51 protein-coding genes and 1 tRNA gene are annotated in these 55833 nt (G+C 66.8%); 28 read left to right on the top strand and 24 right to left on the bottom strand.

Annotated features, from left to right (window positions below):
* Positions 1 to 164: 164 nt before the first annotated feature.
* The 4 genes from ABD767_RS11085 to mnmH all read right to left on the bottom strand — a co-directional run bounded on the left by ABD767_RS11085 (position 165) and on the right by mnmH (position 5287).
* Positions 165 to 1922, bottom strand: coding sequence for a diguanylate cyclase domain-containing protein (locus tag ABD767_RS11085; protein ID WP_344869677.1), 1758 nt, complete (start codon positions 1920 to 1922; stop codon positions 165 to 167).
* Between the two features lie 50 nt (positions 1923 to 1972).
* Positions 1973 to 3232: a patatin-like phospholipase family protein gene (locus ABD767_RS11090; protein ID WP_344869678.1), complete on the bottom strand. Its 1260-nt coding sequence runs from the start codon at positions 3230 to 3232 to the stop codon at positions 1973 to 1975.
* A gap of 17 nt (positions 3233 to 3249) precedes the next feature.
* Positions 3250 to 3822, bottom strand: a complete 573-nt coding sequence (locus tag ABD767_RS11095) for a restriction endonuclease (protein WP_425549917.1) — start codon at positions 3820 to 3822, stop codon at positions 3250 to 3252.
* 412 nt (positions 3823 to 4234) lie between these two features.
* Entirely contained in the window at positions 4235 to 5287 is a 1053-nt protein-coding gene (mnmH, locus tag ABD767_RS11100) for a tRNA 2-selenouridine(34) synthase MnmH (RefSeq protein ID WP_344869680.1), read from the bottom strand.
* Between the two features lie 98 nt (positions 5288 to 5385).
* On the opposite strand from mnmH, the gene selD reads away from it, so the two are divergent.
* Positions 5386 to 6459 carry a selenide, water dikinase SelD gene (gene selD, locus ABD767_RS11105; protein WP_103046580.1) on the top strand — a complete coding sequence of 358 codons (1074 nt, stop codon included), beginning with the start codon at positions 5386 to 5388 and terminating at the stop codon, positions 6457 to 6459.
* A 118-nt stretch (positions 6460 to 6577) separates the two neighbouring features.
* Entirely contained in the window at positions 6578 to 7666 is a 1089-nt protein-coding gene (apbC, locus tag ABD767_RS11110) for an iron-sulfur cluster carrier protein ApbC (RefSeq protein ID WP_103046579.1), read from the top strand.
* A 100-nt stretch (positions 7667 to 7766) separates the two neighbouring features.
* Here apbC and ABD767_RS11115 read toward each other — a convergent pair whose 3' ends face one another.
* The 6 genes from ABD767_RS11115 to radC all read right to left on the bottom strand — a co-directional run bounded on the left by ABD767_RS11115 (position 7767) and on the right by radC (position 14655).
* Positions 7767 to 8453, bottom strand: coding sequence for a Smr/MutS family protein (locus ABD767_RS11115; RefSeq protein ID WP_103046578.1), 687 nt, complete (start codon positions 8451 to 8453; stop codon positions 7767 to 7769).
* Positions 8429 to 9634: an esterase-like activity of phytase family protein gene (locus ABD767_RS11120; RefSeq protein WP_103046577.1), complete on the bottom strand. Its 1206-nt coding sequence runs from the start codon at positions 9632 to 9634 to the stop codon at positions 8429 to 8431. Before ABD767_RS11120 ends, ABD767_RS11115 begins: the two co-directional genes overlap by 25 nt.
* Positions 9635 to 9925: 291 nt before the next feature.
* Complete coding sequence (locus ABD767_RS11125; RefSeq protein WP_344869681.1) at positions 9926 to 10648, bottom strand: ABC transporter ATP-binding protein; 723 nt, start codon at positions 10646 to 10648, stop codon at positions 9926 to 9928.
* A 49-nt stretch (positions 10649 to 10697) separates the two neighbouring features.
* Positions 10698 to 12356, bottom strand: a complete 1659-nt coding sequence (locus ABD767_RS11130) for an ABC transporter permease (protein ID WP_344869682.1) — start codon at positions 12354 to 12356, stop codon at positions 10698 to 10700.
* A gap of 4 nt (positions 12357 to 12360) precedes the next feature.
* Positions 12361 to 13395, bottom strand: coding sequence for a Fe(3+) ABC transporter substrate-binding protein (locus ABD767_RS11135; RefSeq protein WP_344869683.1), 1035 nt, complete (start codon positions 13393 to 13395; stop codon positions 12361 to 12363).
* A gap of 564 nt (positions 13396 to 13959) precedes the next feature.
* A complete protein-coding gene (radC, locus tag ABD767_RS11140) occupies positions 13960 to 14655 on the bottom strand; it encodes a RadC family protein (protein ID WP_103044452.1) in 696 nt (231 codons plus the stop codon).
* A gap of 60 nt (positions 14656 to 14715) precedes the next feature.
* On the opposite strand from radC, the gene ABD767_RS11145 reads away from it, so the two are divergent.
* The 3 genes from ABD767_RS11145 to ABD767_RS11155 all read left to right on the top strand — a co-directional run bounded on the left by ABD767_RS11145 (position 14716) and on the right by ABD767_RS11155 (position 17666).
* Positions 14716 to 15177: an FKBP-type peptidyl-prolyl cis-trans isomerase gene (locus tag ABD767_RS11145; RefSeq protein ID WP_103044457.1), complete on the top strand. Its 462-nt coding sequence runs from the start codon at positions 14716 to 14718 to the stop codon at positions 15175 to 15177.
* Positions 15178 to 15179: 2 nt separating this feature from the next.
* Positions 15180 to 16184, top strand: a complete 1005-nt coding sequence (ispH, locus tag ABD767_RS11150) for a 4-hydroxy-3-methylbut-2-enyl diphosphate reductase (protein ID WP_103044451.1) — start codon at positions 15180 to 15182, stop codon at positions 16182 to 16184.
* Between the two features lie 150 nt (positions 16185 to 16334).
* The gene (locus ABD767_RS11155; protein ID WP_103044450.1) at positions 16335 to 17666 is read left to right on the top strand and encodes a CNNM domain-containing protein; all 1332 of its coding nucleotides are present in this window, start codon (positions 16335 to 16337) and stop codon (positions 17664 to 17666) included.
* 11 nt (positions 17667 to 17677) lie between these two features.
* On the opposite strand, the gene ABD767_RS11160 is transcribed toward ABD767_RS11155, so the two are convergent.
* Complete coding sequence (locus tag ABD767_RS11160; protein ID WP_103044449.1) at positions 17678 to 18385, bottom strand: CBS domain-containing protein; 708 nt, start codon at positions 18383 to 18385, stop codon at positions 17678 to 17680.
* A 242-nt stretch (positions 18386 to 18627) separates the two neighbouring features.
* On the opposite strand from ABD767_RS11160, the gene serS reads away from it, so the two are divergent.
* Positions 18628 to 19944 carry a serine--tRNA ligase gene (serS, locus tag ABD767_RS11165; RefSeq protein ID WP_103044456.1) on the top strand — a complete coding sequence of 439 codons (1317 nt, stop codon included), beginning with the start codon at positions 18628 to 18630 and terminating at the stop codon, positions 19942 to 19944.
* 35 nt (positions 19945 to 19979) lie between these two features.
* Positions 19980 to 20069: transfer RNA gene (locus ABD767_RS11170), tRNA-Ser, on the top strand.
* A gap of 124 nt (positions 20070 to 20193) precedes the next feature.
* On the opposite strand, the gene ABD767_RS11175 is transcribed toward ABD767_RS11170, so the two are convergent.
* Positions 20194 to 20493 (bottom strand): hypothetical protein, encoded by a 300-nt coding sequence (locus ABD767_RS11175; RefSeq protein ID WP_103044448.1) that lies wholly within the window; start codon positions 20491 to 20493, stop codon positions 20194 to 20196.
* A 249-nt stretch (positions 20494 to 20742) separates the two neighbouring features.
* On the opposite strand from ABD767_RS11175, the gene secA reads away from it, so the two are divergent.
* From secA to ABD767_RS11220, 9 genes are all read left to right on the top strand, one after another.
* Entirely contained in the window at positions 20743 to 23487 is a 2745-nt protein-coding gene (secA, locus tag ABD767_RS11180; protein ID WP_103044447.1) for a preprotein translocase subunit SecA, read from the top strand.
* 32 nt (positions 23488 to 23519) lie between these two features.
* Complete coding sequence (gene argJ / locus ABD767_RS11185; RefSeq protein ID WP_103044446.1) at positions 23520 to 24749, top strand: bifunctional glutamate N-acetyltransferase/amino-acid acetyltransferase ArgJ; 1230 nt, start codon at positions 23520 to 23522, stop codon at positions 24747 to 24749.
* A gap of 38 nt (positions 24750 to 24787) precedes the next feature.
* On the top strand, positions 24788 to 25663 hold the full coding sequence (locus ABD767_RS11190) for a DUF815 domain-containing protein (protein WP_103044445.1): 876 nt from the start codon (positions 24788 to 24790) through the stop codon (positions 25661 to 25663).
* On the top strand, positions 25660 to 26070 hold the full coding sequence (locus ABD767_RS11195) for an NUDIX domain-containing protein (RefSeq protein ID WP_103044444.1): 411 nt from the start codon (positions 25660 to 25662) through the stop codon (positions 26068 to 26070). Before ABD767_RS11190 ends, ABD767_RS11195 begins: the two co-directional genes overlap by 4 nt.
* Before the next feature lie 422 nt (positions 26071 to 26492).
* Positions 26493 to 27842, top strand: coding sequence for an ABC transporter substrate-binding protein (locus ABD767_RS11200; RefSeq protein WP_103044443.1), 1350 nt, complete (start codon positions 26493 to 26495; stop codon positions 27840 to 27842).
* Positions 27843 to 27987: 145 nt separating this feature from the next.
* Complete coding sequence (locus ABD767_RS11205; protein WP_103044442.1) at positions 27988 to 28863, top strand: ABC transporter permease subunit; 876 nt, start codon at positions 27988 to 27990, stop codon at positions 28861 to 28863.
* A gap of 15 nt (positions 28864 to 28878) precedes the next feature.
* Complete coding sequence (locus ABD767_RS11210; RefSeq protein WP_103044441.1) at positions 28879 to 30708, top strand: ABC transporter permease subunit; 1830 nt, start codon at positions 28879 to 28881, stop codon at positions 30706 to 30708.
* Entirely contained in the window at positions 30705 to 31403 is a 699-nt protein-coding gene (locus tag ABD767_RS11215) for an ATP-binding cassette domain-containing protein (protein ID WP_103044440.1), read from the top strand. The genes ABD767_RS11210 and ABD767_RS11215 overlap by 4 nt, the downstream gene beginning before the upstream one ends.
* A 98-nt stretch (positions 31404 to 31501) precedes the next feature.
* Entirely contained in the window at positions 31502 to 31795 is a 294-nt protein-coding gene (locus ABD767_RS11220; RefSeq protein ID WP_103044439.1) for a DUF1330 domain-containing protein, read from the top strand.
* Here ABD767_RS11220 and ABD767_RS11225 read toward each other — a convergent pair.
* The 6 genes from ABD767_RS11225 to pilB all read right to left on the bottom strand — a co-directional run bounded on the left by ABD767_RS11225 (position 31780) and on the right by pilB (position 37424).
* The gene (locus tag ABD767_RS11225) at positions 31780 to 32007 is read right to left on the bottom strand and encodes a DNA gyrase inhibitor YacG (RefSeq protein ID WP_103044455.1); all 228 of its coding nucleotides are present in this window, start codon (positions 32005 to 32007) and stop codon (positions 31780 to 31782) included. The two genes, ABD767_RS11220 and ABD767_RS11225, sit on opposite strands and share 16 nt — an antisense overlap.
* A gap of 11 nt (positions 32008 to 32018) precedes the next feature.
* On the bottom strand, positions 32019 to 32780 hold the full coding sequence (gene zapD, locus ABD767_RS11230) for a cell division protein ZapD (RefSeq protein ID WP_103044454.1): 762 nt from the start codon (positions 32778 to 32780) through the stop codon (positions 32019 to 32021).
* 152 nt (positions 32781 to 32932) lie between these two features.
* Positions 32933 to 33571 (bottom strand): dephospho-CoA kinase, encoded by a 639-nt coding sequence (gene coaE / locus ABD767_RS11235; protein ID WP_103044438.1) that lies wholly within the window; start codon positions 33569 to 33571, stop codon positions 32933 to 32935.
* A gap of 3 nt (positions 33572 to 33574) precedes the next feature.
* Positions 33575 to 34450 carry a prepilin peptidase gene (locus ABD767_RS11240; RefSeq protein ID WP_103044437.1) on the bottom strand — a complete coding sequence of 292 codons (876 nt, stop codon included), beginning with the start codon at positions 34448 to 34450 and terminating at the stop codon, positions 33575 to 33577.
* Positions 34451 to 34453: 3 nt separating this feature from the next.
* Positions 34454 to 35671, bottom strand: coding sequence for a type II secretion system F family protein (locus ABD767_RS11245; RefSeq protein ID WP_103044436.1), 1218 nt, complete (start codon positions 35669 to 35671; stop codon positions 34454 to 34456).
* 16 nt (positions 35672 to 35687) lie between these two features.
* Positions 35688 to 37424: a type IV-A pilus assembly ATPase PilB gene (gene pilB, locus ABD767_RS11250; RefSeq protein WP_103044435.1), complete on the bottom strand. Its 1737-nt coding sequence runs from the start codon at positions 37422 to 37424 to the stop codon at positions 35688 to 35690.
* Between the two features lie 153 nt (positions 37425 to 37577).
* Between pilB and ABD767_RS11255 the strand changes: the two genes are divergently transcribed.
* From ABD767_RS11255 to ABD767_RS11280, 6 genes are all read left to right on the top strand, one after another.
* Positions 37578 to 38585 carry a DctP family TRAP transporter solute-binding subunit gene (locus tag ABD767_RS11255; protein ID WP_103044434.1) on the top strand — a complete coding sequence of 336 codons (1008 nt, stop codon included), beginning with the start codon at positions 37578 to 37580 and terminating at the stop codon, positions 38583 to 38585.
* A gap of 124 nt (positions 38586 to 38709) precedes the next feature.
* Positions 38710 to 39717: a DctP family TRAP transporter solute-binding subunit gene (locus ABD767_RS11260; RefSeq protein WP_103044433.1), complete on the top strand. Its 1008-nt coding sequence runs from the start codon at positions 38710 to 38712 to the stop codon at positions 39715 to 39717.
* 93 nt (positions 39718 to 39810) lie between these two features.
* Positions 39811 to 40521, top strand: a complete 711-nt coding sequence (locus tag ABD767_RS11265; protein ID WP_103044432.1) for a TRAP transporter small permease subunit — start codon at positions 39811 to 39813, stop codon at positions 40519 to 40521.
* Positions 40518 to 41801, top strand: a complete 1284-nt coding sequence (locus tag ABD767_RS11270) for a TRAP transporter large permease subunit (RefSeq protein ID WP_103044431.1) — start codon at positions 40518 to 40520, stop codon at positions 41799 to 41801. Before ABD767_RS11265 ends, ABD767_RS11270 begins: the two co-directional genes overlap by 4 nt.
* A 154-nt stretch (positions 41802 to 41955) precedes the next feature.
* Positions 41956 to 42321, top strand: a complete 366-nt coding sequence (locus ABD767_RS11275) for a hypothetical protein (protein ID WP_103044430.1) — start codon at positions 41956 to 41958, stop codon at positions 42319 to 42321.
* Entirely contained in the window at positions 42318 to 43382 is a 1065-nt protein-coding gene (locus ABD767_RS11280; protein WP_103044429.1) for an SLAC1 family transporter, read from the top strand. The genes ABD767_RS11275 and ABD767_RS11280 overlap by 4 nt, the downstream gene beginning before the upstream one ends.
* A 33-nt stretch (positions 43383 to 43415) precedes the next feature.
* On the opposite strand, the gene ABD767_RS11285 is transcribed toward ABD767_RS11280, so the two are convergent.
* On the bottom strand, positions 43416 to 44627 hold the full coding sequence (locus ABD767_RS11285) for an MFS transporter (protein ID WP_103044428.1): 1212 nt from the start codon (positions 44625 to 44627) through the stop codon (positions 43416 to 43418).
* A gap of 625 nt (positions 44628 to 45252) precedes the next feature.
* On the opposite strand from ABD767_RS11285, the gene ABD767_RS11290 reads away from it, so the two are divergent.
* Positions 45253 to 46386: an SPOR domain-containing protein gene (locus tag ABD767_RS11290; protein WP_344869686.1), complete on the top strand. Its 1134-nt coding sequence runs from the start codon at positions 45253 to 45255 to the stop codon at positions 46384 to 46386.
* 109 nt (positions 46387 to 46495) lie between these two features.
* On the top strand, positions 46496 to 46732 hold the full coding sequence (locus ABD767_RS11295; RefSeq protein WP_344869687.1) for an I78 family peptidase inhibitor: 237 nt from the start codon (positions 46496 to 46498) through the stop codon (positions 46730 to 46732).
* A 10-nt stretch (positions 46733 to 46742) separates the two neighbouring features.
* Here ABD767_RS11295 and hemW read toward each other — a convergent pair whose 3' ends face one another.
* The 5 genes from hemW to ABD767_RS11320 all read right to left on the bottom strand — a co-directional run bounded on the left by hemW (position 46743) and on the right by ABD767_RS11320 (position 51432).
* Positions 46743 to 47987, bottom strand: a complete 1245-nt coding sequence (hemW, locus tag ABD767_RS11300) for a radical SAM family heme chaperone HemW (RefSeq protein WP_344869688.1) — start codon at positions 47985 to 47987, stop codon at positions 46743 to 46745.
* 100 nt (positions 47988 to 48087) lie between these two features.
* A complete protein-coding gene (gene rdgB, locus ABD767_RS11305) occupies positions 48088 to 48687 on the bottom strand; it encodes an RdgB/HAM1 family non-canonical purine NTP pyrophosphatase (protein WP_103044453.1) in 600 nt (199 codons plus the stop codon).
* A 21-nt stretch (positions 48688 to 48708) separates the two neighbouring features.
* Positions 48709 to 49461: a ribonuclease PH gene (gene rph, locus ABD767_RS11310; protein WP_344869689.1), complete on the bottom strand. Its 753-nt coding sequence runs from the start codon at positions 49459 to 49461 to the stop codon at positions 48709 to 48711.
* A 55-nt stretch (positions 49462 to 49516) separates the two neighbouring features.
* Positions 49517 to 50431 carry a PP2C family protein-serine/threonine phosphatase gene (locus tag ABD767_RS11315; protein WP_344869690.1) on the bottom strand — a complete coding sequence of 305 codons (915 nt, stop codon included), beginning with the start codon at positions 50429 to 50431 and terminating at the stop codon, positions 49517 to 49519.
* On the bottom strand, positions 50428 to 51432 hold the full coding sequence (locus tag ABD767_RS11320) for a protein kinase domain-containing protein (RefSeq protein ID WP_103044422.1): 1005 nt from the start codon (positions 51430 to 51432) through the stop codon (positions 50428 to 50430). The genes ABD767_RS11315 and ABD767_RS11320 overlap by 4 nt, the downstream gene beginning before the upstream one ends.
* A 73-nt stretch (positions 51433 to 51505) precedes the next feature.
* Between ABD767_RS11320 and ABD767_RS11325 the strand changes: the two genes are divergently transcribed.
* From ABD767_RS11325 to ABD767_RS11340, 4 genes are all read left to right on the top strand, one after another.
* Positions 51506 to 52414 (top strand): YicC/YloC family endoribonuclease, encoded by a 909-nt coding sequence (locus ABD767_RS11325; RefSeq protein WP_103044421.1) that lies wholly within the window; start codon positions 51506 to 51508, stop codon positions 52412 to 52414.
* Positions 52415 to 52530: 116 nt separating this feature from the next.
* On the top strand, positions 52531 to 53151 hold the full coding sequence (gene gmk / locus ABD767_RS11330) for a guanylate kinase (protein ID WP_103044420.1): 621 nt from the start codon (positions 52531 to 52533) through the stop codon (positions 53149 to 53151).
* A gap of 33 nt (positions 53152 to 53184) precedes the next feature.
* On the top strand, positions 53185 to 53388 hold the full coding sequence (rpoZ, locus tag ABD767_RS11335; protein ID WP_103044419.1) for a DNA-directed RNA polymerase subunit omega: 204 nt from the start codon (positions 53185 to 53187) through the stop codon (positions 53386 to 53388).
* 114 nt (positions 53389 to 53502) lie between these two features.
* The gene (locus tag ABD767_RS11340) at positions 53503 to 55782 is read left to right on the top strand and encodes a RelA/SpoT family protein (protein WP_103044418.1); all 2280 of its coding nucleotides are present in this window, start codon (positions 53503 to 53505) and stop codon (positions 55780 to 55782) included.
* Positions 55783 to 55833 lie beyond the last annotated feature (51 nt).

The raw sequence follows: 55833 nt of genomic DNA on the forward strand, positions 1-55833 counted from the left end.
GGAAGACTTGCTTGCGCGTCTTGCGCGTGCTCAGGTTCAGGGCGAGGCTGGTTTGCTTCATGGATGAGGAGAATGCCAGCGGTGGCTGACAGCTACCAGACAGGCGGGGAGGTTTTGCAGGATTTCCCAAAGGGCCGAACCAATAAGAGGTGGGAAGAAACGGCTCAGCGGATCGCGCCGGGGTCTTTGTGGCGGTACATGTCCTGGTCGGCGTGCTTGAGCAGGCTGGCCGCGTCGCGGCCGTCGCGCGGGTAGAGCGCGTAGCCGATGGAGGCGCCGACGCAGACCTGCTCGCCCTCGGGCACGCCTTGCAGGCGGGTCAGCGGCGGGGCGATCACGGCCTGCAGCTGCTCGCAGGTGGCGCGTGCCTGCGCGTCCTGGCCAATGCCCTGCAGCACGGCGACGAATTCGTCGCCGCCCAGGCGGGCCAGCATGTCGCTGGCGCGCAGGTGGCTGCGCAGGCGCTGGGCCACTTCCTGCAGCGCAAGGTCGCCGTTGTCGTGGCCCCAGCGGTCGTTGAGCGGCTTGAAGCGGTTGAGGTCGATGAACATCAGCGCAAATGGCGCCGGCGGCTGGCCGGCGGGCTCGGGCCGGGTCAGCGTCGCCAGGATGTGCTGCAGTGCGCTGCGGTTGCTCACGCCGGTCAGCGGGTCGGTGAACAGGTTGTGGCGCATGTGGTGGAAGTTGTGCGCCAGCTCGCCGATCTCGTCCTTGCGCCGCAGCGCGATCGGCGTGTCGATCTCGCCCTGGCCGACGCGGCGCACCGCGTGGGTGAGCGTGCGCATGTCCTTGGCCACGCCGCCGAAGATGCGCAGGCCGATGGCCGTGGTCAGCCCCAGCGCCAGCAGCCCCAGCGCGATGGCCAGCACCAGGTCGCGGCGCAGGCCGGCGAGCATGTCGTTGTGCGGCACTGCCACGGCGACGGTCCAGTTCAGGCCCGCATCGTCGCCCAGGCGGCGAAACGCCACCTGGATGGCGCGGCCCTCGGTCTCGATCAGCAGCGGCGCGTGGCTGTCGGCGTGGTCGGCGCCGGCGGTCGTCTGCAGGTGGCGGTAGATGGCGGCCAGCAGCGGGTCGCCGCTGGTGTCGGCCTGGATGCGCTCGGGCCGGCCGCTGCCGTCCAGGCGGATGACGGGCAGGTTGGAGGCGGCGATCAGCGCGCCGCTGGGCTCGATGATCATCGCGCGCGTGCCGCCGGCAATCGGCAGGCGGGCGACGAACTGCTGCAGGGCGTTCAAGAACAGGTCGGTGGCGACCACGCCTTCGAACGCGCCGCTGGGCGAGAGCACGCGGCGCGCGCGCGTGACGACCAGGTCGCGCGCGTTGAAGTCGATGTACACCGGCGTCCAGACCGCCTGCTGCGCCTGGCGCGCGTCCTCGAACCAGGGGCGGGTGCGCGGGTCGAACAGGCCCGGCTCGGTCGACTGCCAGACGGGCTCGCCGGCGATGCCGCGCAGCAGGTAGCGCGTGCGGTGCTGCGCGGCATCGGTCTTCAGGCGCAGCTCGGCCTGCTCGCGCGACAGGCGCAGCATGCCGACGTTCTGGCCGGCCTGGTTGCCGTAGTGCACGTAGTCGCCGCCCTCCTGGCTCAGCGATGTGGCGGCCCACAGGCGCTGGCGCAGCGCGGGCAGTTCGAGTGCGATGTCGGGCCCGGCGGGCAGGCCGGTGGGAAAGGCCACCTCCAGCGCGGTGCCGGCGCGCTGCACGTGCTGCTGCACGGCCAGGCTGGTGCGCTGCACCATCTCGGTCATCAGCTCGTGCGACAGCGCCGAGACGGTCTTGCTGCCGGTCCAGTACCAGACCATGCCAAGCGCCCCGGTGAGCAGCGCCACCAGCGCGACGAAGGGCAGGATGAGCGACAGGCGCAGGGTGTGAAAGCGCTGGGGCGCGGCGTGCGCGGCAGGAGGAGCGGTGGGAGTCATCGGGGGCCAAGCATAGCGTTGGCCGCCGGCGCCACGGCTGGCGGCGCTGTCTATGCGGCGCTGGACAGCGGCGGCAGCTGCGCGCGGTCGGGGTCGCACCAGCCGAAGAAGGCGCAGATCTCGCTGCGCCGTGCCAGGGCGTCGGCGCGGCCCAGCGCCATCAGCTCGTGCGTGAAGCTGGGCTGGAACAGCAGGTAGCTGGCCAGCGCCGCGCTGCGCGGGTCGTCGCTGTGGGCCGCCACGCCCAGCGGCGCCAGCAGCGCGCGCACCGGCGCGGGCAGGCAGGCGACGTGGCGCGCGGCCACCATGTCCAGGCGCTGGGTGGGCGAGATGAGCAGCAGCTCGACCGGGCGCAGCCGGCTTTCGCCCTGCGCCTGCGGGGGCACCAGCGACAGCGTGTGGTTGATGCGGCGCAGGCGCTCGACGTCGACCGACAGCGAGTCGAGAAAAATGCTCGACAGCGTGTGGCCGGCGATTTGCGCCAGCGACGGGTAGCCCTCGCCCAGCGGCGCGGTGGGCGGGTGTGCGGGCTCGTGCATGCGGCTGGCGCCGATCACCAGGACGCGGCTGGCGCCCAGGTGGATGGCTGGCGCGATTGGCGCGGTCTGGCGCATCGAGCCGTCGCCAAAGTATTCGCCGTGTCCGCCCATGTCGATCTCGGCGGCGGGAAAGATGAACGGAATGGCCGATGAGGCCAGCAGGTGCTGGTGTGTGATGCGCTGCTGCACCGCGCGCCGCTGCGAGCGCACCCAGGGCTGCAGGTGGCGGCTGGCGTCGAAGAAGGTGATGTGGTCGCCCGAGCTGTAGCTGGACGCGGTGATGGCCAGTGCGTGCAGGTGGCCGCGCTGCAGCAGCCGCGGCAGGCGCGCCAGCGCGATGGAGCGCGCCAGCAGCTCGGCCAGGGGCGTGTTGTCCAGCAGCGAGCGCGGGCGCGTGTAGCGCCAGCGCGCCAGCACCCAGCCCATCGACAGCAGCGTGAGCCAGCGCGCGCCGCTGCGCAGCATGCTGATGGAGTCGGTGTGGTAGACGTGGTGCGCCTCGAAGTGGCTCCACACGCGCACCATGCGGCGCACCGCGTGGTCGAAGTTGTCGGCGCCGCTGGCCAGCGCCGCGGCGTTGATGGCGCCGGCCGAGGTGCCCGAGTAGATGGGGAAGGGGTTGGGTTCCTTGTGCGCGCCGCAGGCCCGGCGCAGGTCGGCAATCGCTTCGAGCACGCCCACCTGGTAGGCCGCGCGCGCGCCGCCGCCGGTGAGCACCAGCGCGGTGAGGTCGGTGGGCGGAGTGGCGACGGGCGGCAGGGTGGCGAGCATGGGGGCTGCGCTTTCCTTCAGCCGGCGGCCTTGCGCAGGAGCGTGGCCAGCGCGTCGCCTTCGAGCAGCGCCAGGCCCTGCGCGCGGGCGTAGTCGTGCGCCTGCTCGCTGACCTGGCCTTGCAGCACCAGGTACACGCCGCCGTCGGCCTGCCGGCGCTCTATCTCTTGCTGCAGCGCGCGCAGCGGCTGCACGCCGTGGCTGGCGGCCTTGCAGCGGCGCGCGGCCACCAGCAGGGTGCGGCCGCTCGCTTCGGTGATGCGCAGGTCGGCGGCGGCGCTGCCTGCCAGCGGCTCGACCTGGTGGCCTTCGCTTTGCCAGGCGCGCTGCAATTGCTGCGCTAGCGCGCTCCAGGGCTGGGCGGCGGCTTGTTCGAGGGTTTGCTGCACGCGCGCGGCGCTGGGCCTGCGCCACTGGCGCCAGGCGGCAATGCAGCCAATGATGGACAGCGGCAGCGCGCCGACGGCGGCAAAGGGCGCGATGTCGCTTGGCAGCAGCGCATAGCAGCCGGCGACGATGGCGGCAGCCAGCATGAAGCTGATCCACCAGGGTGATCGCAGCAGGACGGCAAAGCCCGAGTTGGGGGCCATTTTCAGTCGCATGGGGTGGTGCTCGGGACGGTCAAAAAATACGGAGCGCGCCGGGTTGGGCGCGCGGTCGATGGTAGCGGCTCGGGAGCGTGGGGGCGAGGGGTGTCGCCCCAGGGTGGGAGCTAGGGCCTGTTAACGCTATTTTTGGCGGTGCGAACATACTCAAAACGGCGTCAATCGAGACGTGCGACGCAGCCCAGACTGGGTGTCTGGGCAAGGAGCGCAACGAAGAGTGGCGCCGTTTTGAGTATGTTCCCTTCGGGTTGCGATCAAAAGGGCCATCGCCGGCGTTGCCAGCCTTGCCAAGGGTGGCACCTTGGCTGCGGCTGGCGCCTTGGCGAGTGGCCCTTTTGATCACAACGCATCCGTCAAAAATAGCGTTAACAGGCCCTAGCGGCGGCCGTGCCGGTTTTCAGCCTGCCATGGCCTGCGCCTGGCTGGCCAGCGCGGCAATGCCGGTGTCCGACAGGTCGGGCGCGGCCAGGCGCTGGCGCGCGCCCCACTGCGTGAAGTTGCGCGCCTGCGAGCGGCCGTAGTGCGGGTCGTAGTGCAGCGCCATCAGCTCGCCGAACAGCGGCGCCAGGTCGCGCGCCGTGGCCCAGGCCTGCCAGCGGCCGATCACCTCTTTGCCGTGCATCTCGGTCAGCGACGCCAGGCGCTGGCACAGCGCGGCGGGGTCGTCGCCCAGGTAGGCGTAGTCGCGCAGCAAAAAGGCCAGGCGCTCGGCGGGCGGGGCGTCCACCTCGATGCAGGGGGCGCCGCGCAGGCGCTGCACCAGCGCCGGCGGCACGCTGATGCGGCCGATGCGCGCGCTCTCGCCCTCGATGAAGACGGGGCGCGCCAGGTCGATGCGCGCCAGCTGCGCGGCCAGCTGGGTCTCGAAGTGTTTTTGCGAGGGCTGGGGCGTGCCCGGCAGCGCGCCCAGCAGCGAGCCCTTGTGGCAGGCCAGCGCCTCCAGGTCCAGCACCTGCGCGCCCTGCGCGGCCAGCGCGTGCAGGATGCGCGTCTTGGCGCTGCCGGTGGCGCCCACCAGCGCGTGCAAGGGCAGCTGGGGTGCCAGTGTGTCGATGCGCTCGATGACGTGGCGGCGGTACGCCTTGTAGCCGCCGGCCAGCTGCTGTGCGTCCCAGCCCACCAGGCGCAGCCACTGCACCATGGAGCCGCTCCTCATGCCGCCGCGCCAGCAGTACACCAGCGGGCGCCAGTTGGCGGGCTTGTCGGCCAGCGGGTCGCGCAGGTGGCGCGCCAGGTTGGCCGCCACCATGGCGCCGCCCACGCGCCGCGCGATGAACGCGCCCTGCTGCTTGTACAGCGTGCCGACCTCGGCGCGCTCGGCGTCGCCCAGCACCGGGCAGTTGATCGCGCCGGGGATGTGATCCTCGGCGAACTCGGCGGGCGAGCGCGCGTCGATCAGCGCGTCAAAGGCATCGCACTGGTCGGGGGTGATGGGGCGGCGTTGGGACACGGCGGCGGTTTCTGGGATGATTTGCGGCTGCGTCGCGCGGCCTGCCAGGATTGCGGGAAAACGCGCATTGTCCCTGTTTTGATTCGAAGCCCCCCGTGATGAGCAACCACACAACAACCGGCGCACCATCCGCCCCGCGCCTGACCTCTCTGTCGCACGGCGGCGGTTGCGGCTGCAAGATCGCGCCCGCCGTGCTCGGCGAGATCCTGCGCCACAGCGGCGGCGCGTCCGTGATTCCTCCCGAGCTGCTGGTGGGCCTGGAGACCGCCGACGACGCGGCTGTCTACCGCCTGAACGAAGCCCAGGCGCTGGTGGCGACGACCGACTTTTTCATGCCCATCGTCGACGACCCGTATGAGTTTGGCCGCATCGCGGCGACCAACGCGCTGTCGGACGTCTACGCCATGGGTGGGCGCCCCATCATGGCGCTGGCACTGGTGGCCATGCCGGTGGCGCGGCTGCCGCTCGATGTCATCGGTGCCATCGTGCGCGGCGGGCAGGACGTGTGCGCCGCCGCCGGCATTCCGATTGCCGGTGGCCACACCATCGACTCGGTCGAGCCCATCTACGGCCTGGTGGCCATGGGCCTGGTGCACCCTGACCGCGTGCGGCGCAACGCCGCCGCGCAGGCGGGCGACGTGCTGGTGCTGGGCAAGCCGCTGGGCGTGGGCGTGTACTCGGCCGCGCTGAAGAAAGAGCAGCTGGGCGACGCGCAGTACCGCGCGATGATCGACGCGACCACGCGGCTGAACACGCCCGGGCCGCTGCTGGCCGAGCTGGACGGCGTGCACGCCATCACCGACGTGACCGGCTTTGGCCTGGCCGGCCACGCGCTGGAGATGGCGCGCGGCAGCGGCGTGCAGGCGGTGATCGACTGGGCGCGCGTGCCGCTGCTGCCGGGCGTGAGCGACCTGGCCGCCGCCGGCATGGTGACCGGCGCCAGCGGGCGCAACTGGGCCAGCTATGGCGAGGGCGTGCAACTGGGCGCCGGGCTGGATGCGCTGGCGCAGGCGCTGCTGACCGATCCGCAGACCTCGGGCGGGCTGCTGGTGTCTTGCAGTCCGGACAGCGTGGAGCAGGTGCTGGAGGTCTTTGCCCGCGAAGGCTTTGCCGATGCCGCAGTCGTTGGCCGCGTGCAGGCGGGCGATGGCCTGCAGGTAGTGGGAGCTTGACGCCATGGGCTTGATGGATGGTGTGCGCAAGTCCCTTGCGGGCGTGTTGGGAAGGCCGGCTGGCCTAGACTCGGGCACGACCTCTTCTTCCAAAACCACAACCGACGGACGACCCAGCATGGCATTGACTCAACAGGCATTGCTGGCCGCACTGGCCAGCGTCAAGGATCCTCTTACCGGCGAGGACTTTGTTGCCAGCGGCGCGTTGCGCAACCTGCAGGTTGCCGGCAGCGACGTGGCGTTCGACGTGGAGCTGGGCTACCCCGCCAAGAGCCTGGTGCCCGCGCTGCGCAGCAGCCTGATTGCAGCGGCCAAGGGCGTCGATGGCGTGGCCAACGTGTCGGTCAACATCACGACCAACATCGCCTCGCACACGGTGCAGCGCGGCGTGCAGATGCTGCCGGGCGTCAAGAACGTGATTGCCGTGGCATCGGGCAAGGGCGGCGTGGGCAAGAGCACGACGGCGGTGAACCTGGCGCTGGCGCTGGCGGCCGAGGGCGCCAACGTCGGCCTGCTGGATGCCGACGTCTATGGCCCCAGCCAACCGATGATGACCGGCACCAGCGGCCAGGTCGAGAGCGTGGACGGCAAGCTGATGGAGCCCAAGCGTGGCCTGGGCCTGCAGGTCAACTCGATTGGTTTTCTCGTCAAGGACGAGCAGGCCATGATCTGGCGCGGCCCGATGGCCAGCCAGGCGCTGGAGCAGCTGATCCGCCAGACGCGCTGGGACAACCTGGACTATCTGGTTGTCGACCTGCCGCCGGGCACCGGAGACATCCAGCTGACGCTGGCGCAAAAAGTGCCGCTGACCGGCGCCGTGATCGTCACCACGCCGCAGGACATTGCGCTGCTGGACGCCAAGAAGGGCATCACAATGTTCCAGAAGGTGAGCGTGCCCATCCTGGGCATCGTCGAGAACATGGCGGTGCACATCTGCAGCAACTGCGGCCATGCCGAGCACATCTTCGGCCAGGAAGGCGGGCGCCGACTGGCCGAGAGCTACCACATGGACTACCTGGGCGCGCTGCCGCTGGCCATGTCGATCCGCGAGCAGGCCGACAGCGGCAAGCCAACGGTGGTGGCCGACCCCGACGGCGACGTGGCGCGCATCTACAAGGACGTGGCGCGCAAGGTGGCGGTGCGCATCGCCCAGCAGTCCACCGAGACTGCGGCGTTCCCGTCGATCAAGATCAGCAAGAGCACCTGAGCAGTGCATTTCCCCCTCCCTCGCTGGGGGAGGGTAGGGTGGGGGCTGGCGACGCATGGGTCTCTCCAGACGTTGCCTCGATTGCCAGCCCCCCGCGCATTCATGGCCGCCGCACGCTGGGCTGCAGCAGCACCACGAGCGCACCGGCGCCGCCTTCGGCCGGGCGTGCCTGCACGAAGGCCAGCACCTCTTTCTTCTGCACCAGCCAACTGAGCACGCGGCCCTTGAGCACTGGTTCGAGCCCGGGTGAGCCCAGCCCCTTGCCATGCACCACGCGCACGCAGCGCAGCCCGGTGCGGTGCGACAGGCGGATGAAGCTGCCCAGCGCCTCGCGCGCCTCGTGCACGCGCAGGCCGTGCAGGTCCAGCTGGCGCTGGATGCTCCAGTGGCCGGCGCGCAGTTTGCGCGTCACATCCAGACCAATGCCGGGGCGCCTGAAGCTCATCTGGTCGTCCACGTCCAGCAGCGTGGCGACGTCGAAGGCGTCGCTCAGGCTCTCGCGCAGCGCCTGCTGCTCGTCTTTCTGGCGCTGCAGCGGCAGCGGCTCGGGCGGCTGGGGCGCGGGCGTGTGGCGCGGCGCCAGGCCCTTGAGCGGCACGACCGGCCCCACCGCGTGGGCGAACAGCTGGCGCCGGGCCTGCTCGCGCTGGAGTTGCTCGCGCAGCAGGCGCTGGCGCTCGGCCTCGCGCGCGGCGGCCTGCTGCAGCGCGTGGCGCAGGCTTTTGAGTTCGGCAAACGAGCGGGCTTTGAATGCGGGTGCGGTCACGGCAGGACGTTTGTAGCGCATCGCCCATGCCCGGGCGGGGGCGGCAGGTATTGCGCGGCAATGAACTGCGTGACCTGGGCGGGGTTGAAGTTGTTGTCGCTGACGAAGACCAGAACGCAGGCGCCGCCGGGCAACGCGGGGCCCCAGGTCATGCCCTCGACGTTGTCGGGCGTGATGCCCAGCGCAGCCAGATCGGCCACCAGCGTCTTGGCCACCGGCCGGTGGTTGCCGGGCGTGAGCGCGGCCAGCGCCTGCGTGTCGCTGCCGCTGCGCGGGTCGATGCGGTAGACGCGCGCGCCAAAGCCGCGGCCCGCGCCGTAGCTGCGTTCGAGCACCAAGAGGTGGTCGTCGCCGTCGGCGAGGATGTCGCTGACCCCGTTGACTTGCGGGCCGGGCAGCAGGCGCGGGCGCCAGACCGCGTCGAGCGGATAGGCAATCTGGCGCAGCACGCGCGCGCTCTCCAGGTCGATGGCGGTGATGCGCACCGGCGCGCCGCCCGAGTGCGCGTCGGCCCGCTCGCCGTCCTGGTGCCAGGGCAGCTCCATGGCCAGCCAGAGGCTGCGTCCGTCGCCAGACAGCGCAATGCCCTCCAGCGTCCCGTTGCCGCGCGGGCCGTAGGGTGGGTCGCCGTCCTTGGGCGGCGCAAAGCTGGCGGGCAGCGCGATATTGCGCACGAAGCGCCCGTCGCTGCGCTGCACGCGCAGCTGCGGCGCGAAGCCGCGGCCGAAGTCGCCCTCGCTGGTCCACGCAAAGGTGGAGGTGCCGGGCAGCCAGCGCAGCGCCTCGGCGTCGGGGCGGTCCATGCCGGCCTGCGGGCGCCACCAGGGCGCGTAGGGCGCGCCGCTGTCGTGCTGCAGTGTTTGCACGCTGGTGAATTGCGGCATCTCAAGCCGGCCCTCGTCGTAGCGGATGCGGGCGCTGTAGAGGCGCGCCGGGCCGTCGCTGCCGCGGTCGTCGCTGATCATCCAGTAGCGGTCGCTGGCCGGGTCGTAGTCGATGCCAGACAGCCCGCCAACCGTGGTGCCGCCGTAGCCGAAGCCAGTGGGCACCGTGGCCGTGCCGATCAGCCGCAGCTGCGGCGCCAGCGCCGCGGCGGGCGCCGAAGGGGGCGGCGCCGAGGGCAGGGTGCAGCCGGCCAGCGCCAGCAGCAGCGCGGCCAGATGGGATGCGCGGGCGGCGGAAAAAGCAGAGGGCGAACGCATGGGCGGCGAGTGTAGGCGCGCACCCTCTCTTTCTTCCAGGACGGGGTCTACCGTTTGGAACCGGCGGACGGCGCCCGTGGCCGTGCGCGTCGTCCGGCCCGCGGGTGGTGATCTTCTGCTTGTCGAACGCGTTGTCGAGCCTGGCGTAGATCGCCACGGCCCTGCGCCTGCGCATGGCGGCCGGGTGTCATTCCATTTCCATATCAACCGATTACTTTGTCGGCTTCGCTTGTCGTGCTGCAGCACTGTCTGCGCTTCACCTTCGCGTACTCGATCGATATAGAAATGGAATCAGGCGCGCAGCCGCTCGGGCGCCGCCATGCGCCGGCGCAGGGCCTCGGGCGCGTCCCAGTACTGAAGCTGCCCGCCCGACAGGCTGCCTATGCGATCGGCGATGGCGAGCGCCTCGGCCTGGTTGTGCGTCACCAGGATGGCGGTGTGGCCGGTTGAGCGCAGGATGTCGCGCACCTCCGCGGCCAGGTGCTCGCGCGTGTCGGTGTCGAGGTTGGAGAACGGCTCGTCGAGCAGCAGCAGCTCCGGCGAGGGAGCCAGGGCGCGCGCCAGCGCCACGCGCTGCTGCTGGCCGCCGGAGAGTTCATGCGGATAGCTGTCCCCGGCCTTGGCCAGGCCCACCATCTCCAGTAGCTCAGCCACGCGGGCCGCGCGTTCTGCGTGGCTGTGGCGGCGCAGGCCGAAGCCGATGTTGGCCGCCACGTTCATATGTGGGAACAGCGCGTAGTCCTGGAACATCATGCCCACGCGGCGCAGCTCCGGAGCGACCTGCTGGCGCGGGGATGAGAGCACCTGCCCGTCGAGCAGGATACGCCCCGCGCGCACCGGCTCGAAGCCCGCGATGGCGCGCAGCACGGTCGATTTGCCGCAGCCCGACGCGCCCAGCAGGCAGCCGATGTGGCCGCGCGCGAGGTGCAGGCACAGGCCGTCGGCGACGGTGCGCAGGCCGCGCGGGGTGTCGTAGGCGAGATGGATGTGATCCAGTTCCAGCAGGGGGTTCACGCTCGAATGACTCCTGAATTCATAGCTGCTTGTGCTTTGCCAGTAGGCGCTAGAGGCCGATTTGGCTTGTATTTTTTGCAGGCTGACCCATGCCGGTGCGCGCCAGCAGGATAACCGGCAGCAGTCCGGCCACGACGATGGCCAGCGCCGCCACGGCCCCTTCCTCGTAAGTGCCACGCGCCGCCTCTGCGTACAGCCATGTTGCCAGGGTGTCGAAATTCAGCGGGCGCAGCAGCAAGGTGGCCGGCAGCTCCTTCATCGTGTCCACGAACACCAGCAGCGCGCTGGCCGCGAGCGCCGGCTTGAGCAGCGGCAGGTGCACGCGCCGCAGCGTGCCAGCCGGCCCCTCGCCCAGCAGCCGCGACGCCTGCTCCAGCGAGGGTGGAATGCGCGTCAATCCCGCTTCGATGCTGCCCGCCGGTATTGCCACGAAGCGGATCACATAGGCGATCACCAGCGCCGCCGTCGTGCCCATCAGCAACAGCCCGGAATGGCCGAGCACCTGCCCCAGTGCACGGTCGGCCAGCAGCAGCGGTGTGAGCAGGCCGATGGCCAGAACCGTGCCGGGCACCGCATACCCCAGGCTGGCGGCGCGTACGCATATGCGCGGCAGGCTGGGGCGCGCGCTCTCGCGCAGCGCGCGCCCCGCCCAGGCCAGCATCAGGCCGCAGGCCACGGCGAGCAGCGTGGCGGTGGCGGCGACCAGCAGGGTGTTGCCCAGGGCGCGCAACAACTGGCTGGATACGCCGCCCATTTGGTTCAGGCGTTTGAATGTCTGCGCCGCCAGGTAGGCCGTGGGCACCACGAAGCCCAGTACCACCGGCACCGCACCCAGCAGCAGAGCGGCCCATGCAGCCGCGCCGCGCAGCCGGCGCGGCTGCATGGGCCGCATGCGCTGCGTGTTGGCGAAACGCTGGCGCCTGCGGGCATGGCGCTCCAGCGCGATCAGGCCGACCACGATGCACAGCATGGCCAGCGCAATCTGCGCAGCGCCGCCCAGATCCGAGCGGGTGATCCAGGTGGTGTAGACCGCCACGGTGAGCGTCTGCACGCCCAGGAATTCCGACGCGCCGATGTCGTTGAGTGTTTCCAGCAGGGCCAGGCTCATGCCTACGGCAATGGCCGGGCGGGCCAGCGGCAGGGCGACCTCGCGGAACACCTCGGCGCGGCTGGCGCCCAGCGTACGGGCGGCTTCGAGCAGACTGGCGGCCTGGCTCATGAACATCACCCGCGTGGTCAGATAGACATAGGGGTAGAGCACGAAGCCGAGTACGAAGACCGCACCCTGGAGCGAGCGCAGGTCGGGCAGGCGGAATTGGCGCGGACTGTCGTAGCCCAGCAGCGCGCGCAGGGCGGTCTGCACCGGGCCGATGGGATGCAGCAGGTCGAGGTAGGCGAACGCCACGATATAGGTCGGCACTGCCAGCGGCAGCAGCAAGGCCCAGGCAAGCACGCCGCGCCCTGGAAAGTCGTAGACCGTCACCAGCCAGGCGCTCCCCGTGCCCAGAAACGCCACCAGCACGCCCGTGCCCAACAGCAGCAAGGCGGTGTTGCGCAGCGCCTGCGGCAGCACATAGTCCATCAAGTGCGACCAATGCGACGCATCGGCCAGCAGCGCGTGCCCGGTCAGCACCAGCACGGGCAGCAGCACCAGCAGTGCGACCGCAACCGCGCCGGGCAGTGCGACCGGGCTGTTGGTTCTCGGCACCTGTTTACTGGTCGAAGCCCACCTTGTCCACGAGCTGGCTGGCCTGCTTGCGGTGCTTGGCGATCTCGGCGACGGACAGAGCGTCCACTTTCAGCGGTCCCATGGCGGAGATGACCAGGTCTTGCGGCACGTTCGGGCGGATGGGGTATTCGTAGTTGGCGCGGGCATACAGCGTCTGGGCCGGTTCGGACACCAGGTATTCGAGCAGCGTGACGGCGTTGTTCCTGTTCGGTGCGTACTTGGCCACGGCCGCGCCGGAGATGTTGACGTGCGTGCCTCCCGTCCTGGCGAACGTCGGGCGGATGGCCTTGATGCCGTCGCCCCATTTGCGCGCGTCGGTGCCAGGGGCGGCGTTCTTCATGTGCCCGACGTAGTATGAATTGGCGATACCGATGTCGCAGATGCCGCCCAGAATGTCGCGCGCCACGTCGCGGTCGCCGCCCGTGGCCTTGCGCGCCAGGTTGGCCTTGACGCCGCGCAGCCAGAGCTCGGTCTCGGCCTCGCCGTCGTTGGCTATTTTTGCGGCGATCAGCGCGGTGTTGTAAGGGTGCTGTCCGGCGCGGATGCAGACCTTGCCCTTCCACTTCGGGTCGGCCAGTTCCTCATAGGTGAAGCTGGTGATGGGAAGGTCTTTTTCAGCGTACAGCACCCGGTCGCGCAGCGACAGCGTGAACCAGTGGCCCTGTGCATCGCGCAGATTGGCGGGCAGTACCGATTCCAGCGTGTCCGACTGCACCGACTGCGTCACGCCGCCATCCACCAGATCGATGAGGTTGCCAATGTCCACCGTCATCAGCACGTCGGCGGGTGAGCGCGCGCCTTCGGCCTTCACACGCTCAAGCAGCCCGTCCTTGACGAACACGGTGTTGACCTTGATGTCGCCGTGCTCCTTGGAGAAGGCGTCAATCAGCGGCTGGATCAGCGCGGGCTCGCGCGTGGTGTAGAGGTTGACCTCCCCAGCGGCAAGGGCGGAGCTTGCCAGAGAGGCAGCGGCTGCCCAGAGGGCGAGGCGGGCAAAGGAATGGGCGACGGATTTCATGAAAGGCATCCAGCAAAGAGGAATCGCATGAACATATGCCAGCCACGGGGCGTGGCGATGGACGGGTGATTATCAATGGAGATTCATTCGCATTCGCATTGCCCTTGGGTGCACATCGGTTTCCGTCATCTTTCTGTCATTTTCCGGGGGCGCTGAATGGTCTGTGTGATGGAGTGCGCTCCGGTGTGGTTTTTTGGGATGGGAGGCCCAAACCGCAGTCGTGGCGGGAATTTGCAGCGTCGCAGACCGCGCGCAATAGGGACGTAGGGCGCGCAAGGGATTGGTTCGGCGTCGCACTAGGGCCTGTTAACGCTATTTTTGGCGGTGCGAACATACTCAAAACGGCGTCAATCGAGACGTGCGACGCAGCCCAGACTGGGTGTCTGGGCAAGGAGCGCAACGAAGAGTGGCGCCGTTTTGAGTATGTTCCCTTCGGGTTGCGATCAAAAGGGCCATCGCCGGCGTTGCCAGCCTTGCCAAGGGTGGCACCTTGGCTGCGGCTGGCGCCTTGGCGAGTGGCCCTTTTGATCACAACGCATCCGTCAAAAATAGCGTTAACAGGCCCTAAACCAATCCCTGCTCGGCCATCGACAGCGCGGCCCCGGGCGCGACGATGACGTGGTCGAGCACGCGCACGTCCACCAGCGCCAGCGCGGCCTTGAGCGTCTGCGTCAGCGTCTCGTCGGCGCGGCTGGGCGTGACGCTGCCGCTGGGGTGGTTGTGCGCCAGGATGACGGCCGCCGCCTGGTGGTGCAACGCGCGCAGCACCACTTCGCGCGGGTAGACCGAGGTTTGCGTGAGCGTGCCGCGAAACAGTTCTTCGAGCGCGATCAGCCGGTGCTGGCTGTCCAGGAACAGCACGGCAAACACCTCGTGGGCGCGCGCGGCAAGGTGCAGCTGCAGGTAGTGGCGCACGGTCTCGGGGTTGTCGAGCACGGTGCGCTCGCGCAACTGCTCGGCGGTGGCGCGTCGCGCCAGCTCCATCACCGCCAGCAGCTCGGCGCGCTTGGCCGGGCCCAGGCCCTTGATGCGCTTGAGGTCGTCGCCGCTGGCTTGCAGCAGCCCGGCCACGCCGCCAAAGCCGTTGCCCTTGGGCGGCGGCGCCGACAGCAGCTCTTGAGCCAACTGCAGCACGCCCTTGCCTGCCATGCCGGTGCGCAGCAGCAGCGCCAGCAGCTCGGCGTCCGCCAGGGCGGCGGGGCCGCGCGCGAGCAGCTTCTCGCGCGGTTGGGCGTCGGCGGGCAGGTCTTTGAGCGGCATGGGCTTTACCCGGTTTCCTACAATGGCGGCAGTTTATCCACCCCTTTGCTTGCAATGACCATGACTTCAGCCGCAGCCGTGCCCACCGTGGAGCCAGGCGCCTTCTTGACCCTGCACTACCGCCTGGCCGGCGCCGAGGGCGACGTGGTCAGCACCTTTGGCGGCAAGCCTGCGACGCTGACCGTTGGCTCGGGCTGGTTGTCGCCGGCGCTGGAGCAGCGCCTGCTGGGCCTGGCCGAGGGCGAGCGCGCAACGTTTGAGCTGGCCGCCGGCGAGGCGTTTGGCGAGCGCAACCCCGAGATGCTGCAGTGGGTCACGCGCAAGTTGCTGGACGAGGTGGGCGACCCCGACGAGCGGTACGCAGTGGGCGAGGTGGTGCAGTTTCCCGCGCCCGAGGGCAATGGCCAGTACGCCGGCGCGGTGGCCGAGGTGCGCGACGACGGCGCGGTGCGCTTTGACTTCAATCACCCGCTGGCCGGGCGCGCGGTCACCTTCGAGGTGCAGATCGTCGGCATTCTGTGACCATGGACAAGCGCAAGAAAATCATCCTGGCCGAGCCGCGCGGTTTTTGCGCCGGCGTGGATCGGGCGATCGAGATCGTCGAGCGTGCGCTGGCCAAGTTCGGCCCGCCCATCTACGTGCGCCACGAGATCGTGCACAACACCTACGTGGTCAGCGACCTGAAGGCCAAGGGCGCGATCTTCATCGAAGACCTGGCCGACGTACCGCCGGGCGCGACGCTGATCTTCTCGGCCCACGGCGTCAGCCGCGCGGTGCAGGATGAGGCGCGCGCGCGCGGCTTTTCCATCTTCGACGCCACCTGCCCGCTGGTGACCAAGGTGCACGTCGAGGTGGCCAAGCTGGCCAAGGAGGGCTATGAGTTCATCATGATCGGCCACAAGGGGCACCCCGAGGTCGAGGGCACGATGGGGCAGCTGGACGTGGGCATCTACCTGGTCGAGACCGTCGAGGACGTGGCCCGCGTACAGCCGGCGCAGACCGAGAAGCTGGCCGTCGTCACGCAGACCACCTTGAGCGTGGATGACGCGGCCGAGATCACTGCCGCGGTGCGCGCGCGCTTTCCGCAGGTACGCGAGCCCAAGCAGCAGGACATCTGCTACGCCACGCAGAACCGCCAGGACGCGGTCAAGCTGCTCAGCGGCCAGGTGGACGTGGTCATCGTCGTGGGCAGCCCCACCAGCTCCAACAGCAACCGCCTGCGCGAGCTGGCCGAGCGCAGCGGCCGCCAGGCCTACATGGTCGACAGTGCCGACGAGGTGCGCGCCGAGTGGTTTGCCGGCAAGACGCGCGTGGGGCTGACGGCCGGCGCGTCGGCGCCCGAGGTGTTGGTGCAGGCGGTGATCGCGCGCATCCAGCAGCTGAGCACCATCGACGTGCAGACCATGCGGGGCTTGAAGGAGACGGTGAAGTTTCCGCTGCCCAAGGGGCTGAAGCTGGCGCACGAGGCGCAGGCAGCAGAGGCGTCGCCCGAGCCTGCACCCGCGACGCCCACGGTCACGGCCGGTTGAGCGCGCGGCGCATGCCGCGACCGTGCGGGTTGAGCCGGGCGCGGGACTGGGTGCAAATCCGGGTGCGCGAGCGGTCAATACGCGCACAATGCAAGCCTTCATACAATTGCCGCTGATCCACACCCCGGGAGCGTTTCGGGCTCCCCGCCTATGGAAGTTGCCATACTTTTTGCCCTGATCGTGCTCAATGGCCTGTTCGCCATGTCCGAGCTGGCGCTGGTCTCCGCGCGCAGGGCACGCCTGCAGAAACTCATCGACGAGGGCGACAGCGGTGCCATCGCCGCGGCCAAGCTGGGCGAAGACCCCACGCGCTTTCTCTCCACCATCCAGATCGGCATCACCTCGATCGGCGTGCTCAACGGCATCGTCGGCGAAGCGGCGCTGGCCAAGCCGTTGGGCGACTGGTTTCTGCAGCTGGGCATTCCTGCGCCCACTGCGGGCTATGTGGCCACCGGCCTGGTGGTGATGCTGATCACGTATTTCTCCATCGTCGTCGGCGAGCTGGTGCCCAAGCGCCTGGGCCAGAGCTATCCCGAGGCGCTGGCGCGCGTGGTGGCGCGCCCGATCAACTGGCTGGCGCGCGCCACCACGCCTTTCGTCAAGCTGCTGTCGCTGTCCACCGAGGCGCTGCTGCGCCTGCTGGGCGTGAGCGGCGTCAAGGTCAACGCGGTGACCGAGGACGAGATCCACGCCGTGCTGGCCGAGGGCACGAGCGCGGGTGTGATCGAGTCGCAGGAGCACCAGATGGTGCGCAACGTGTTTCGCCTGGACGAGCGCCAGATCGGCTCGCTGATGGTGCCGCGCGCGGACGTGGTGTGCCTGGACGTGTTGGCTTCGTTCGACGAGAACCTGCAGCGCATCGAGGCGTCGGATCATGCACGCTTTCCGGTGGTGCGCGTCGGCATGGAGAACATCCTGGGCGTGGTCAACGCGCGCCACTGGCTGGCGCAGGCGGTACGCAACGAGGCCTCGCGCGAGCTGTCGGCGCTGCCTTTGCAGCCGGCGCTGTACGTGCCCGAGACGATCAACGGCATGGAACTGCTCGACGAATTCCGCCAGTCCAGCGTGCAGATGGCCTTCGTCATCGACGAGTACGGCGAGGTGCAGGGCATCGTCACGCTGCAGGACCTGGTCGAGGCGATCACCGGCGAGTTCACCTCGCACGACCCTGACGACGCCTGGGCGGTGCAGCGCGAGGATGGCAGCTGGCTGCTGGACGGCCACATCCCGGTTCCCGAGCTCAAGGATTGCCTGCAGCTGGCCAGCGTTCCCGACGAGGACAAGGGCCGCTACCAGACGCTTAGCGGCATGCTGATGCTGCTCACCGGCAAGATGCCTGCGGTGACCGACACCGTGCAGTGGCAGGGCTGGCAGCTGGAGGTGGTCGACATGGACGGCAAGACCATCGACAAGGTGCTGGCCACGCGCATGCCCGACGACACCATCATCACGCCCGATTCGATCACGTCCGACACGCCGTGACGGCGCACGGGCTACGCCTGTGCGGGCGCGGGGCCGCTCCACAGATCCAGCGGCGGCTCGGCCGCCACCGCGTGCAGGATGTCGTTGCGCGAGACGAAGCCCTGCAGCCGCCCGTCCGCGTCGGTCACCGGCAGCCCGGGCAGGTCGGTGTCCAGCAGCACGCGGGCGACGCGGCGCAGCGCTGTGTCGGCGCTTACCGTCGGCACGGGGCTGATCATGACCTGCGAGACCGGCCTGCGCGCCAGCGCAATCGCCTCGCGGATCGCGCCGGGTGCGGGCAGCAGGTCCAGCGGGGCCATGTCGGCGCGCAGCAGCAGACCGATGACTCGGCCCGCGTCGCTCACCACCGGCATCTGCGCCACGTCCAGGTCGGCCATGCGCTGCCAGGCGTCATTGACGAGGATGTCGGGCGCCATGGTCAGCGGCATGTGGGTCATCACGTCGCTCACCCGTGTCAGCGGTTGGCGCGGCTCGGCCGGGCCCAACTCGGTCTGCGCATAGGCGGAGACCGCCTGTAGCGCCTGCATGGACGGCGCGGGTACGCCGGAGCGGGCATCGCGCGCCGGTATTTGCGTGTGCGCCGGCGTCTCGGCCTGGGGTGCCGGCGCACGGGTGCGCAGCGCCTGCGGGCGCTGCACGCGGCGCACGGCCGCCACCTGGGTCAGCCGGTCTCCGCCGCCGCGGTACATCTGCCCCATCGGGCCGAATACGAAAAACATTGCTTGCCTCCCGTCCTGCCAAGGCCCGTGCGCAGTGCGCCAGCGCCAGCGCCAGGGTCAGCACACTTGTGTCCTGAATTGGAAATTCGCTGAACAAATTCCCCGAATATCGGCGCCATGCGGCGTTGCAAATCCTCGCCATAGCTACGGCTATGGCTGCGGTTTGCGTCTAGCCTGGCACCGATCTCGGTCAATTTGTTTCTTCACCGAACTTCCAACTCAGGACACTAAAATTGTCCACCATGCTAGACATTCTCCTGCTTCGCAAAGACCTCGCGTCGGCACTGACCCGGCTGCAGACGCGCAAAAACCCGCAACCCTTTCTGGACGTCGACGCCTTCCAGGCGCTGGAGGCCGAGCGCAAGACGCTGCAAACGCGCACCGAGGCGCTGCAGGCGCAGCGCAACCAGCTGTCCAAGCAGATCGGCCAGTTGATGGGCAAGGGCGAGAAAGACGCCGCCGAGGCGGCCAAGGCGCAGGTCGCGGCGCTCAAGGACGAACTCGACGGCTCCAGCGTGCGCCTGGAGCAGATCCAGGACGAGCTGCAGGCCATGCTGGCCGCCGTGCCCAACCTGCCGCACGAGAGCGTGCCGGTCGGCGCGGACGAGGCCGACAACGTCGAGCTGCGCCGCTGGGGCCAGCCGCGCAGCTTTGACTTCGAGGTGCGCGACCACGTCGACCTGGGTGCGCCGCTGGGGCTGGACTTCGACGCCGGGGCCAAGCTCACCGGTGCGCGCTTCACCGTGATGAAGGGCCAGATCGCCCGTCTGCACCGCGCGCTGGCGCAGTTCATGCTGGATGTGCAGACTGGCGAGCATGGCTACACCGAGTGCTACGTGCCCTACATCGTCAACGCCGACAGTCTCAAGGGCACGGGCCAGCTGCCCAAGTTTGGCGGCGACCTGTTTGCCGCGCAAAAAGGCGGCCAGGACGCCGAGCCGGTGCCCGACACCGCCCAGCTATACCTGATTCCGACCAGCGAGGTGCCGCTCACCAACCTGGTGCGCGACGTGGTGCTGCAGCACGGCGAACTGCCGCTCAGGCTCACCGCGCACACGCCGTGCTTTCGCTCCGAGGCGGGCAGCTACGGACGCGACACGCGCGGCATGATCCGCCAGCACCAGTTCGACAAGGTCGAGATGGTGCAGATCGTCCAGCCCGAGCACAGCTACGAGGCGCTCGAAGAAATGACGGGCCACGCCGAGGCCATTTTGCAAAAACTCGGCCTGCCGTACCGCGTGGTGGCGCTGTGCACCGGTGACATGGGCTTTGGCGCCGCCAAGACCTACGACCTGGAGGTCTGGCTGCCGGCGCAGAGCACTTTTCGCGAGATCAGCTCGGTCAGCAACTGCGAGGCCTTCCAGGCGCGGCGCATGCAGGCGCGCTTCAAGAATGCCCAGGGCAAGAACGAACTGGTGCACACGCTCAACGGCTCGGGTGTCGCCGTCGGCCGTGCGCTGGTCGCGGTGATGGAGAACTACCAGAACGCCGACGGCTCCATCACCGTCCCCGAAGCGCTGCGCCCCTACATGGGCGGCTGCGAACTGCTAAAGCCATGAAAAATACCTGCTAGAATCGCGGGCTTCGATCGACAGGAGAGGTGGCAGAGTGGTCGAATGTACCTGACTCGAAATCAGGCGTACGTGCAAGCGTACCGTGGGTTCGAATCCCACCCTCTCCGCCAATGCAAAAGCCCGGATGGTGAACCATCCGGGCTTTTTGCATTCAATTCGGCGCATCCATGGCGAAGTACGTCCCGCTTTTCGGCGGAGGTCATCAATCCCTGAAAGATGAGGGCTTGCTGCGGCTCACTTCTGAATGCGGATGCGGATACGGTTCACCTGCCGGCCATGGGTGCGCAGGTGGGCTTCGAACGCGGGCAGCAGCTGCCGAACCTTGGCGGCGGCCGCGTTGCTGCTGACCAGCAGGCACCAGCAATCGCCCTCGATCGGGCCGGCCTGTACCGCGGCGCGCAGCATCGGCGGCATCAATGGGGTGATCGATCGCAGTCGTTCGCTGGACTCGCGGGTGAGCGCCATCAGCTGCGCGAGCATGGGCGACTCCTGGCTGGCTTGCTGCAAAGGGATGGCGTGGTGGCGGCGGGTCATGGGGCGTGGTGGCTGGAAGCGGTGGCGGCGTCCGTGCCAATTGTGCAGCGTCTGGCGGGCGCTTTGGCGGGGGCGGCTTGATGCCTGCTCGAAAGCCGGGGTGTTGCACGACGTTAAAATGCGCCGGTTGTCTTCTTGCTCCCGTGCGAATTCCTTGCAAATCCGGGCGCAGGCCCCATCTCATTCGTTTCAACCTCACAGGGATTCGGCCGCTTTGCCCGCTGTGGCGTGCAGTGCGGTCGTGCTTGCATGGCCACCAATTTCCTCACCAAACTGTTCGGCAGCCGCAACGACCGGCTGCTAAAGCAATACCGCAAGGCGGTTGCGCGCATCAATGCGCTGGAGCCCGAGTTCGAGAAATTGAGTGACGAGGATTTGCGTGGCAAGACGCAGGAGTTCAAGGAGCGCATTGCCAAGGGCGAGTCGCTGGACGACCTGTTGACCGAAGCCTTTGCCGTGGTGCGCGAGGGCTCCAAGCGCGTGATGAAGATGCGTCACTTCGACGTGCAGATGATTGGTGGCATGGCGCTGCACGAGGGCAAGATTGCCGAGATGCGCACGGGCGAGGGCAAGACGCTGACCTCGACGCTGGCGGTGTACCTGAACGCGCTGTCGGGCAAGGGCGTGCACGTGGTCACGGTGAACGACTACCTGGCCGGGCGCGATGCGCAGTGGATGGGGCGGCTGTACAACTTCCTGGGCCTGACGGTGGGCATCAACCTGCCGCAGATGCCGCGCGAGGAGAAGCAGGCGGCCTACAACGCCGACATCACCTATGGCACGAACAACGAGTACGGCTTCGACTACCTGCGCGACAACATGGTTTACGAGCCGCGCGACCGCGTGCAGCGCCAGCTCAACTACGCCATCGTCGACGAGGTGGACTCCATCCTGATCGACGAGGCGCGCACGCCGCTGATCATCAGCGGCCAGGCCGAGGATCAGACGTCGCTGTACCTGGCGATGAACAAGATCGTGCCGCAGCTCACGCGCCAGGAGGGCGAGGCTGACCCGCGCACCGGTGAGGGCGTGATCACGCCGGGCGACTTCACCGTCGACGAGAAGACGCACCAGGTGTTCCTGACCGAGCAGGGCTACGAGAACGCAGAGCGCATCCTGGCCGGCGCCGGGATGATTGCCGAGGGCGCGTCGCTGTACGACCCCGGCCACATCACGCTGGTGCACCACCTGTACGCGGCGCTGCGTGCCCACCACCTGTTCCACCGCGACCAGCATTACGTGGTGCAGAACGGCGAGGTGGTCATCGTCGACGAGTTCACCGGCCGCCTGATGGCGGGCCGGCGCTGGAGCGATGGGCTGCACCAGGCGGTCGAGGCCAAGGAGGGCGCGCAGATCCAGGCCGAGAACCAGACCATGGCCTCGATCACCTTCCAGAATTACTTCCGCCTGTACGCCAAGCTGGCGGGCATGACCGGCACGGCCGACACCGAGGCCTACGAATTCCAGGACATCTACGGGCTGGAGACGGTCATCATTCCGCCCAACAGGCCGATCCAGCGCAAGGATCAGCACGACCGCGTCTACAAGACGACGGCCGAGAAGTACAAAGCGGCCATCGACGACATCCGCGAGTGCCACGAGCGCGGCCAGCCGGTGCTGGTCGGCACCTCGTCGATCGAGAACTCGGAGATCATCGACGACCTGCTGACCAAGGCGGGCCTGCCGCACCAGGTGCTCAACGCCAAGCAGCATGAGCGCGAGGCGGACATCATCGCCCAGGCCGGTCGTGCGGGCATGATCACGATTGCCACCAACATGGCGGGCCGCGGCACCGACATCGTGCTGGGCGGCAACGTCGAGAAGGACATCGCCGCGCTGCAGGCCGACGAGTCGCTGAGCGAGGACGAGCGCGCCGCACGCACCGAGGCGCTGCGCGCGCAGTGGAAGCTGGACAACGAGAAGATCAAGCAGCTGGGTGGCCTGCGCATCATCGCGACCGAACGCCACGAGAGCCGGCGTATCGACAACCAGCTGCGCGGCCGTTCGGGCCGCCAGGGCGACCCGGGCTCGTCACGCTTTTACCTGGGCCTGGACGACGACCTGATGCGCATCTTCGCCGGCGACCGGGTCAAGGCGATCATGGAGCGGCTGAAGATGCCCGAGGGCGAGGCCATCGAAGCGGGCATGGTCACGCGCAGCATCGAGAGCGCGCAGCGCAAGGTCGAGGCGCGCAACTTCGACATCCGCAAGCAGCTGCTCGAATACGACGACGTGGCCAACGACCAGCGCAAGGTCATCTACCAGCAGCGCAACGACATCCTGGACACGCAGGATCTGGCGCCGATGATTGCCGCGATGCGCGACGATTGCCTGAGCAGTGTGGTGCGCCAGTACGTTCCGGCCGAATCGGTCGAGGAGCAGTGGGACGTGGCCGGCCTGGAGAAGGCGCTGGCCAGCGACTGGCAGGTGCAGCTGCCGCTGGCCAGCGAGGTGCAGGCCTCTGACAGCATCACCGACGAGGACATCCTGGAGAAGGTGCTGGAGGCCGCGCGCGAGACCTTCGAGGCCAAGGTGGCGCTGGCCGGCGCCGAGCAGTTCAACCAGTTCGAGCGCGCGGTACTGCTGCAAAGCATGGACACGCACTGGCGTGATCATCTCTCGGCGCTGGACTACCTGCGCCAGGGCATCCACCTGCGCGGCTATGCCCAAAAGCAGCCCAAGCAGGAGTACAAGCGCGAGGCGTTCGAGATGTTTGCCCAGCTGATCGAGCAGATCAAGAGCGAGGTCACGCGCATCATGATGACGGTGCGCGTGCAGACGCCCGAGCAGGTCGACGAGGCCACCCATGCTTATGAAGAGCGCGCCGACCGCGTCTCCAACGTCACCTACAGCGCGCCGACCGAGACCGGTGAGGTGCAGACCACGGTGGACGAGAGCACCCGCGCAGCCCAGATACCGCGCGTAGGCCGCAACGACCCCTGCCCCTGCGGCAGTGGCAAGAAGTACAAGCAATGCCACGGCAAGCTGGCCTGAAGCCGTAGGCCCGGTGATCTGAGGAGAGTTCCATGCCCGTGAATCTGACCGCTCCCCAGGCGAGCGACCTGCACCCGGTTGCCGGCGTGCGCATCGGAGTGACCGAAGCAGGCGTGCGCAAGGCAGGCCGCAAGGATTTGACCGTGTTTTTGCTGGACGAGGGCGCCAGCGTGGCTGGCGTGTTCACGCAAAACCGCTACTGCGCCGCGCCGGTGCAGGTCTGTCGCGAGCATTTGCAGGCGGGCTGCGGCATTCGTGCGATGGTCATCAACACCGGCAACGCCAATGCGGGCACGGGTGCGCCAGGCCTGGCCGGCGCGCGCGCCACCTGCGCGGCGCTGGCCCAGCACCTGGGGGTGGACGCGGCGCAGGTGCTGCCGTTTTCCACCGGCGTGATCATGGAGCCGCTGCCGGTCGACCGCATCACGGCCGGACTGCCCGCCGCCCTGGCCGATGCCCAGCCGGCGCACTGGCTGCGCGCGGCCGAGGGCATCATGACAACCGACACTCTGCCCAAGGCCGTGAGCCGGCAGATTCGGCTGGGCGGACGCACCGTCACCGTGACCGGCATTGCCAAGGGCGCCGGAATGATCCGCCCCAATATGGCGACCATGCTGGGTTTCGTCGCTACCGATGCGGCCATCGACCCCGCGCTGCTGCAACCGCTGGTGCGGCAACTGGCCGAAGGCTCGTTCAACCGCGTGACCATCGACGGCGATACCAGCACCAACGACTCCTTCGTCCTGGTGGCTACGCACCAGGCGGGCAATGCGCCGGTCACGTCGCTGGACGGCGGCGACGGCCAGCAGCTCGCCGCGGCGCTGCTGGAGGTCGCGCGCTTGCTGGCGCAAGCCATCGTGCGCGACGGCGAGGGCGCGACCAAGTTCATCACGGTGCGCGTGGAGGGCGGTGCGGACGCGGCTGAATGCCGTCAGGCGGCCTATGCGATTGCGCATTCGCCGCTGGTCAAGACCGCTTTCTATGCCAGCGATCCCAACCTGGGCCGCATCCTGGCGGCGGTGGGTTATGCCGGCATCGGCGACCTGGATCAGACGAAGATCGACCTGTATCTGGATGACGTTCACGTCGTCACAGAGGGCGGTCGCCACCCGCAGTACCGCGAGGAGGACGGCCAGCGCGTGATGCAGCAAAGCGAAATCACGGTGCGCGTGCTGCTGGGGCGCGGTACGGCCAGCGACACGGTCTGGACCTGCGACCTGAGCCACGACTACGTCAGCATCAACGCCGACTACCGTTCCTGAAACCTGCACGGCGCTTGACCAGCCGGGTGTTTGCCCCCATGAATGACGCACTGATCCACTTGCTCGCACGCGCCGAGCAGCTCATCACCCGCATCGAGGCGGTTCTGCCCCAGCCGCTGGCCGCGCCTGACTGGACTGCCGCCATCGCCTGGCGCTATCGCCAGCGCAGCAACGGCTTTGGCACGCTGGAGCCGGTGCGCCACGTGTCGACCATGCGGCTCGACCAGCTGAAGGAGATCGACGCGCAGAAGGACAAGATCGAGCGCAACACGCGCCAGTTCGTGCAGGGGCGGTCGGCCAACAACGTGCTGCTGACCGGCGCGCGCGGCACGGGCAAATCCTCGCTGATCAAGGCCTGCCTGAACCGTTATGCGGCCGAGGGGCTGCGGCTGATCGAGGTGGACAAGACCGACCTGGTCAACCTGCCCGACATCGTCGACCTGGTGGCCGAGCGCCCAGAGAAATTCATCATCTTCTGCGACGACCTGAGCTTCGAGGAGGGCGAGGCCGACTACAAGGCGCTCAAATCCATCCTGGACGGCTCGGTGGCCGCCAGCACGCCCAACGTGCTGGTCTATGCCACCAGCAACCGCCGCCACCTGCTGCCCGAATACATGAAGGACAACCTGGCCCAGACGCGCAGCGAGGACGGCGAGATCCATCCGGGCGAGGTGGTCGAGGAAAAAATCTCGCTCTCCGAGCGCTTCGGCCTGTGGGTGAGCTTCTACCCCTTCAGCCAGGACGAGTACCTGGCCATCGTCGCGCAGTGGCTCTCCAGCATGGGCGTGGAAGCCCAGGAGATCGAGCAGGCGCGGCCCGAGTCGCTGATCTGGGCGCTCGAACGCGGCTCGCGCAGCGGCCGCGTGGCATGGCAGTTCGCCCGCGACTGGGCCGGGCGCAGGCAGCACGCATGACGCAGGAGCGCAAACACACCGAGGTGGCCGTCGGCATTCTGCTGCGCGGCGACGGCGCGCTGCTGCTGTCCACCCGCCCCGCCGGCAAGCCCTATGCCGGCTATTGGGAGTTCCCCGGCGGCAAGCTGGAGGCGGGCGAGAGCGTCGAGCAGGCGCTGCGCCGCGAGCTCATCGAGGAGCTGGGCATCACCATCGGCCCGGTGCAGGCCTGGAAGGTGACCGAGCACGACTATCCCCATGCGCTGGTGCGCCTGCACTGGTGCAAGGTGCGCCAGTGGCAGGGCGAGTTCGAGATGCGTGAAGGCCAGGCCATGTCCTGGCAGCATTTTCCGCTGCAGGTCAGCCCGGTGCTGCCCGGGGCCTATCCGGTGCTGGAGTGGCTGGAGCAGGAGCGCGGCGGCGGCTGAAGCCCGGGCGCAGGGGCAGATGCCTTGTCATGCCCATGTATTTGACGCAATGCAATTGAATGGAATGATCCAGATGCTGCAACGGCATGCTTTGCGTTTTGAATGTCAGTGACGATAAATCTTACATAAAACTGACAGTTCGTTCGGAAGCATCGTCCTCTCGGTTGCTTACGTTTCTCTGACAAAAAAAGCCATTCGCGGGTATTTTCTATCAGGGATTTATCCGCTTGGATTGCGGGGCCAGCAGGAATAAATTGAATTACGGCTTGCAAATGCTTGCACGCCGTTGAGGCGACGTGTTCGATGTCTGGGGTGTCGGTTTGGCCCTGTGGCCGGCAGCCAACCTCGCGTCATCAAGATGAGTTTGCAACCCACGGGTGCCGCCCGGTTTGTCCGGGATCAAAGACCATATAAGGAGACACATGTCACACGCTAAATCCACCAAGGAGGCGACGCTGATCTCGCGCCGCGATGCATTGCAAATGGGCGCTGGTGCCGCATTCGTCAGCTTTGGCGGCATGCGCATTGCATTTGCACAGGACAAACCCGCCATGGGAACCTGGCCCGCGGGATCGCAGGGCGATACGGTCTATATCGGTGCTGCCGTGCCATTGACGGGCAGTTATGCCGTTCAGGGCGAGGACGAGCGCAAGGGCATGGAGCTGGCCATCGAGCACATCAATACCAACCATGAATTGATGAAGAAGCTGGCTCCTAAAATCAATAATGGTGTTCTGGGTAAGAAGGTCGGTTTCTTGTCGGCCGACTCGGCAGCCAAACCGAACCAGGCATTGCAGGTTGAGCAGACATTCATCAACCAGCACAAAGTCATTGCGATGATCGGCTCGACTTCGTCGGCCGTGGCTGTGGCAATGAATAAATTCGCGCAACGCGAAAAAATCCTCTATATGGCTGGTATTTCAGGGTCAAATGACACCACGGGCAAGGATTGTGTGCGTTATGGATTCCGTCAGGGCGTTTATGCCGAAATGACGGCCAATGCGCTGGGTCCGGTTTTGGTCAAGCAATTTGGCAAGAATCGCAAGGCCGCATTCATGACGCCGGATTACACCTACGGCCATACGACCACTGAATCCATGCGCAAATTCCTGGTCGAGCAGGGCGGCTGGACCATGGTGACCAACCAGGTTTCTCCGTTTGGTACGCAGGATTTCAGCCAGTATTTGACCAATATTGCCAACTCGGGCGCCGAGTTCTTGGTTAACGTCAACTGGGGGCGTGACGCTGCGCTGTCGAGCCAACAGGCCAAACAGTTTGGCTTACTGCCAAAAATGACGCTCGTGCTGCCCTATCAGATTCCGTTCTTTGCGCGTGAGGCGGGTGTGGACATCAGTGAAGGCGTTTTTTCTGCAACCGACTTCTGGTGGACACTGGAAGACCAGTACCCGTTGGCCAAAATGTTTGTCGAAACATTCCAGAAAAAATATGGCTATCGTCCCGAATGGGGTGCAGAGAATGGCTATATGAGCTTTGCGCACTGGGCACGCATGGTGACCGAGGCCAATAGTTTCTATCCGCCCGACGTGATCAAGCAGTGGGAAAAGGGCGATGCCATTCCCCATTTACTGGGCGATTTCCATTACCGCCCCCAGGATCATCAATATGTCCGGCCAGTCATCATCGTCCGCGGCAAGGCCAAGAAGGACATGAAGAATCCCGAGGATTTCTGGGAAGTCGTCGAGATCGTCCCGGGCGACAAGGTCATCCAGGCGCCTGACGCCTTTGGCTGCAAGCTGGGTGATTACACCTGAGTGATGCGCAACCCGGGTGGGGTAAATAACCCGCCCGGGATTCCTTCCTTGTATTTTCTGTGTAATTCCATCCCTGGTCGCAAGGCCGGGAGGTGGTTTTGCGCCGGAAAAAATTTCCATCGATCAACGATGAAGGCAGGTCAGCGTGATTAACTGGGCCAATTTCATATCGCAATTGTTCAACGGGCTGGTGTTGGGAGCGCTTCTGGCGCTGATTTCGTCTGGCCTGACGATCATTTATGGCACGCTGGGCGTGCTCAACCTGGCGCATGGCGCCATGTTCATGCTGGGTGGCTACGCTGGCTGGATGGCGTTCACCTATACCAACTCTTTCATCGTCGCGGTGATTGCCGGGGCGTTGTTCGTCATGCTGGTCGGTATATTGACCGAGCAGCTCATCATCCGGCATTTCTATTCGCGGCCGGACGAAGACCAATTGCTCGTCACCTTCGGCCTGGGCATCGTGTTCGTCGAACTGGTGCGTTTCTTCTTTGGTTCGCTGTCCAAGACCGTGCCGCCGCCGGCGCCGCTGATGGGGATTACCGACCTGGGCTTCATGGTCTATCCCACCTACCGCATCGGTCTGCTGGCCATCATCGCCGTGGCTCTGTTCGTGCTGTACTGGGTGCTGTACCGCACGCGCATCGGCATGATCGTGCGCGCCGGCATCGAAGACGCGGTGATGGTCGACTCGCTGGGAATCAACGTCTACCGCATCTTCATGCTGGTCTTCGGCATCGGCGCGATGGCGGCCGGGTTTGCCGGAATCGTGAATGCACCCGTGGTGTCGGTTGCCCCCGACGTGGGCGACGCCATTCTGGTTCAGACCTTCGTGGTGGTCGTGATCGGTGGCGTTGGCTCGTTCCCGGGCGCCATCCTGGGCGGCCTGATTGCCGGCGAAATCATCAGCCTGACCTCGATGGTCAATCCGGCGTATTCCTACGTGATGCTGTTCGTTGCGATGACGCTGGTACTGGTGTTGCGCCCGCGCGGACTGATGGGCAGCGTTGGCCGCAATTGATAGCAGGGAGCAACAATGACAAGACAACGCCCGTTCCTCGTCGAGACCCTGACGCTGATTGCGCTGGTACTCGCCCCCTTCGTGTTGCCGCACCTGGGTTTTTCTCCGGCGACGATCAACCGCATCCTGATCTGGGGCCTGGTCGGCATCGGCTTTGACCTGCTGTTTGGCTATACCGGCCTGCTGTCGTTCGGCCAGTCGGCGTTCTTTGGCTCGGGAGGCATGTTTGCAGCCTATCTGCTCACGCAGACCTCGTTCACCAACACGATTGCCGCCATCTTGCTGGGCACCGTGTTCGCTGGCGCCATCGGCTATGTGATTGGCCTGATTGCACTGCGGCGTACCGGCATCTACTTCGCGATGATCACGGTGGCGATCGCAGAGGTGTTCTTCTTCGTGGAGTTCAACCCGCTGTCGGAGTTCACCGGGGGTGAAAATGGCCTGCCCGGTGTTCCGCAGCCCAACCTGGATCTGGGTTTCTTCAACATTGAGTTCACCAGCAACATGGCGATGTACGTGTTCTTCGCGTTCTGGTATTTCGTCGCCATCGTGATTGCGCTGCGCATCGTGCGTTCGCCGTTCGGCCTGGTCTTGCGCGCCATCCGCGAGAACCCGATGCGCGCCGAGGCACTGGGCCACAACATTCACAGCTACAAGCTGGTGGTGTTCATCATCGCTGCCATGTATGCCGGTTTTGGCGGCGGGCTGCTGGGCCTGATGCAGGGCTTCATGCCGCCGGACGCCTTCATGTTCCACACTTCGGGCGAGATCGTCATGCAGACGGCCATTGGCGGCGCGGGCACCTTGTTCGGCCCGCTGCTGGGCGCGCTGGTGTGGCTGTACCTGAGCGACTTCTTCCAGACCGTGCTGAACCTGGGCGCGTCCTGGAGGCTGGTGCTGGGCATCGTGTTCGTGCTGCTCGTGGTGTTCCTGCGCCGCGGCCTGGCCGGCGCGATTGCCGATCTGTACCACATGGCGTTCAAGCGCAAATCGCAGCCGGCGCCAGTGGCCAGCGCTCCGGTGCCTGCTGTGACGGCACGCCCCGCAGTGGTCGCCTCCAAGGCGACGGTCAGCAAGAGCGGCCCGATTCTGCAGGCCACCGGCCTGACCAAGCGCTATGGCGGCCTGTTCGCCAACAGCGACATCGACTTCACCGTCAATCACGGCGAGATCCGCGGCATCATCGGTCCCAATGGCGCGGGCAAGAGCACCTTCTTCAAGATGCTGACCTGCGAGGTCGAGCCCACGGCGGGGCGCATCGTGTTCGACGGCAAGGACATTACCGGCATGAGCGTGATCGACGCCTGCCAGATGGGGCTGACCAAGAGCTACCAGATCAACCAGCTGTTCGAGAAGCTCACGGTGCGCCAGAACCTGATGATTGCGGCGCTCGGCGAACTGCGCGGCAAGTTCAAGGCCGACCTGTTCAGAAGCCTGCACAAGGTGCCCAAGCTGGGGCGGCTGGTGGAGCAGACGGCACAACTGGTGAATCTGACCCAGCGCCTGGACTCCCCGGTCTCCGAACTGGCCTACGGCGAAAAGCGTCGTCTGGAGATCGGCCTGGCGCTGGCTACCTCGCCCAGCCTGCTGCTGCTCGATGAACCGCTGGCTGGCATGAGCCCGCAGGAGCGCGTGGAGACCGTGGCGCTGCTCAAATCCATTGCCCATGGCCGCACGTTGGTCGTCATCGACCATGACATGGATGCGCTGTTCGAGTTGGTGGAGAAAGTCACCGTCCTGCAGGAAGGCCGTCTGCTGGTCGAGGGCACGCCCGATGAAATCAAAGCCAATCCCATGGTCCAGGAGGCCTACCTGGGTGGCGTGTACGGCGAGGAGATCGTATGAGTCTGCTGGAAGTACAAGGGCTGAACAGCTATTACGGTGACAGCCACATTCTGTTCGACGTGGGCATGCACGTGGAAAAGCACGAGGTGGTGGCGCTGCTGGGGCGCAACGGCGCGGGCAAGTCCACCACCTTCAAGAGCCTGATGGGCGTCGTCAAGCCGCGCAGCGGCAGCGTCAAGCTCGACGGCATGGAGCTGGCCGGCAAGAAGGCGCATGCGATTGCCCGCGTCGGCATGCAACTGGTGCACGAGGAGCGCCGCGTGTTCGGCAGCCTGACCGTGGAGGAGAACATCATCCTGGCGGGCCTGACGGCCGAGAACAAATGGCCGCTGGCGCGCATCTACGAGATGTTTCCGCGCCTGCGCGACCGCTGCCGCAGCCGCGGAACCGACCTGTCCGGCGGCGAGCAGCAGATGCTGGCCATTGCCCGCGCGCTGGTGCGCGACCCCAAGATCATCCTGCTCGACGAGCCCTTCGAAGGGCTGGCGCCGGTCATCGTCAAGGATCTGGTGCGCATCTGCCGCGAGCTGTCGCAGGCGGGGCAGACCATCGTGCTGATCGAGCAGAACCTGGCGGCAACGCTGGCTCTGGCCCAGCGCGTCTACATCCTCAACAACGGCCACATGGCGCACGAAAGCTCGGCCGCGGATCTGAAGAAACACCCCGAGATCATCCAGCGCTATCTGGGGGTATGACGCGGTTTTATCGTGGCGCCAGCGGGCAAGGAAGCTGGCTCCACTTTTGTTCGGCGGCCCTGCATGGGCCGCCATCGTTTTGAGCCAAGGAGGAGACCATGGCACAGCAGGCCTATGTCGTCGGGCGCATCACCGTCAAGGATGCTGCGCTGTGGGCCGAATACCGCAGCAAGGTGCCGGACACGCTGTCGCCATGGGGCGCCGAATTGCTGTTTCGCGGCGAGGCGGTGGCAACGCTTGGCGGGTATGAAGAGCACAGCGACATCGTCACCATCGGTTTTCCGTCAGTGGAAGCGGCACGGGGCTGGTTTGCGTCGCCGGCCTACCAAGCGCTGGTTGCGCTGCGTCAGCGGGCGGCCGACGTGGTGCTGGTGGTCTACGCGTCGCCCTGACCCGGCACGGCGGTGGGCGGGTTTTCGCCCGGCAGGCGAAAGTCTTCGTGCGCCCAGGCGCCCAGGTCGATCTGGCGGCAGCGCTGGCTGCAAAACGGGCGCCAGGCGTTGCTGCTGTCGTAGATGCTGGGGCCGCCGCAAGTGGGGCAGGCCACGGTGCGCGTGGCGGGCCGTGGCTGGGTGGGGCGGTTGGTACGGTTGGTGGCAGGCATGGTCGGCCGGATCATCCGCACAGTGTGAGCTCGAAACTGGCGTCGTCGGTGCTGGCCATCAGTTTGCCGCTGTCCTGGGGGTCAACCTGCATCAGGCGTACCGAGACGATCAGGCGGTTGCCGCTGATCTCCGGGATCAGGCCCAGCGCCGGGTCGATGCGCAGGCGCAGCAGCTGGAAGCTGCGCCCCTGGGGCAGGTTCTGCTGGAACTGGCCATGGTGGGCCACCATTTTCTGCGGCAGACCCGCGTCGCGCAGCAGGCGCAGCAACAGGTCGATGGACTCGGCCAGCGGGGCCAGGTGCTGCACCCAGCCTTCGATGTCCTGCTGGCGTTGCTCGGTGCTGTGGTGCTGCCAGGCGTAGTACGACGGCAAGTCGAAGCCGCAAGTGCCGCCCGGAATGCCGACCCGGCTGCGGATCGACATCAACCACTCGTTGTCGGTCAAGGCATGGCCCGCCTTGCCGCTTTGGGTGTTCAGCGTGGAGAAGCAGTGGTCGATCTGGCCCATGATCTCGTCGAGCGCGGCTTCGGAGATCGACGGGTTGCCGCGGTAGCTGGCCAGCTGCTGGCGGTGCTTGTCCAGGTCTTTGAGCACGTCGGACTTGAGGTCGGCGCGCGCGGCGACGTCCATGACCTCGAAAATCGTGACCAGCGCGAAATGGTGATCCAGCGCCGCGCTGCGTGCCATCAACTCCCCCAGCCTGCGAAACAGGTGCTCCAGCCGCAGATAGGTTCTCAGGCGTTCATTGAAGGGGTATTCGTAGAGGATCACGCTGGCATTTTCCTGGTTGGTCCGATGTGCTGGCCCTGGCACACGGTACTTCTGCATTATCCGGGACGCGGCTGGGGCGATTCAAAACCTTTGTGTCAGCGTTTGCATCCCGCCGGTGGCGTGCGGCTGCCGCCGCAGGGCTGGGGCGGCGATCACGCGCCCAGCGATGTGGCTACCTGGGCGGCCAGTGCTTCGAGCTGCTGCAGCGACAAGCCGTCGTTGTACACGACCCAGTCGGCAGCCATGCAGCGCACGGCGCGGCTGCTTTGCGCGGCCATGATGGCTTCGACGGCCTGCGGCTGCAGCCCGCTGCGCACCCGCACGCGCTCGATCTGGGTGCTTTCCTGGCAGTCGACGACGAGCACCGCGTCGAGCCGGGCCGGCCAGTGGCTGGATTCGGTCAGCAGCGGAAGGTCGAGAGCGATAAGGCGTTTGCCGGAATGCTCGGCCTGCGCGGTGGCCCGTGCGATCGCTTCGCCGACCAGCGGATGGATGATGGCCTGCAGCCGGTTGCGCGCCAGGGGCTCGGCAAAGACCAGCGCGCGCATGCGCTCGCGATCCAGCGCGCCGCCGGCGTCGATGAAGTCGTCGCCAAACTGCGCGCGGATGGCGGCAATGGCGCTGCCGCCGGCGGCCGTCGTGGCGCGCGAGAGCGCGTCGGCGTCTACATGCGCCGCACCATGACGCGCCAGCAGCGCGGCAAACGTGCTCTTGCCGCTGCCAATGCCGCCGGTCACGCCCAGGTGGAAGCTGTGGCGTTTTTGGGATGATGCGGTGTGTGCAGTTGCCATGGCTTATCCCAGCAGCGACAGAACGCCGTGCAGCAGGCGATCAGGTCCCCACAGCATTGCGCACAGGCCACCCAGCGCGAGGAAGGGGCCGAACGGCACGTATTTGCCTTCGCGCAACTGGCGCGAGAGCTTCATGCCGATGCCCACCATTGCGCCGCAGACCGAGGCGATCAGGATGATGGGCACCAGCGCCTGCCAGCCGAACCAGGCACCGAGCGCGGCAAACAGCTTGAAGTCGCCATAGCCCATGCCCTCCTTGCCCGTGGCCAGCTTGAAGGCCCAGTAGACCGACCACAGCGACAGGTAGCCGGCCGCAGCGCCGGCCACCGAGTCGAGTAGCGGCGTGCCGCTGTACTGCAGCGCTGCGGCGATCAGCCCGGCCCACAGCAGCGGCAGCGTCAGGTCGTCGGGCAGCAGCGTCGTGTCCCAGTCGATCCAGGCCAGCGCCATCAGGATCGCGGCGAAGATGCACCAGCAGGCCGCCGTTGCGCTGATGCCCCAGCGCAGCGCAGCGGCGTAGAACAGCAGGCCGGTGGCCAGCTCCACCAGCGGGTAGCGTGGGCTGATGCGGGCGTGGCAGCCGGCGCAGCGCCCGCGCAGTGCCAGGTAGCTCAGCACCGGGATGTTCTCGTACCAGCGCAGCGCATGGCTGCAGTGCGGGCAGTGCGAGCGCGGCCGGCTCAGGTTGAACGCCTGCGCGGCGGGCGGCGCGGCCGTGGCGGGCAGCAGGCCTTGCTCGATGGCGTAGCGGTGGCATTCGTCCTGCCACTGCTGCTGCATCATGCGCGGCAGGCGGTGGATGACGACGTTGAGAAAACTGCCGATCAGCAGGCCGAGGACGCCGACCAGCGCGGCGTCCCATTGCGCGGATCCCGTCATCGCTCAGACCACCTGACCGAGCTTGAAGATGGGCAGGTACATCGACACCACGATGCCGCCGATGAGGGTGCCCAGAAAGACGATGATGATGGGCTCCATCAGGCTGGACAGGCCGGCGACCATCTCGTCGACCTCTTCCTCGTAGAAGTCTGCGGCCTTGCCCAGCATGTGATCCAGCGAGCCTGACTCCTCGCCGATGGCGCTCATCTGCAGCACCATCGAGGGGAAGACGTTGGCGTTGCCCATGGCGGCCGTGAGGCTGGTGCCGGTGGAGACCTCCTGCTGGATCTTCTCGGTGGCGATCTGATAGACCGAGTTGCCCGCGGCGCCGCCTACCGAGTCGAGTGCCTCGACCAGCGGCACGCCGGCGGCGAACATGGTCGACAGCGTGCGGGTCCAGCGCGCGATGACCGATTTCTCGACCAGCTTGCCGAAGACGGGCACTTTCAGCAGCAGCCTGTCCATGAAGCGCTGCACTTTCTCGCTGCGCTTCCAGGCCTGCATGAAGAAGTAGAAGCCCCCGCCGATCACGCCGAAGATGATCCACCAGTAGCTCACGAAGAATTCGCTGATGGCCATCACGAACAGCGTGGGCGCGGGCAGGTCGGCGCCGAACGAGGTGAAGACCTCCTTGAACGCCGGGATCACGAAAATCATGATCACGGTGACCACGATGAAGGCGACGATGATGACCGAGATCGGGTACATCAGCGCCGAGCGGATCTTGGCCTTGATCGACTCGGTCTTCTCCATGTAGACGGCCAGCCGGTCGAGCAACGTCTCCAGAATGCCGGCGGCCTCGCCCGCTTCGACCAGGTTGCAGTACAGGCTGTCGAAGTACAGCGGGTATTTGCGAAACGCCGAGTTCAGCGCGGTGCCGGTCTCCACGTCGGTGCGGATGTCGTTGAGCAGCTTGGTGACGCTGGGATTGGTGTTGCCGCGCCCGACGATGTCGAAGGCCTGCAACAGCGGCACGCCCGCCTTCATCATCGTGGCCATCTGGCGCGTGAACAGCGCGATGTCCTTGGGCTTGATCTTCTTGCCCGCGCGCATGCGCCGTTTCTTGATTCTGGTGGGCAGCACGCCCTGGCGGCGCAGCGTGGCACGAACCTGGTTTTCGCCCACGGCGCGCAGCTCGCCATGGACGATTTTTCCGCTCCTGTCCTTGCCCTGCCACTCGAAGACGAAGTCCTTGATGCTTTTGGACGCGATGGTTGCCATTGCACAACTCCCTGATTTATTCGTTGGTCACGGCAAGCACTTCTTCCAGCGAAGTCAGCCCGACCTTGGCCTTGTGCAGGCCCGATTCGCGCAGCGAGCGCACGCCCTCCAGGCGCGCCTGCTTGGCGATGTCCAGTGCGCTGCCGTCGCGCAAAATGATGCGCTGGATCTCTTCGGTGATCGGCATGACCTGGTAGATGCCGACACGCCCCTTGTAGCCGTTGTTGCACGCGCTGCAGCCCACGGGGCGGTAGGTGACCCATGAGCCGTCGATCTCGTCCTCCTTGTAGCCCGCCTCCAGCAGGTTCTCGTGCGGAATGTCGGCCGGCTCCTTGCACTGGGGGCACAGGCGCCGGGCCAGGCGCTGCGCCGTGATCAGGATGACGCTGGAGGCGATGTTGAAGGGCGCAACACCCATGTTGCGCATGCGCGTGAGCGTGGTCGGCGCGTCGTTGGTGTGCAGCGTGGACAGAACCAGGTGGCCGGTCTGCGCCGCCTTGATCGAGATGTCGGCCGTCTCCAGGTCGCGGATTTCGCCGACCATGATGATGTCCGGATCCTGGCGCAGAAAGGCCTTCAGGGCCACGGCAAAGGTCAGCCCCGCCTTTTCGTTGACGTTGACCTGGTTGACCCCGGGCAGGTTGATTTCGGAAGGATCTTCGGCCGTGGCGATGTTGACGCCTGGCTTGTTCAGGATGTTCAGGCAGGTGTAGAGCGAGACGGTCTTGCCCGAGCCGGTCGGCCCGGTGACCAGAATCATCCCGTAGGGGCGGTTGACCGCGGTGAGCAGGCGTTCTTTTTCCTCGGGCTCGTAGCCCAGTGCGTCGATGCCCATCTTGGCGCTGCTGGGGTCGAGGATACGGATCACGATCTTCTCGCCGAACAGAGTAGGCAGCGTGCTGACGCGGAAGTCGATGACGCGGTCGGCGCCGACCTTGAGCTTCATGCGCCCGTCCTGCGGGACGCGCTTCTCGGAGATGTCCAGGCGCGAGATCACCTTGATGCGCGAGGCAAGTTTTTCCTTGATCGCCGTCGGCGGCGTAGTGATCTCCTGCAGCTCGCCGTCGACGCGAAAGCGCACCCGGTAGTAATGCTCGTAAGGCTCGAAGTGCAGATCCGAGGCGCGCATGTGCACCGCATCGAGCAGCATCTTGTGCAGAAAACGCACGACCGGCGCATCTTCGACCTCGGTGTCGGCCTGATCCTTGTCGTCTTCGCTTTCTTCGATCGGGATGTCGTTGAACTCGAAGTCGCCGGTGCTGTTGATGCCCTCGAGCGCGTCACTGGCGCTCTTCGTGACCGCATCGACCACCTTGATCAGCTTGTCGTGTTCGGCGACCACCCAGTCGACGCCCATTTGGGTAGTGAACTTGATTTTCTCGGCCGCTTCCTGGTTGGTCGGGTCTGCGGTGGCCACGATCAGGCGGTTGCTGCGCTTGTGCAGCGCAATGACCTTGTAGGCCTTGCACAGCTTGTTGTCGAGCAGATCCCTGGACAGCCGCAGCGGGTCGATGGCGTCGATGTCCAGCAGTGGCGCGCCGAACACGCCCGAGAGCGTGTGCGCCAGGTCGGTGGCCGAGATGGCCTGCGAGCCCAGCAACTCCTCGATGAAGTCGGTTTTGCCGGCCAGCGATTTCTTGTAGAGATCCTCGGCCGTCTTCTGATCCAGCTTGCCGACGGACATCAGGGTACGCGCCAGGCTCGGCAGCGCGACGTGAGCCGGAGGCTTGGGCGAGGGTGCGGTGGCGGCCATGAGGAATGTAATAGGGCGTAAGAAAAGCGCCACCTATCCTATCATCGCCACGTTGATCCCAAGAGGGGCACGGGGGCCGGGCGTCGTGGCTTTGCCACGCCGGCGCGCGGTTGCCGACTGCTGGTGTCCGTATCCAATTTTTCTGCGCGCGTGATGTCCCTGGCTGATTCCCGGCTTGACCGCCGCCGTTGCCTGCAGGCGCTGGCCCTGGCGGCGGTGCCCGCCTGGGCGCAGCAGGATGGATCGATCACGATCCGCCTGTCGCACGTCGTGGCGCGCCAGACGCCCAAGGGCCTGGCGCTGGAGCGCTTTCGCGACAACGTCGCCCGCGCCAGCGGCGGACGCATCCGTGTGCAGGTCTATCCCAATTCGCTGCTGTACGGCGACGCCGACGAAATGCAGGCACTGCAGCTGGGCGCGGTCGACATGCTGGCGCCGTCGCTGTCCAAGTTCGGCCCCGTCGGCTTTCCGGAGTTCGAGCTGTTTGACCTGCCGTTTCTCTTTGCCACCGCGCAGCAGGTGCACCGCATCACCCAGGGCGCATTGGGGCGCGAGCTGCTGGCGGGGTTGTCGCGCCAGGGGCTGGTCGGACTGGGCTATCTGGACAACGGCTTCAAGCACATGAGCGCCAACCGTGCGCTGCTGGCGCCGCAGGACTTCATTGGCCTGCGCATGCGCATCCAGGCCTCGCGCGTCATTGCGCACCAGATGCGGGTGCTGGGCGCGCACCCGGTGGTGCTGTCCTTTGGCGAGGCCTACCGGGCGCTGGCGCTGGATGTGGTCGACGGCACGGAAAACCCCATCTCCAACTTCTGGACCCAGCGCATGCACGAGGTGCAGATCGACCTGAGCCTGACAGGCCATGGCTGGCTGGGTTATGCGGTCGTGGCCAACCAGCGTTTCTGGCGGTTTCTGGCTTCGACCGACCGCGCGCTGGTGGCGCGTGCGCTCGACGAGGCGCTGCAATGGGGCAATGCGATTGCACAGCGCGAAAACGACGCGGCGCTGGCCGCGCTGCATGCCAGTGGCGCCACGCGCATTCACGACCTGAGTAGGGCGCAGCGCCAGCGCCTGCAGCAGGCGCTGCGGCCGGTGCACCAGGGGTTGGTGCAGCGCATCGGCGCGGCGTGGCTGCAGCGCGTGCAGGCGCAGTTGGGTTGAGAACGTCGGCACGTTCTGAAGCATCCATCGGGTAAACCCTAGCTGTGGAACGCCACAGTTACCGCTGTTGTTGCGATTGACTACAGTGCGCAGCGTTTTTCACTGTGATCCGAGGAGACTCCCCATGCAATTTCCCGTCAAGAAAATCCTGGCCTGCGCCGTGCTGGCCTTTGGCGCCAGCCTGGCCGCCCATGCGCAGATCGTGATCAAGTTCAGCCACGTCGTGGCGCACGACACGCCCAAGGGCAAGGCGTCCGAGTTCTTCGCCAAGAAGGCCGAGGAGCTGACGCAGGGCAAGGTCAAGGTCGAGGTCTACGCCAACAGCGCGCTGTACAAGGACAAGGAGGAGATGGAGGCGCTGCAGCTCGGCTCCGTCCAGATGCTGGCGCCGTCGCTGGCCAAGTTCGGCCCGCTGGGTGTCAAGGACTTCGAGGTCTTCGACCTGCCCTACATCTTCGACAGCCGCGACGACCTGCACAAGGTCACGACCGGCCCCGTCGGCGCCAAGCTGTTCAAGAAGCTGGAGAAGCGCGGCATCATCGGCCTGGCGTACTGGGACAACGGGTTCAAGGACTTCTCGGCCAGCAAGCCGCTGCACGCCGTGGCCGACTACAAGGGCCTGAAGTACCGCATCCAGTCGTCCAAGGTGCTTGAAGAGGAAATCCGCGCGCTGGGCGGCATTCCGCAGGTGATCGCCTTTGGCGAGACCTACCAGGCGCTGCAGACCGGCGTGGTCGATGCCACCGAGAATCCGCCGTCCAACTTCTATACGCAGAAGATGCACGAGGTGCAGAAACACCTGTCGCTGACCAAGCACGGCTACCTGGGTTATGCGGTCATCGTCAACAAGAAGTTCTGGGACGGCCTGCCAGCCGACGTGCGCGGCCAGCTGGAAGACGCGATGCGCCAGGCCACTGCCTACGCCAACCAGATCGCGCAGGATGAGAACGACCGTGCGCTGGACGAGGTGAGGAAGAGCGGCAAGACCGAGATCTACACCCCGACGCCCGAGGAGCGTGCCGCGCTGAAGAAGGCCTTGATCCCGGTGCACCAGAAGATGGCCAGCCGCATCGGCAAGGAAACCATCCAGGACGTCTACGAAGCCACGGGCTTCGATCCGTCCAAGCAATAAGGCGCGACCGCGTCCGAGTAGTGCCGAGCGCCTGCTGGCCGGCCGCGACGCCGGCCGGCCAGCGGGTGCATCCGTCTTGCATTGGGGTATCCCATGAAAATTCTCGACCACCTGGAAGAGTGGCTGATCACCTTCCTGATGGGCGCTGCCACGCTCATCGTCTTCGTAGCCGTGCTGCACCGCTACGCCGCCGGCTACGCCATTCCCGGGCTGCAGGACTGGCTGCTGTCGCTGAACCTGACCTGGGCTCAGGAGCTGACCATCATCATGTTCGTCTGGATGGCCAAGTTCGGCGCCGCCTACGGCGTGCGCACTGGCATCCACGTCGGCGTGGACGTGGTCATCAACCGAATGGGAGCCGACCTGCGCGGCAAGTTCATCATCTTCGGCATGGCCGCCGGCGCCTTGTTCACCGGCGTCGTCGCCATCATGGGCGCCACCTTCGTCTGGGACAACGGCGCGCACTACGCCTTCTTCGACCTGGTGGGCGCGGACGTGAGCGAGCTGATCGAAGGCCCGACCACACCCGACCTGGAGTGGCCCACCTGGATCGTCTACAGCGCCATTCCGCTGGGCAGCGGCCTGATGTGCTTTCGCTTTCTGCAGGTGATGGTGGGCTTCATCCGCACCGGAGAGTTGCCGCACCACGACCACGGCCACGTCGATGGGCTGGACGACGACGAGGAGCCCAACGTGGCACCCGGTTTCACCGAATCCGGAGAGTTCGACCCCTACGGCATGCGTGACGACCTGCACCCCGACGAGATTCGGCGCAACGACAAGGAAGGCAAGGACCGGTCATGAATGCACTGATCATTTTCGTCATTCTCGCGACGCTGATGCTCACCGGCATGCCGGTGTCCATCTCGCTGGGCCTGACGGTACTCACCTTTCTGTTCGGTTTCACCGACGTGCCGCTGGAATCGGTGGCATTGAAGCTGTTCACCGGCATCGAGAAGTTCGAGATCATGGCGATCCCGTTCTTCATCCTGGCGGGCAACTTCCTCACCCACGGCGGCGTGGCGCGGCGCATGATCAATTTCGCCACTGCCATGGTCGGCCACTGGTATGGCGGCCTGGGCCTGGGCGGCGTGGTGGCCTGCGCGCTGTTCGCGGCGGTGTCGGGCTCCAGCCCGGCGACCGTGGTGGCGATCGGCTCCATCCTGCTGCCGGCGATGGTCAAGGCGGGGTTCCCCAAGCGCTTTGGCGCGGGCGTCATCACCACCTCGGGGGCGCTGGGCATCCTGATCCCGCCGTCCATCGTGATGGTGATGTATGCAGTGGCCACCAACACCTCGGTCGGTGCGCTGTTCATGGCCGGCGTGGTGCCGGGCCTGGTGCTGGCCATGGTGCTTGGCCTGGTGACCTGGTGGCGCGCGCGCAAGAACAACTACCCACGCCTGCCCAAGGCGTCGTGGGCGCAGCGCTGGGACGCATTTCGCAAGTCCGCCTGGGGCCTGTTCCTGATCATCGTCGTCATGGGCGGCATCTACGCTGGCATCTTCACGCCCACCGAGGCGGCGGCGATGAGCGCGGTCTATGCCTTCTTCGTCGCGGTCTTCATCTACAAGGACATGGGCCTCAAGGACGTGCCCAAGGTGCTGCTGAACTCGGCCAACATGAGCGCGATGCTGCTGTACATCATCACCAACGCGGTGCTGTTCAGCTTCATCATGACCAACGAGAACATCCCGCAGGCCATGGCCGACTGGATGCTGGGCCACGGCCTGGGGCCGATCACCTTCCTGCTGGCGGTGAACGTCATCCTGCTGATGGCGGGCAACTTCATGGAGCCGTCGTCGATCATGCTGATCTTCGCGCCCATCCTGTTCCCGATCGCGATGCAGTTGGGCATCGACCCCATCCACCTGGGCATCCTGATGGTGGTGAACATGGAGGTCGGCATGTGCCACCCGCCGGTGGGGCTGAACCTGTACGTTGCCTCGGGCATTACCAAGATGGGCATCACCGAGCTGACCGTCGCCGTCTGGCCCTGGCTGCTGGCCATGCTGGGCTTCCTGGTGCTGGTCACCTACTGGCCCGGCCTGTCGCTGTGGCTGCCGCGCACGCTGGGCATGATGTAGACGCTCTTGCGTGCCAAGCGGACGAACCTGCTGTGGCGACACTGCAGGTTTTTTTATTGGCGCGCGGCGGGCGCCTGCACCGCCGCCTTCTTTCTGCGCGGGGTAAAACAATCGCATTACAGTTTGCGGCTGGCCACACCGCCACCACCATCCCATGTTCATTCTTCCGCTGCTGCTTTTTCCGCTGATCCTTGCGCTGAGCGTGGGCCGGCTACTGCGCATTGCGCGCCAGTTGCGCAGTGGCGCCCTGCAATGTGTTTCCGCACGTGCTCGGCCCGTGCTGTGGGCGGCGACCATGTGCGCCTATGCCGCGTTGCTGCTGTACACCGTGGCGCTGTGCCTGGCCGTGGTACGCGTGCTGTGGGTGGGGCCGCTGACGCTGGCCGCCTTCGCGTCGCTGCTGGCCTGGGTGCTGGCCTATCCCTTGGTCTACTTCGTCGCGGCCTGGATTTTCTATTACGGCCTGCGCAGATCCGCGCCCGTGGTTCAGGCGTGCGCGCAGCCGGGGGAGGGCGCATGACGACCGCTGCCGCGCCAGAGCACGGGCCGCTGCTGGCGCGCTGGCGCCTGGCGCTGGCCGATCTCTCGCCCGCGTATTTCGGCCTGGTCATGGCCACGGGCATCGTCGCGCTGGGCGCGCACATGCTGGGCCACGCCTGGCCGGCGCGCCTGCTGCTGTGGCTCAACGGCGTGCAGTACGCGGTGCTGTGCGTGCTCTACGTTCTGCGCGCCGCGTTGTACCCGCGGCGCTTCTGGGCCGACCTGGGCGACCATGCGCGCGGCCCGGCGTATTTCACGCTGGTGGCCGCCACCGGCATCCTGGCCAGCCAGGCCATGGTGCAACTGGGCAGCGTGCGCGCCGGCTTCGTGCTGTGGCTGCTGACCGCGGTGTTCTGGTTGGTGCTGACCTACACCATCTTCGCGGTGCTCACGGTCAAGCGCCACAAGCCGGCGCTGGATCGGGGCATCACCGGCGCCTGGCTGCTGGCCGTGGTGGCCACGCAGTCGGTCGCCGTGGGCAGCTGCCTGCTGGCTGCGCGCATCGGCCAGCCGCTGCGCCTGGAGCTGAATCTGCTCGCGCTGTCGATGTGGCTGTGGGGCGGCATGCTCTACATCTGGCTGATGTCGCTGATCTTCTACCGTTACACCTTTTTCCGCCTGGCGCCGGGCGACCTGTCGCCGCCGTACTGGATCAACATGGGTGCGATGGCCATCTCCACGCTGGCCGGATCGCTGCTGATCGAGAACGCTCCGCATGCGCCCTATCTTGTGTCGCTGCTGCCGTTTCTGAAGGGCTTCACGCTGCTGTACTGGGCGACCGGCACCTGGTGGATCCCGATGCTGCTGCTGCTGGGAGTGTGGCGCCACGGGCTGCAGCGCTTTCCGCTGCGCTATGACCCGCTGTACTGGGGCGCGGTATTTCCGCTGGGCATGTACGCCGCCTGCACCTGGCAGATGAGCCAGGCGATGGAATTCGCCTTTTTGCAGGGCCTGCCCCCGTACTTCTGGGGCGTGGCGCTGCTGGCCTGGCTGCTGACCTTTGCCGGCATGCTCCGGCGGCTGCTGCGGCTGAGCATGTAGATCGTAAATACGTTCTAACGGCGCAGGGCGGAGCTATCGACGGCGCAGCACGGTGGCCTGCACCGGGCTGCCGTGCGGCAGCCAGCGCCAGAACATCCAGGCGGCGACAAAGCCCAGGCCGCCGATGGCGGCAATGCCGCCTGCCAGCGTGATCAGCGCGGTCAGGCCCGACAGCAGTAGTGGCCCGCCGCCGTTGCCGACGTCGGTGATCAGCCGCCAGATCCCCAGGAATTGCGTGCGTCCGACGGCGGGCGAGGCGTCGGCGCCAATGGTCAGCACGATGCCCGCGCCAATACCGTTGCCCACGCCCAGCAGCATGCTGGCGGCCAGCAGGCTGGCAAAACCGCTGGACAGCGGCATGGCCAGCAGGCTGGTGCCCATGATCAGCATGCTGGGCAGCGTGACCGCCAGGCGCCCGCGCTTGTCCATCACCTGGCCGGCCGGGTAGAACAGCAGCATGTCGACCGCGCCCATCAGGCCGTAGATCAGCGAAGTGGTGGCGGCATCGAGCCCGATGTGGCTGGCCCACAGCGGAATCACCACCTGGCGGCAGGCGCGGATGGCGGCCACCAGCGACGTGGCCACGCCCAGCGTGAATAGGGTGCGTGCGTGGGTTCTGAGCAATTGCAGCGCGGCTGGCGCCTGCTCCGGCGCACTGCCGGCCGGGCGATCCACGACCAGGTCGGGCACCAGCAGCGACAGCGCGCCCGTGGCCAGCGTGACCGCCAGCGCTGCCCAATAGGCGCCGGAAAGTCCCAGCCAGTGGATGCACGCCGCGCCCAGGAAAGGCCCGGCGAACATGCCGATGCGGTGCACGCCGCCGAGCATGGCCATCGCGCGTGCGCGCAGGTGGGGGGGCGCCGCCTCGACCAGAAAAGTCTGGCGCGCCAGCATGAACACAGCGCGCGCCAGGCCCACCATCAACACCCCCACGCCCAGCAGCCAGACGCTGGACGCTGCAAGGCACAGGATGAGCCCCAGCGCGCAGAACACCGCGGCGCCGACCATGGCGCGCCGCTCGCCAAAACGCGTGGTGATGGCTGCCGCCGGCAGATTGGCCAGCAGCGAGCCCAGGCCGATCAAGGCCACGATCAGGCCCGCCTCGGCAAGGCTGGCGCCCAGTGCGCGGGCGCTCAACGCCAGCACCGGCAGGATGGTGCCCTCGCACAGGCCGAACATCAGCGAGGGGCCAAACGCGGGCAGCGCCATGCGGCGCAGAGAGAAGTTTTCGTCGGGAGGTGCCATAGGGAAGGCGCTGATTGTCTACGAGACGCGTTTATGGTGCTGGTGGTCTGGTATTGGGGCCATTGCGGCCTGTGCTGCATTCCAGGTCCGGACATCGATACCGCAAGGCGCGGGTCGTCTTTTCAGCATGCAATAATGCGCGGCTGTGGGCCGTTAGCTCAGTTGGTTAGAGCAGAGGACTTGGCGGGTGCATCCCTAACCCGTGGCCGATGGCCGCGGCATGGAATGGACTGCATGGGTTGCTCAAGGTAAGTTCACTCTGCCTTGAAGTAGAACTTCTCAAATTCGGTGAACGCTAAGGCGTGCAAACGCTATGCCAACGCCGAGCGAAGCCCCCGGCAGGGGGAACGTGTAGAGACTCGACGGGAAGGCCGAAAGGCAAGACAGAGTCCAGGCCACGAACCGGAAACGGGCGGCGAAAGCCGAAGTGGCACGCATAATCCTTTGGTCGCTGGTTCGAGCCCAGCACGGCCTACCACGATTGCAGACAGCCGCTGGCGATCCCTCGTCGCCAGCGGCTTTTTTGCTTCTTCTCAGCCAGGGCATGGCGGGCGTGTCGCGCCCCGCGCCTGGAGCGCCCGCGGTGTGCGCTGTGGCGCGCAGGCCGCATGCCAGAATGGCGCACATGCAAGCCCCGCACGACACCGCCGACTCGCTCCAGACGCGTGCGCGCGAGCCCCGGGCCGCCAACATCGCCCCCCTGCTGTACCAGGCCGCGCTGGCCGACAGGGCCGTGCGGCATTACCTGCCGGCCTTTGAGCGCCAGGATGCGGTGGGCCGGGTGCTGGCCGGCTGGAACTGGGCCGCGGCGCTGCTGCCGCTGCCGTGGCTGGTGTTTCGCCGCCTGTGGCGCGAAGCGGCGCTGGGCCTGTTGGCCTTGCTGGCGCTGGCTGCCCTGGCGTGGGCCGCGCCGCGCCTGTGGCCGCAACTGCCACTGCCCATGCTGGCTGGCGTAGTGCTGGCTATGTTGCTTTTGCTGTGCGCGGCGTGCGGCCTGTATGGCGACGCACTGGTGCATGCCCAGGTGCGCCGGCGAATCGACGCGGCGGTGACCGCCGCTTCCACGGTGAGCGATGCGCTGCAGCTGCTGCGCGGGCAGGCCAGCGGCCGCCGCTGGGGCGCCGTGGTGGGTGTGTGCAGCATCGCGGTGCTGGCTGGCGCAGCAGCGATTGGCTGGCGGGTTTATGGGCAAAGCCCGGTGGCGGCGCCGGACGCAGGGGGGGTGTCTGCGCCATCGTTGGAGCCGCTGCCGCAGCAACCGGCCGCAGTCCCCGAAGTGGCGCTGACGGAAAGCACGTCATCGCAGCCGCTGCCAGCCGAGCCGCTTGTGCCGGCCGACACTGAGGCCGCCGTTGCGAGCCAGGCCGGCGCCGAGCCTGGCGCGCAGCAGGTGCCAGCGGTGGCCCTGCCCGTGCGTGCAGCAGATCAGGAGCCGGCCCCGGCCAGGGCGGTGACGAAAAAGGCGGCAGACCGCGCGCCCGCTACCACCATCACTACCGCCGCGCCCGCGTCGCGCCGGCTGTACGTCAACGTGGGCCTGTTTGCCGACCCGGACAATGTGCGAAGGGCGCGTGAGCGGCTGCAGCAGGCGGGTCTGCCGGTACAGGTGCAGGCCGTGGCGCGCAGCGACGGCCGGCGGCTGCAGCGGCTGCGCGTGGGGCCTTTCGGCTCGGCGGCGCAGGCCAGCGACGCGGTGCGCACCCTGCAGGCGATGGGACTGGATGCCCAGCCGGTAGTCGAGGCGGCCGCTGGCGGGTGAGCTGAAGATGAAAGGATGGAAGCGTATGCGTAGCAGATTGTGGGCAGTGGCCGCATTGGCGGCCCTGGGATTGGCGGGATGTTCGTCGCTTGCACCACCGAAAAAACCGGTGCCTATTGGTACCAGCACCGCGCCGGTGGGCGGCGTGTGCGACGCACAGGCTGCGCAGTGGGCGGTGGGCAAGAGCGCGACGGGGCAGGTGATCGAGCAGGCGAGGGTGCGCGCCGGCGCGCGCATGGCGCGCGTGCTGCACCCGGGCCAGGTGGTGACGCTGGAGTTCGATGCCGAGCGGCTGAACCTGGGAGTCAACGCCACCGGCGTGGTGATCTCCGCGCGCTGCGGCTGACGCTGGTGCTTTATTGAGGCAAAAACAGCGCCTGCAGGTCGCTCAGGAAATCGAAGCCGCGCTCGGTCGGGCGCACGCGCACCAGGTTGTGCTCCAGCAGGCCCTTGGCCTCGGCAGCCTTTAGCCCTGCGGAGATGGCGGTGATCGGCTGGCCGGTGCAGGCGCTGAAGTCACGCACCATGAAGCCCGCGCGCAGGCGCAGGGCGTTGAGCATGTATTCAAACACCAAGTCCTGCGGCGCAACCTCGTTGTCCTGCGCCATGGCGTTGCCCGCCAGCGCGTGCTGCATGTACAGCTGCGGGTCGCGAAAGCGCACCTGGCGCATCACGCGGTGGGGAAAGCTGATCTTGCTGTGCGCGCCCGCGCCAATGCCCAGGTAGTCGCCAAACTGCCAGTAGTTGCTGTTGTGCACGCAGGGGTGGTAGGCCTTGGCATAGGCCGAGACCTCGTAGCGCTCCATACCCGCCTCGGCCGTCAGCGCGGTGATGCGGTCGAGCATGGCGTAGGCGCTGTCGTCGTCGGGCAGGCGCGGCGGGTGCTTGGCAAACCAGGTGTTGGGCTCGATAGTCAGGTGGTAGACCGACAGGTGGGGAGTGCCCAGATCCAGCGCCTGGCGCACGTCGGCTTCCAGCTCGGCCAGGCTCTGGCCGGGCAGGGCGTACATCAGGTCGATGTTGAAGGTCTCGAAGGCCTGCGCCGCCTCCTGCACGGCGGCCATCGCCTGCGCGCCGTCGTGCACGCGGCCGATGGCGGCCAGCAGCCGGTCGTTGAAGCTTTGCACGCCAATTGACAGGCGCGTGACGCCGGCGTCGCGGTAGGCGCGAAAGCGCTCTTTCTCGAAGGTGCCGGGGTTGGCCTCCAGCGTGATTTCACAGCCCGCATCCAGCGGCAGCAGCGCGCGGATGGCGGCCAGCAGCCGGTCGATCGCCTGCGGTGAGAACAGGCTGGGCGTGCCTCCGCCGATGAAGACGCTGATGATGCTGCGCCCCCAGACCAGCGGCAGCGCCGCCTGCAGGTCGGAGATCAGCGCGTCGACATAGCGCTCCTCGGGCGCGTCGTCGCCCTCGCGCAGCGCGTGCGAGTTGAAGTCACAGTACGGGCATTTGCGCAGGCACCAGGGAATGTGCACGTACAGCGACAGAGGCGGCTGGCCGCGCAGGCGCAAAGGCCCGTCGCGCAGGTAGTGCTGGATGTCGTGCAGCGGGGCAGGCGTGGCGCCCGTGGCTGCGGAGGCGATGTGAATGGTCTTGGACATGGCAACGGCCAAAACGCGCCGGATTTCGGACGTGTCCTGGCGAGGTGGAACGAGTGTGGCGGCGATGTTGGCACGCCGCAGGCTGCAAGGCGTGCGGCGGCTACAGCCAGTGCGCGCGCATCAGCGCGATCATCTGCTGCACGGCTTTTCCCCGGTGGCTGTGGGCGTTTTTGACCTCGGTGGGCAGTTCGGCAAAGGTCTTGCCAAGCTCAGGCAGGTACATCACCGGGTCGAACCCGAAGCCGCCGCTGCCGCGGCGCTCGCGCGTGATCTCGCCGCGGCAGCGGCCCATGGCAATCAGCGGTTCTGGGTCTTGCGGGCTGCGCACCGCGACCAGCGTGCTGACCATGGTGGCGCGCCTGTCCTGCACGTCCTGCATCTGTTCGAGCAGCGCGCGCACGTTGTTGTCGTCGCTCTTGGGGTAGCCAAAGCGCGTGGCGTAGTACGCGGTCTGAACGCCCGGCTCGCCGCCAAAGGCGCGTACGCACAGGCCGGCGTCGTCGGCCAGCGCGGGCAGGCCGGTGTGGGCGCTGGCAAAGCGGGCCTTGGCCAGCGCGTTCTCTACGAAGGTGTGAAAAGGCTCGTCGGCCTCGCCGACGCCCAGGTCGCCCTGGGCGCTCAGCTGCACGCCCAGAGGGGCCAGCATGGCCTGCAGCTCGGCCAGTTTGCCGCGGTTGTTCGATGCCAGAACGAGGTGCATGGTGCTTTCCAATCGCAAGGGTCAGGGCTGCTGCAGCGCCTGTTGCTGCAGCGACAGCAACTGGCCAATGCCTTGCTCGGCCAGCGCCAGCAGAGCGTCGAGTTCGCTGCGGCTGAACGCTGCGCCTTCGGCCGTGCCCTGCAGTTCGATGAAGTGGCCTGTGCCGGTCATCACCACGTTCATGTCGGTATCGCAGGCGGCGTCTTCGGCGTAGTCCAGATCCAGCACCGGCCGGCCCCCCACGATGCCGACCGAGACCGCCGCGACGGCGCCGGTGATCGGGCTGGCCGCGAGCTTGCCGTCCTGCAGCAGCCGGGTGACCGCGTCGTGCGCTGCCACCCAGGCGCCGGTGATCGCCGCGGTGCGCGTGCCGCCGTCGGCCTGGATCACGTCGCAATCGATCTGCAGCGTGCGCTCGCCCAGGCGCTTCAGGTCGAAGACCGCACGCAGGCTGCGCCCGATCAGCCGCTGGATCTCCTGCGTGCGCCCGCTTTGCTTGCCGCGCGCGGCCTCGCGGTCGCTGCGCCTGTGCGTGGCGCGCGGCAGCATGCCGTATTCGGCCGTCACCCAGCCCTCGCCGCTGCCGCGCTTGTGCGGCGGCACTTTTTCCTCGACCGAGGCGGTGCACAGCACGCGGGTGTTGCCGAACTCCACCAGCACCGAGCCCTCGGCGTGCATGGTGTAGTGGCGGGTGATGCGCACCGTGCGCAGTGCGTCGACGGTGCGTCCGTCGTGGCGGGGAGTGTTGATGCAAGGGTTGGTGGAGGTGTTCATGGCAGTGCGTGCGCCCAAGAGGACTGCGCCGGGCAGGCCTGTCGGGCGACAAGGTTCAGGGCTTGCGCGCGGCGGTGCGCTGGATGGCGGCGTTGATCTCGGCAATCGTGCGCTCGATCTCCGCGTCGTCCAGCTCGTCGTGTCCATCGTCCAGGCCGTCGAAGGGCTCGGCCTGGATGGTCGAGGCGAACAGCTCGTCGTGCATCTCGTCGGTGGTGATGCCTGCTGCGGCGGCCTGGGCGCCGGGCATCTCCCACTGCATTGCCACCGCGGTGACGTTGTCGCTGCTGCTGCCCGCGCGCTCCAGCGCCTCGCCGACCAGAAAGGGGATGGCGCTGGCTACCGGCCGGCGTCCCAAGTGGTGGGCGATGGTTTCGTCGTCGAACATGCTCCACAGCCCGTCCGAGCACAGCAGCAGCCGGTCGCCGTGCTCCAGCACGATGGGGCCGTCCAGGTCGTAGACCGGCAGGCTGGGCGAGCCCAGGCAGGTGTAGAGCACGTTGCGGTTGAGCCCCATGGCGTCGTCGAACGCGGGCGTGCGCAGCTCCAGGTAGGAGTGGTCGCGCGTGCGCACCAGCAGTTCGCTGCCGCGCACCAAGTACATGCGCGAGTCGCCGCAGTGGATCCAGCTGGCGCTGCCGTCCTGCACCACGGCCGCCACCAGCGTGGTGCGCGGCGTGTCCAGCGCGTCGACGGGGTGGCCGGCGTATTGCAGGATTTTGTGGTGCGCCGCCAGCAGCGCATCGCCCAGAAAACGGCCAACGTCCTTGAGCTTGGGCTTTGCCTGCTGCTGGAACAGCGCGGAGACGGTCTGGATCGCGATCTGCGCGGCGACCTCGCCGTCGGGGTGGCCACCCATGCCGTCGGCCAGCACGAACAGGCCCGCCTCGCGCGTGTAGCAGTAGCCCATGCGGTCTTCGTTCTTCTCGCGCCCGCCCTGGTCGCTGGTCTGGTAGACGGAGAATTTCACCGCGCGCGCCCCTGTGCCTGGTCGTTCTTGTCGGCGGGCTTGTCGGGCGAGACCAGGCTGTCGATCTGCATGCGCATGCGCTCTGCCACCGACAGCCGGGTGTAGCGCCGCTCGCCTTCGCGCGAGAGCTCTTTTTGCAGTGCGAACACCGATTGTGGGCGTGCCATCGGATCGAGCGCCATGCACCATTCGACGATCTGGATCAGGCTGTCGGAGTACACGCCGCGCAGCTTGCCCAGCGCCGCGGCCAGCCTGTCCTTGTCCTGGCGCTGCGGCGCCTCGCTGGGCGGGTAGCCGCTCATGCAGGCGTAGATGCACGCGCCAATGGCGTAGATGTCGGTCCAGGGGCCCATCTGCGTGTCGCGCCGGTACATCTCGGGCGCGGCAAAGCCGGGGGTGTACATCGGGCGGATGAAGTTGCTCTCCTTGGACAGCACCTCGCGCGCGGCGCCAAAATCGATCATCACCGCCTTGTTGTCGTCGGTGATGAAAATGTTGGCCGGCTTGATGTCCAGGTGCAGCATCTTGTGCTGGTGCACGATGCGAAGGCCCCGCAGCACCTCGTCGAACAGCGAGCGGATGGTCGACTCGCGAAACACCTTGAGCGTCTTCAGATCGCGCGCGGTGATGATGTATTCCTGCAGCGACGCGCCCTCCAGGTAGTTCATCACCATGTAGACGGTGTCGTTCTCGCGAAAGAAATTGAGCACGCTCACCACCGAGGCGTGCGAAATTTGAGCCAGCGATCGACCTTCCTCGAAAAAACTCTTGAGTCCCAGGCGGTACAGCGACAGCTTCTCGGGCGCCACCTTGGGCAAGAGTTCACCGGGCTCGCGCGTGGCCAGCGATGCGGGAAGATATTCCTTGATCGCGACCTGCTGGCCTTCCGGATCGACTGCCAGGTAGACCACGCCGAAACCGCCGGCAGCCAGGCGGCGCACCACGCGGTAGCCGCCGATCGTCGTGTCGGCGGGCAATGGGGCGGGCTTGGGCTTGGACATGGAGCAACGCGGGCGAGAATGGGATGAGCGGGCCGATAATGGCTGCTTTGCAAGCAATTCGTCACAAAGTCCTATGGCAGTTTACAGCATGACCGGCTACGGCAGCGCCCAGCAGCAAGGCGTTGGCAGCACCCCTGAAACACAGCGTCCGGGGCGCCGGCTGGGGCTGGAGCTGCGTTCGGTCAACAGCCGTTTCCTGGATCTTTCGCTGCGCCTGTCCGATGAGCTGCGCGCGCAGGAGCCGCAGCTGCGCGCCTTGCTCACCCGCCGGCTCAAGCGCGGCAAGGTGGAGCTGCGCGCATTTGTCGAAGAGGGTGACGATGGCGTGCTGGCCCACCCTTCGGTGCCGCTGCTGCAGCAGCTGGGCGCGTTGCAGGACGGCGTGCTGTCCTGGCTGCCGCAGGCGCCGCCGCTGTCGGTGGCCGATGCGCTGCGCCTGTGCTCGCAGCTGGGCGCGCCGCGCCAGGATTGGGGCGATGCGGTGCAGCAGCTGGCCGACCAGGCGCTCGATGCGCTGATCGAAGCGCGAGGACGCGAGGGCGAGCGCCTGGTGGCCATGCTGGTCGAGCGCGTACAGGCGCTGCGCGCGCTGGCGCTGCAGGCCCAGCCGCTGGTGCCCGAGCTGGTGGCGCAGCAGCGCCAGCGCTTCTTGCAGCGCTGGGCCGACGCGATGGGCCTGGCGCAGGGCGACGCGCCCAGCGAGGCAGCCCAGGAGCGCGCGCTATCGGAGGCCACGGCGTTTGCCCTGCGCATTGACGTGGCCGAGGAAATCACCCGCCTGCAAGGCCATCTCGACGAAATCGAGCGGCTGCTGCACAAGGGCGGCGAGGTCGGCAAGCGCCTGGACTTCCTGATCCAGGAGTTGCACCGCGAAGCCAACACCCTGGGCTCCAAGTCCGCCACCATGGAGCTGACGCGCATCAGCGTGGACATGAAGGTGCTGATTGAGCAGATGCGCGAGCAGGTGCAGAACATCGAGTGAGCGGCGCCGCGGTGGGTGGCCCCATGCGGCGCGGGGGCTGGCGGCGGTTTGGCTGGAGGGCGAGCGGATTTGGGGATAATCGCCCTTTGTGCGCACCCAGGCCAGCGCCTGTTTGTATGGACTATCCCGGAAATCTCTTTGTCGTCTCTGCCCCCAGCGGGGCAGGCAAATCCAGCCTCGTCAACGCCTTGATGGAGCTCGACTCGCATGTCCAGCCCTCGGTCTCGCACACCACGCGTGCGCCGCGCGGCCAGGAAAAGCACGGGCGCGAGTATTACTTCGTCTCGCAGCCGGAATTCGACGCCATGATCGCGTCCAACGCCTTCGTCGAATGGGCGCAGGTGCATGGCAATTGCTACGGTACGTCGCGCAGGGCCATCGAGGAGCGCATGGCACAGGGCGCGGACGTGGTGCTGGAGATCGACTTCCAGGGCGCGCTGCAGATCAAGCAGGTGTTTGCCAACGCGGTGCTGGTCTTCATTTTGCCGCCCAGCTGGGAGGAGCTGCGTTCTCGCCTGGAGCGTCGCGGCGAAGATACCGAAGATGTGATCGAAAAGCGCTTGACCAATGCCGCGCAGGAGATGGCACAGGCCTGCAAATTCGACTTCGTTATAATCAACGAGGTTTTCGAGCGGGCGCTTTTCGATCTCAAATCCATCGTCCACGCCCAGCGCCTGAAATACGCAGCACAACGCTGCAGCCGGTCAGACACCTTCGCGTCGCTCGGCATTTGCTGAATTTTCACCGCCTCTTTTTTCCCTGGAGAACCCATGGCACGCATTACTGTGGAAGATTGCCTGGAGCAGATTCCCAACCGTTTCCAACTGGTGCTGGCCGCCACCTACCGCGCCCGCATGCTCAGCCAGGGCCACACCCCCAAGATCGAAAGCCGCAACAAGCCGGGCGTGACCGCGCTGCGCGAAATCGCCGCGGGCAAGGTGGGCCTGGAGATGCTGAAGAAAGTCCCTGGCTGATCGCCCTGAGCGCCAGCCGCACGGGTGCGGCGTGGCATCAGTCCAAAAGCACCGTTGCACGGTGCTTTTTTGTTGGAACACGAGTTTTTACGGCGGTCAAGTTACATTAAAGGGATGAACGACGCGTTTCATCCGGTCACCGGGCCACATGAACAAGGCACGGTGGCGCCATCTGCGTTGCCGCCTTCACCGGGTACGGCCGCATTGAATGCAGCAGCCGCCAGTTTTGCGGGGCTGTTGGACAAGCTCGATTATCTGGACGCCGACAGCATCGAGCGGGTGCGCCAGGCTTACCGCTACGCCGATACCTGCCACCTGGGCCAGTTGCGCAACAGCGGCGAGCCCTATATCACCCACCCGATCGCCGTGGCCGCCATCTGCGCCGGCTGGAAGCTCGACGCCGAGGCCTTGATGGCCGCTCTGCTGCACGACGTGCTGGAGGACTGCGGCGTGGGCAAGGCCGACCTGATCGAGCGCTTTGGCGCGCCGGTGGCCGAGATGGTCGATGGGCTGACCAAGCTCGACAAGCTGCAATTCAACACGCGCGAGGAGAACCAGGCCGAATCGTTTCGCAAGATGCTGCTGGCGATGGCGCGCGACGTGCGCGTCATCCTGATCAAGCTGGCCGACCGCACGCACAACATGCGCACCATGGGCGACATGCCGCGCAACAAGTGGGGACGCATTGCCAGCGAGACGCTGGACATCTACGCGCCGATTGCGCATCGCCTGGGGATGAACCAGTCCTACCGCGAACTGCAGGATCTGTCGTTCCACTACCAGCACCCATGGCGCCATGCGACGCTGGCCAAGGCGGTGGAGCGCTCGCGCGGGCGCCGGCGCGAGATGATCGAGAAGGTGCGCGTCGACGTCGAGGCTGCCTTTGCCCGACAGGGCATGAGGGTGCGCTTGTCGGGGCGTGAGAAGACGCTGCAGGCGATCTACCGCAAGATGGGCACGCGCCACCTGAGTTTTGCCCAGGTGTCCGACCTGTACGGCTTTCGCGTCATCGTCGACTCGGTTATCGACTGCTACACCGCGCTGGGCGTGCTGCACCAGATGTACAAGCCGGTGCCGGGCAAGTTCACCGACCACATCGCCATCCCCAAGCTCAACGGCTACCAGTCGCTGCACACCACGCTGGTGGGGCCGGCCAGTCTGAACATCGAGTTCCAGCTGCGCACCGAGGAGATGCACGTCGTTGCCGAGTCCGGCGTTGCCGCGCACTGGCTCTACAAGGCCAAGGGCGGCGGCGAGGAGGCCGAGCGGCTGGGAACGCAGTGGCTGCAGTCGCTGCTGGACATCCAGAACGAGACGCGCGACGCGGCCGAATTCTGGGATCACGTCAAGGTCGACCTGTTCCCCGACGCGGTCTACATCTTCACGCCGCGTGGGCAGATCATGGCGCTGCCCAGTGGGGCGACCGTGGTCGACTTCGCCTACGCCATCCACAGCGACGTGGGCGACAGCACGACGGCGGCGCGCATCAACAACGAGGAGGTGCCGCTGCGCACCGAGCTCAAGAATGGCGACGTGGTCGAGGTCGAGACGACCGAGGGCGCCCGCCCCGACCCGGCCTGGCTGGGTTTTGTGCGCACCGGGCGGGCGCGCTCCAAGATCCGCCACCACATCAAGACGCTGGCGCAGACCGAGTCGGTGGTACTGGGCGAGAAGCTGCTGGCGCAGGCCCTGCGCGCCGAGGGCGTGCAGCAGCTGCCGGACGCCAACCAATATGCGGCGCAGTGGGACAAGTTGCTGCGCATTACCGGCAACCGATCGCGCGAGGAGCTGATGACCGACATCGGCCTGGGCCGGCGCATTGCCGGCCTGGTGGCCAAGCGCATGACCGACTTGCTGGCCGAGGCCGGCTGGCGCCCTGACGCGCTGCTGCTCACGCGCGAGCGCTACAGCGCGCACGAGAGCATGTCGCAAGGCGGCATCACGCTGGACGGCAGCGAGAGCAGCGCGGTGCACTACGCCAAATGCTGCCGCCCCGTTCCGGGCGATCCCATCGTCGGCTACCTGGGGCGCGGGGAGGGGTTGGTGGTGCACCATGCGCGCTGCGGCGTGGCGCAAAAGCTGCTGCGCAAGGACAGCGAGCGCTTCATCGCGGTCGACTGGTCGGAGGAGCCGGTACGCAGCTTCCAGGCGGCGATCACCGTGACGGTCTCCAACGGCAAGGGCGTGCTGGCGCGCATTGCGTCCGAGCTGTCCGAAGCGGGCGCCGACATCGTGCGCGTGGACATGGACGACGCGATGACGCAGACCATGGATCTGCATTTCCTGATCTCGGTGCGCGACTTGTCCCATCTGGAGGCGGTGATCCGCGCACTGCACCGTGTGCCGTCGGTGCAGAGGGTGTTTCGCGAGATTGCGCCGGTGACCAGCGGGTGAGAGGCCCGTGGACTGCGTTCATCTCGCAGCCGTGAGCGCTTCGAAAACGAT

Origin of the sequence: Comamonas faecalis, assembly GCF_039538025.1 — a bacterium.
Classification (GTDB): domain Bacteria; phylum Pseudomonadota; class Gammaproteobacteria; order Burkholderiales; family Burkholderiaceae_C; genus Comamonas_C; species Comamonas_C faecalis.

What these genes read in the sequence shown, in the direction of transcription:
- ABD767_RS11085 (WP_344869677.1), bottom strand. Translation starts at nt 1,922, where the DNA reads ATGACTCCCACCGCTCCTCCTGCCGCGCACGCCGCGCCCCAGCGCTTT.
- ABD767_RS11090 (WP_344869678.1), bottom strand. Translation starts at nt 3,232, where the DNA reads ATGCTCGCCACCCTGCCGCCCGTCGCCACTCCGCCCACCGACCTCACC.
- ABD767_RS11095 (WP_425549917.1), bottom strand. Translation starts at nt 3,822, where the DNA reads ATGGCCCCCAACTCGGGCTTTGCCGTCCTGCTGCGATCACCCTGGTGG.
- selD (WP_103046580.1), top strand. Translation starts at nt 5,386, where the DNA reads ATGAGCAACCACACAACAACCGGCGCACCATCCGCCCCGCGCCTGACC.
- apbC (WP_103046579.1), top strand. Translation starts at nt 6,578, where the DNA reads ATGGCATTGACTCAACAGGCATTGCTGGCCGCACTGGCCAGCGTCAAG.
- ABD767_RS11115 (WP_103046578.1), bottom strand. Translation starts at nt 8,453, where the DNA reads ATGCGCTACAAACGTCCTGCCGTGACCGCACCCGCATTCAAAGCCCGC.
- ABD767_RS11120 (WP_103046577.1), bottom strand. Translation starts at nt 9,634, where the DNA reads ATGCGTTCGCCCTCTGCTTTTTCCGCCGCCCGCGCATCCCATCTGGCC.
- ABD767_RS11135 (WP_344869683.1), bottom strand. Translation starts at nt 13,395, where the DNA reads ATGAAATCCGTCGCCCATTCCTTTGCCCGCCTCGCCCTCTGGGCAGCC.
- radC (WP_103044452.1), bottom strand. Translation starts at nt 14,655, where the DNA reads ATGCCGCTCAAAGACCTGCCCGCCGACGCCCAACCGCGCGAGAAGCTG.
- ABD767_RS11145 (WP_103044457.1), top strand. Translation starts at nt 14,716, where the DNA reads ATGACTTCAGCCGCAGCCGTGCCCACCGTGGAGCCAGGCGCCTTCTTG.
- ispH (WP_103044451.1), top strand. Translation starts at nt 15,180, where the DNA reads ATGGACAAGCGCAAGAAAATCATCCTGGCCGAGCCGCGCGGTTTTTGC.
- ABD767_RS11155 (WP_103044450.1), top strand. Translation starts at nt 16,335, where the DNA reads ATGGAAGTTGCCATACTTTTTGCCCTGATCGTGCTCAATGGCCTGTTC.
- ABD767_RS11160 (WP_103044449.1), bottom strand. Translation starts at nt 18,385, where the DNA reads ATGTTTTTCGTATTCGGCCCGATGGGGCAGATGTACCGCGGCGGCGGA.
- serS (WP_103044456.1), top strand. Translation starts at nt 18,628, where the DNA reads ATGCTAGACATTCTCCTGCTTCGCAAAGACCTCGCGTCGGCACTGACC.
- ABD767_RS11175 (WP_103044448.1), bottom strand. Translation starts at nt 20,493, where the DNA reads ATGACCCGCCGCCACCACGCCATCCCTTTGCAGCAAGCCAGCCAGGAG.
- secA (WP_103044447.1), top strand. Translation starts at nt 20,743, where the DNA reads ATGGCCACCAATTTCCTCACCAAACTGTTCGGCAGCCGCAACGACCGG.
- argJ (WP_103044446.1), top strand. Translation starts at nt 23,520, where the DNA reads ATGCCCGTGAATCTGACCGCTCCCCAGGCGAGCGACCTGCACCCGGTT.
- ABD767_RS11190 (WP_103044445.1), top strand. Translation starts at nt 24,788, where the DNA reads ATGAATGACGCACTGATCCACTTGCTCGCACGCGCCGAGCAGCTCATC.
- ABD767_RS11195 (WP_103044444.1), top strand. Translation starts at nt 25,660, where the DNA reads ATGACGCAGGAGCGCAAACACACCGAGGTGGCCGTCGGCATTCTGCTG.
- ABD767_RS11200 (WP_103044443.1), top strand. Translation starts at nt 26,493, where the DNA reads ATGTCACACGCTAAATCCACCAAGGAGGCGACGCTGATCTCGCGCCGC.
- ABD767_RS11210 (WP_103044441.1), top strand. Translation starts at nt 28,879, where the DNA reads ATGACAAGACAACGCCCGTTCCTCGTCGAGACCCTGACGCTGATTGCG.
- ABD767_RS11215 (WP_103044440.1), top strand. Translation starts at nt 30,705, where the DNA reads ATGAGTCTGCTGGAAGTACAAGGGCTGAACAGCTATTACGGTGACAGC.
- ABD767_RS11220 (WP_103044439.1), top strand. Translation starts at nt 31,502, where the DNA reads ATGGCACAGCAGGCCTATGTCGTCGGGCGCATCACCGTCAAGGATGCT.
- ABD767_RS11225 (WP_103044455.1), bottom strand. Translation starts at nt 32,007, where the DNA reads ATGCCTGCCACCAACCGTACCAACCGCCCCACCCAGCCACGGCCCGCC.
- coaE (WP_103044438.1), bottom strand. Translation starts at nt 33,571, where the DNA reads ATGGCAACTGCACACACCGCATCATCCCAAAAACGCCACAGCTTCCAC.
- ABD767_RS11240 (WP_103044437.1), bottom strand. Translation starts at nt 34,450, where the DNA reads ATGACGGGATCCGCGCAATGGGACGCCGCGCTGGTCGGCGTCCTCGGC.
- ABD767_RS11245 (WP_103044436.1), bottom strand. Translation starts at nt 35,671, where the DNA reads ATGGCAACCATCGCGTCCAAAAGCATCAAGGACTTCGTCTTCGAGTGG.
- pilB (WP_103044435.1), bottom strand. Translation starts at nt 37,424, where the DNA reads ATGGCCGCCACCGCACCCTCGCCCAAGCCTCCGGCTCACGTCGCGCTG.
- ABD767_RS11255 (WP_103044434.1), top strand. Translation starts at nt 37,578, where the DNA reads ATGTCCCTGGCTGATTCCCGGCTTGACCGCCGCCGTTGCCTGCAGGCG.
- ABD767_RS11260 (WP_103044433.1), top strand. Translation starts at nt 38,710, where the DNA reads ATGCAATTTCCCGTCAAGAAAATCCTGGCCTGCGCCGTGCTGGCCTTT.
- ABD767_RS11265 (WP_103044432.1), top strand. Translation starts at nt 39,811, where the DNA reads ATGAAAATTCTCGACCACCTGGAAGAGTGGCTGATCACCTTCCTGATG.
- ABD767_RS11270 (WP_103044431.1), top strand. Translation starts at nt 40,518, where the DNA reads ATGAATGCACTGATCATTTTCGTCATTCTCGCGACGCTGATGCTCACC.
- ABD767_RS11275 (WP_103044430.1), top strand. Translation starts at nt 41,956, where the DNA reads ATGTTCATTCTTCCGCTGCTGCTTTTTCCGCTGATCCTTGCGCTGAGC.
- ABD767_RS11280 (WP_103044429.1), top strand. Translation starts at nt 42,318, where the DNA reads ATGACGACCGCTGCCGCGCCAGAGCACGGGCCGCTGCTGGCGCGCTGG.
- ABD767_RS11285 (WP_103044428.1), bottom strand. Translation starts at nt 44,627, where the DNA reads ATGGCACCTCCCGACGAAAACTTCTCTCTGCGCCGCATGGCGCTGCCC.
- ABD767_RS11290 (WP_344869686.1), top strand. Translation starts at nt 45,253, where the DNA reads ATGCAAGCCCCGCACGACACCGCCGACTCGCTCCAGACGCGTGCGCGC.
- hemW (WP_344869688.1), bottom strand. Translation starts at nt 47,987, where the DNA reads ATGTCCAAGACCATTCACATCGCCTCCGCAGCCACGGGCGCCACGCCT.
- rdgB (WP_103044453.1), bottom strand. Translation starts at nt 48,687, where the DNA reads ATGCACCTCGTTCTGGCATCGAACAACCGCGGCAAACTGGCCGAGCTG.
- rph (WP_344869689.1), bottom strand. Translation starts at nt 49,461, where the DNA reads ATGAACACCTCCACCAACCCTTGCATCAACACTCCCCGCCACGACGGA.
- ABD767_RS11320 (WP_103044422.1), bottom strand. Translation starts at nt 51,432, where the DNA reads ATGTCCAAGCCCAAGCCCGCCCCATTGCCCGCCGACACGACGATCGGC.
- ABD767_RS11325 (WP_103044421.1), top strand. Translation starts at nt 51,506, where the DNA reads ATGGCAGTTTACAGCATGACCGGCTACGGCAGCGCCCAGCAGCAAGGC.
- gmk (WP_103044420.1), top strand. Translation starts at nt 52,531, where the DNA reads ATGGACTATCCCGGAAATCTCTTTGTCGTCTCTGCCCCCAGCGGGGCA.
- rpoZ (WP_103044419.1), top strand. Translation starts at nt 53,185, where the DNA reads ATGGCACGCATTACTGTGGAAGATTGCCTGGAGCAGATTCCCAACCGT.
- ABD767_RS11340 (WP_103044418.1), top strand. Translation starts at nt 53,503, where the DNA reads ATGAACGACGCGTTTCATCCGGTCACCGGGCCACATGAACAAGGCACG.